Raw genomic sequence first — 55,323 nt, forward strand, 5'->3', positions numbered from 1 at the left:
CCAGGGGTGCCGCGAGGACCCCGGAGCTGAGCTGGGCCCGCATGGCGAAGATGGCCCGCTGGGTGAGCCGGATCAGCAGGATCTGTGAGACGACGCTGCCGGCCAGCGCGATGGCCGCGGTCACCGCGAACCAGGCTGGTTTGGTGGGCGCCCCGTCGGGCGCCAGTACGCCGCTGATCAGCGACAGCAGATAGGTGTTGGCGATCCCGCTGACCAGGCCGGCCAGCATGACCACCAGGATGCGGGACGAGGAAATCCTGAACAGGAATCTGATCGTCTTCATCGCGGCACCTCCTCTCGGTTCTGGGCGCTATTCGGTTCTGGGCGCTTCGGTGATTTCAGCGGCGGATGATGTCGAATAGCATGCCCTCCAGGGCCACCCCGGGCCCGAAGGAGAACGCCACCCCGGTGGAGATGGTCGAGTCCGCATCCTCCTGGGCGACAAGGTGTTCCAGGACGAAAAGCAGCGCGACGCTGAGCAGGTTGCCGTAACCGGCAAGCACGTCCCAGCTGGCGGCGGCAACCTCGGGGGCCACGCCGAGTGAGCGCACCGACTCGGAGATGATCTTCGGGCCGCCCGGATGGATGGCCCACGCGTCGATGTCGGCGATACCCAGGTCGTGCGGCGCCAGCGCGGCCGTCACCGCCGGGCGCACCCCGGCCAGGATGTAGTCGGGCAGGTCCGGCGACAGCTCGCAGGTGATCCCGTTGTGGTTGACGCCCAGCACGATTCCGTCGGCCGCGTCGTCGAACAGATGAGTGAAGGTGTCCCGGATGACCACCTTGCCCGGGCTCAGCGGGTGCTGCACAGCGCCGGCGCCGATCACCACCGCGGCGGCGCCGTCACCGAACAGCGAGTGGGTGATGATGTCGTTGACGTCGTCGGCGAACGCCGCGTTGACCGACGACATCTCCAGGCACACCAGCAGGGCCTTGCGGTCCGGGTGCGCACGGACGTAGTCGGATGCGGTGCGGATGCCGTTCATCGCCGCCGCGCAGCCCATGAAGTTGACCACCAGCCGCGATACCGTCGGGCTCAGGCCCAGACCCCGGATGACGGCGACGTCGACGCCGGGTGCGATGAAGCCGGTGCTGGTGACGAACACCAGCAGCCCGATGTCGGCGGCCGCGCCGGGGACCGCGGCCACCGCCCGGCCGGCGACGTCGACGGCCAGCGGGGCGGCGTGGGCGTAGAACAGGTTCATCCGCTCGCGGATATTGGCCGGAGTCGTTCGGACGCCGGTGAATTCGTCGTCGATCGGGTCGACGGCCAGATGCCGGGTGTTGACCATGGTGTTGCGGTGGATCCGGGTGACGCGCTCACGCTGGGTGGGGTCGGCGAACAGCGCGGCGGTGCGCACCGCGGCGTCGTTCTGGTCGACCACTCGGGCCGGGGCGCCGGTGGCGATGCTCTCGATCACCGCGATGCTGCTCGGCGGGGCCGGGGGCAGTGCGCCGACTAGTGGTGCAACGCGTTCGGCGAGCGGAGCCTCGGTCTGCTGCATGGGGTACTCCTGTCCGCGAATCATCTCGGCCGCCTATACCGTGCCGATGCCGAAACCGGCTTTGGCGTAGTCGAATCCGTTCTTCCAGGCCGACGGTGACACGTGCTCGCGCAGCACGCCCCAACCCCGGTCCTGCGCCTGGCGCGACGGTGTGGTCAGGTATCCGCGGGCCAGTTTCGGCAGCCGGTCGGTCAGGAAGCTCTTGGCCGGTAGCCATTCGATGCCGGACTTGGCCGCCTCCTCGCGGACCATGTCCTCGCAGGCGATGTTGGCGTAACCGCTGCGCTGGAACGGGAGTGCGTGGTGCACCCGGTGCGAGCTCAGCCCAGCCGACAGGAAGCAGTCGACGTAGCGGTTGCCGATCACCTTGAGGTCGTAGGACTTCTCGATCTGGTGCGCGGCCCATTCCCCGTCGCACAGGCCGGGTCCCTGTTCGGGGCCGCTGGGCTTCTCCGGGGCGATGTCGACGTCCTCGTCGAAATCGTGGCTGGCGACGATCAGGAAGGTGCTCACCCACAGCGTCACAACGAACTGCAGTGTCCAGGCCAGCCAGTTGCCGGTGGCCACGAAGATCACCAGTTCGCCGATCAGCAGGATCCGCACCAGTGCCGATCCGGCGAAGTGTGCCATCGCGTTCCGGGTTCCGCCGTAGGCCTCGTCCACCCCGACCTTGCGGGTGATCCAAGCGACGTCGACGATCCGCAGCGGCATGCCGACGATCAGGTGCCCGAACTTGTGCAGCGTGTGCACCGGGATCCGCAGTAGCCGCGGCAGGCCCATCATCATGGTGAACACGTTGCGCTTGATGTCCACCTCACTCTGGGTGTGCGGGTGGTGCAACATGATGTGCCCGTCGATGGTGACCAGCGTCAGCGCCACGTAGTTCATGTCAAAGGCGTTGGCCAGCAGTCGGGTCGGGCCGCGTTGCGCGCGGTGGATGGCGTAGTGGCCGTAGCCGGCCAGCGCAGAGCGGAGCGCCACCATGGCCAGCACGAACACCGGCAGCGCATACCAGCCCGCGGCCGCCAGCCAGCCGGGGCGGGCCAGCCACAGGCCCTGCACGGCGAAGTAGCCGAGCAGGACCAGGGCCGCCACCAGGTTGAACACCCGATCGGCCCGCCGCACCCGCGCCGCCAGCGCCGGCTCCTTGAGCCGGGCCTTGAGCCGGTGCAGCAGGTCCTCACGGTCGGAGAACCGGTATCTCGGGGTGTCTCGCCAGCTGTTGAAGTCCGGGGTGAACAGGAACGCCGGGGCGTTGTTCTTCGGGTGCACGTCCTCGGGAACCGCGGGGCGGTCAAGGGCGTAGCGCTCCAACAGTCTTTCGATCTTCTCCGGGGCCACGTGGCTGGCGTTGACCAGCGACGTGATGTCCCGGTTTTTCGAGCGGCCGATGAAGAACGGTCCGCCCGGATGTTTGGCGATCCACTCGGTCAGGTCGTAGGCCCGGCCGTTGTACACCCACACGTCGGGCAGCGACGGCCCGCCGGGTGGACGTGACGGCGGAAGCGGGCGTTCGGCCACCTCCGAGATCTGGTCGGTCACGGTCCTACCCCTTGGGGTTGGGAATCTCGACCGGTTCGGCCCACTTCGAGAAGGTGGTCGTCACCGACCCCTTATCTTTTTCGATCTTGATCCGCACGACGTTCGGGCCCTTGCCCGACGACGGCTGCTCCGACGGGCTGGGATCCCCGGCGCCCGGCTGGGTTCCGGTGCCGACGTCGGCGATCCACACGGTGATCGGCAGGCTGCCGCCACCCAGGCCCAGGGTCGGGACGATGGTGTCGATGACGTCGGCGGGGATCTCGCCCTTGATCTGAACGGTCTTGATGCCGTCGATGGTCTCGGCGTCACCGGACTTGGGGTCGCTGATCGACTCCAGCACGTGCGCCAGGCCGCGGTCCTTGTCCAGCAGCACACCCGGGTCGTAGATCTTCTCGGAGTCCCCGACCTTCTTCCAGGTGCCGTCGTCGTTCTTGGTGTAGAAGGTCTTGTCGGTCACCAGGAAGTCGCCTTCCTCGAAGTCGGCGTCCTTGTCCCTGCGGAACTTCGCGTGCCCGACCGCGCTGCCCGCGCCCTGCGGCTGGTTGGTCACGCTGGCACTGACGCTGGCCAGCGGGAAGTTGCCGAGGTTTTCGGTGACCAGATCCAGGTGCAGCGACTGCAGGGTGGCGGTGGTGCGCGCACTCTCCTGGAGTACCTTCGCCGGATCCGGGGCGTTGGCCGGGTTCTGCGAGGACGCCGTGCTCGCCACGCTGCTGCTGGCCGAACTCGTCGCCTCGGACTTGTCAGAGTCGGAATGGCAGCCGGCCAGCGTCGCACCGATCAGTCCGGTCGCCAGGGCGGTGGCAACACCGGCGTGGAGACGCTTGTTGCCGCGGGTGATTTCGCTCAATTTTCTGCCTTTTCTTGTGAGGGACGATGGGACCGTTCCGGCGTCACAAAAAGACGCTAACACCGCACAGTACAAGGCAGAGGCGCAAATTTTAAGGGATCGAGCCAGCTAGTCAACGGTCGTTCCACCTGGGTTTTTGTGCCGGATCCGGCCGTTCTCCCGGTTGCGTTCATAGACCATCCGCAGGCCCTGCAAAGTGAGATCCGGGTCGAAGCGGGCCGGGGTGCGCAGCTCGTCGAGCAACAGCGGCGCGGTGTAGCCGGTGGCGACGACGGTGACGTCGGTGCCGTCGAATCCATCGACGTCCTCGCGGATTCGCCGGATGAGCCCGTCGACCAGGGCGGCGAAGCCGAACACCGCGCCGGCCTGCATGCATTCGACGGTGTTCTTGCCGATCACCGAGCGCGGCCGGGACAGCTCCACCCGGCGCAGTGCCGCCGACCGGGCCGCGGCGGCGTCCGAGGACACCTGGACGCCCGGAGCGATTGCCCCGCCGAGGAATTCACCCTTGGCCGAGACGACGTCGACCACGATCGAGGAACCGAAGTCCACGACGATCGCCGGTCCGCCGTAGTTCTGGTAGGCGGCAAGGCAATTGACGATCCGGTCGGCGCCGATCTCCTTGGGGTTGTCGACCAGCAGCGGGATCCCGGTCCGCACGCCCGGTTCGATCAGCACCGTCGGCACGCCCGCCCAGTACTGGCCGAGCATGACGCGCACCTCGTGCAGCACCGACGGCACCGTGGACAGCCCGACCGCGCCGGTCAGCCGTTCCCCGTCGTCACCGATCAGTCCGTCGAGGGTGAGGGCGAGTTCGTCGGCGGTAACCTCGGGTTCGGTCCTAATCCTCCAGTGCTGCACCACCTTTGCGTGCTCGCCCGATCCGGACACCAACCCGACGACGGTGTGGGTGTTGCGGACGTCGAGGGCCAGCAGCACTAGCGCAGCCCCCGCGGGGAGACCAGGCCGGCTGCTTCCGGCAGGTCCGGCACGAACGCCGCGTCGGCGCCCAGGTCGATCGGCCGGTTGTCGGCGTCGACGAACACCACCCTCGGCTGATAGCTGCGGGCCTCGGCGTCGTCGAGGACGGCGTAGGCGATCAGGATGACCATGTCGCCCGGGTGTACCAGGTGCGCCGCGGCTCCGTTGATCCCGATGATGCCGCTACCCGGTTCCCCGGTGATGGCGTAGGTGACCAGCCGGTTGCCATTGTCGATGTCGACGATGGTGACCTGCTCGCCTTCCAGCAGATCCGCGGCGGCCATCAGGTCGGCGTCGATGGTCACCGATCCGATGTAGTGCAGGTCGGCGTGGGTGACGGTGGCGCGGTGGATCTTCGACTTCAGCATGGTGCGCTGCATGGGGTTACTCCTCTTCGGGGTTGATCACAGGGCGAGGTTGCCGCCGTCCGGCCCGTGTTCGGTGCCGGCGGACGCTGCGATGTTGATGGCGGCATTGTCGAGCAGTCGGGTCTGCCCGACGCGGGCGGTGACCAGCAGCCGGGCCGGACCGACCGTCGGCGCCGGGCCCAGCCAGACGCCGCGGGCCTCCAGGTAGTCGACGTCGATCTCCGGGACCGCGTCGAGCACCGCGCGGGCGGCGGCGACGGCGGCCTCCGCACCCTGGCCCGCGGCCCGGGTGCCGGCCAGCAGCGCGGCCGACAGCCCGGTGGCCGCCTCCCGCTGCCGCTCGTCCAGATAGCGGTTACGCGACGACATGGCCAGACCGTCGCTCTCCCGCACGATCGGTACGCCGACGATCCGGACGTCGAGGTTGAGGTCGGCGGCCATCTGCCGGATCAGCACCAGCTGCTGGTAGTCCTTCTCGCCGAAGAACGCCCGGTCCGGGGCCACGATGTTGAGCAGTTTGAGCACGACCGTCAGCATCCCGGCGAAGTGCCCGGGTCGGGAGGCGCCCTCCAGGTCGTCGCCGAGCGGGCCGGGGACCACGGTGGTGCGGGGGCCGTCGGGGTACATGTGGGCGGCGGTCGGGGTGAAGGCGATGTGCACGCCCTCGCCGCGCAGCAGTTCCAGATCGGCGTCGAGGGTGCGCGGGTAGGCGTCGAGATCCTCGTTCGGCCCGAACTGCAGCGGGTTGACGAAGATCGACACCGCGACCACCGCGCCCGGCACCCGCTTGGCGGCGCGCACCAAACTCAGGTGCCCGTCGTGCAGTGCACCCATGGTGGGCACCAGCATGACGGGTCGCCCGGTGCGGCGCAGTGCGCGGCTGACGGCGTGCATCTGCGCCGGATCGGAGTAGACGTTGAGTTCGCCGGCGCGGTACTTGGGTTGGGTCATCGGTCGAGCACCTCGAATATCTCGGGTCGGGCGTGGACGCGGGTGGCGGTTCGCCGGGACAGGTCGCGGTAAGCCTGCATCAGTTCCGGTGAGGCGCCGTCGAGCGCCCTCAGGTGGGCGGCCACGGCGTCGGCGTCGCCGCGCGCGACCGGCCCGGTCAGTGCCCCGTCGCCTCTGGTCAGGGCATTTTCCAGGGCGGCGCGGGCCAGCGGGGCGACCAGCCGGGAGACCGGCACGCCCTCGGGTGCGGGACCGCCCAGGGCGGCGGTCAGCATGTCCATGGCGTCGGCGATCACCGTCACCAGGTGGTTGCTGGCCTGGGCCAGTGCCGCGTGATAGAGCGGTCGGGCGTCGTCGGCGACCCGCATCGGTTCCCCGCCGAGCTCCCACACCAGCGCGGCGGCCACCGCGTAGCCGATCTCGTCGGCGGCGGTGATGCCGAAGCAGCAGCCGGTCAGCCGGGCGATATCGTCGTCGGAGCCGGTGAACGTCATCGCGGGGTGGATCGCCAGCGGGGTGGCACCGCGCGCGGCCAGCGGCGCCAGGACTCCGATGCCGGCGGCGCCGCTGGTGTGCACGACGATGGTCGCCGGTGCCACCGCGTCGCTGTGCACCAGGTCGGCCACGACACCGGCGAGCTCGGTGTCCGGGACGGCCAGGATGAGCAGTTCGGAGTCGGCGGCCACCTGCTCGGGCGAGCGGATCAGGGTGTCGGGCAGGCGGTCGGCGGCGAAGCGGCGGGAGGTCTCGGAGCGCGCGGTCGCGGCGACGACGACGTGGTCGACGCGTTCCAGCGCCGCGCCGATCGCGCTGCCCACCCGGCCCGCGGAGATGATTCCGACCTTGAGCCGGGCCGGGCGCAGCCCATCAAGCTGCTGCATTGCAGCCACCCGTTCTTGTTGGTTCGTTCCAGTCCCGCGCTGCGGGTACCGGACGGTCACCGCAGATGGTAGTCGCCGGGGTGGTGGGGCTGCTAATCCTCCCGGCGCCGGCGACGCCCCCCGCCGCCCGGGTTCTGGTTGAGCCGGGCGAGCAGCTCGGCCGCCGACTCGACGGTTTCCCCGCTGCGGTGTCTCCCGGGGTGTTCTTCGAGTTCTTCGGGCTCAGCGGTGTTTGCGCCCCGGTGGCGCCCGGCCAGCGGTGCGGGTTCGGCCTCGGCCGTCCAGCTCGGCTCCTCGGGTGGGGTCGTTTCGCGAGCACGTCGCCGTCCGCCGCGCCGCTTCTCACCGGGTTCGGCGGGCGCTGCCTGGGCGGCCCAGTCGGGTTGGGCAGGCGCTGCGTGGGCGGCCCAACCGGGTTCGGCCGGCGCGGCGTGGGCGTGCGGGTTGTCGCCGATCAAACCGATGGGTTCGGGCCGCGAGTCAGGGCGGCGATGGGCGGCCGGCCGGTGCTCGAAATCACTCACGCCCGCGTGGCGGCTGGGCGGGGTCATGGCCGGTCGGGCGTGGCCGATCGGCGGTTGGAACGGCGCCGGGCCCGGCGCTGCGGCATACCCGGGCCGCATGGCCGGCTCGGCCTGCGGCTCGCGGAGGCCGGCGGCGGGTTCCTCCGGAAACGGCTCGGGCTCCGGGGCGCGCATGGGTTCGGCCGCCGGCATCGGCTCGGGCGGGCGGACCGGTTCCGGGGCCGGCGTGGGGATCGGTTCGGGCGCGGACACCGGTTCGGCACCGGCGTGTCGTCGATGCGACCCGCGGTAGGGCTCGTCGGCGGCGGGCATCACCACCGGGGGCGCCGCATGCTGCGGGGTCGACGGCGGGGGTTCCAGCGGGGCCTCGTGCACGTCGATGATGGGGGTCTGCGCCGTCGGGGGCTCGTCGTCGTCGGCAAACGGGACGCGGTCGCTGGTCACCCGGCTGCTGGGCACCCGATCCGGCGCCATGTAGCCGTCGGTGGGCTCGCCGTACGGCCGGTCGGAGCCGATGGCCGCGCGCGTCTCGTGTCCGAGGGCCGGGCGGTGGCTCAGGTCGGCATCGAAGAGGATCTCCAGGTTGGTGCGCAGCGCGGCCAGTTCGGCGCGCAGGGCGGCGACCTCGTCGTTGGTGGCCGCGCGCAGTTCCGCGGAGATCTCGCGGCGCAGATGGCTCTCGACGCTCAGTTCGTATTCGCGCCGCGCCGAGATCTCCCGATCAAGCTGCAGGTCGTAGACGAATTTGAGGTCGCGGACCTTTGCCGCGTCGGCGTCGGCCTGGCGCCGGTAGATGACCGAGACGAAGGAGCCGACGACCGCGGCCCACAGCGCCGCGATGACGGCGAGCTTGAGCAACTCCACGCGATTGGTGAACACCAGGGCGGAACTGGCCACGATGGCCAGCACCAGCAACACCGTCAGGAGCACCCAGCCCGGCGTGCGGACGCCGCGCCGCGCCCGGGCGCCGCGAGACCCAACCGTCATGGGGCCGACCTTACCTGCGGGGGCCGCCCGAACCCGGTGACGCTCTTCGGCGTTTCCGCATTTCAGGGTGAGTTGGCCCGCACGTCGCCCATACCTGACCCGCCCACCCCGGGAGTTGTGCCCCGAACTCTAGCTTCCGACGGGCGACGACGTTGCAAACACGGGCTTGCGTCTAACCGGGGGCTTCCGGGTCGTCGGTGCCGCCGGGGGACTTGCAGCAGTGCTGCAGCCACATGGCGGCGGCCACCAGGATCAGCGCGCAACCGGCGGCGACGGCCGCACCCGGGGTGTCGGCGTCGGCCACCGGCAGCTGACCCCGTCGCTCCAGCAGGAAAACCAGGATGCCGAGCCACCCGCCGAGCAGCAGCGCACCCAGCCACGCCGAGGCCTGGGCGACGGCCACCCCGCGTGCCACCAGCAGCGGATCCAGCCGCCCGCCGCCCACGCCGATCTCCCCGGCGCCGATCTTGGAGCGCACGTAGAACCCGAATCCGGCCTCGGCCAGCCCGAGCAGCCCCAGCCACACCCCACTCCACAGGGTCAGCGGCGGAAACCAGTGATAGCCCAGGTACACCGCCAGCCAGCCGCCGACGGCCCCGATCAGCGCCAGGGTCACCAGCTCCCGGATCCGGATCACCCGCACGACAACTCCAGGTCGGTGCGCCGCACTCCAGCTCGCTCGGCCGGGTCCAGCGCGGCCACCAGTCCGGCCACCGGACGTTGCACGCCGTCGACCGTCAGGGTCGCCGACGGGTCGGCGGCCAGCCACGGCACCAGTACGAAAGCCCGTTCGTGCGCCAGCGGGTGGGGCAAGGTGAGCCGCTCGGTGGCGCACTGCACCGGGGCCGGATCGGCGACGGTGACGATGTCCACGTCAAGCGTGCGCGGGCCCCAGTGCTGCGTGCGGACCCGGCCCGCGGCGTTCTCCAGCGCCTGGCCCAGATCCAGCCAATCGATCGGGTCCACATCGTCGGAGGCGATGACGACGGCGTTGAGGAACGGCCTCTGCTCGACGCCGCCCCACGGCTCGGTCTCGTATACCGGCGACACCGCCGTCACCCGCGAGCCCAGATCTTCGACCACAGACTGCAGCAGCGCCAGCCGGTCGCCGAGATTGCTGCCGATGGACAGCACCGCTGTACTCATACCTTGTCTCCTGCCGCTCCGGTCCTCGCTGCGCTCCTTACGGACACTCGACTGCGGGTGCTCACGGCTCCCGCGATCGCCGGGCCACCACGGCGACGTCAGCGAAGTTCAGCGGGATCGGGGCCTCGGGCTTGTGGACGGTGACCTCGACGGCGGCCACCCGCTCGTCGGTCATTACCGCGTCGGCAATCTCGGCGGACACCGTCTCGATCAGATTGCGCGCGGGCCCGCCGACGATCTCCTCGGCCCGGGCGGCCAGTGCCCCGTAGTCGAAGGTGTCGGCCAGGTTGTCCGACGCCGCGGCGGACGACAGGTCCATCCACACGGTCACGTCGACGACGAAGTCCTGCCCCTCCCGTCGCTCATGCTCGAACACCCCGTGGTTGCCGCGAACCACCAAGCCGCGCAACTCGATTCGATCAGACATCGCCTTCTCCCAGTTCTCCGGCCCAGGCCGCAGCGACCGCCAGCGCATCGGCCGAGGCGCGCACGTCGTGTACCCGCACCCCCCACACTCCGTGCTCCGCGGCCAGCGCCGAGATCGTCGCGGTGGCGACCTCCCGGCCGTCGGGCGACCGCGGGGTGCCGTCGTCACCGGCCAGCAGAGACCCCAGGAACCGCTTGCGCGAGGCCCCCACCAGCACCGGAAGCCCGGTGTCCACCAGCCGCGGCAGCGCCCGCAGCAACGCCCAATTATGCTGTGCAGCTTTGGCGAAACCCAATCCCGGGTCGATGATCAACCGCTCCGGCGACACCCCGGCGGCCACCGCGTCCTCGACGGCGGCTAGCAACTCGGTGCGCACATCGGCGACGACGTCGTCGTAGTGCGGCACCCGGTGCGGCTCGACGGCCGACACCGCGCGCCAGTGCATGAGGATCCACGGCACCTGCGCTGACGCCAGCAGCGGCGCCATCGCCGGATCGGCCCGGCCCCCGGAGACGTCGTTGACCAGCCCGGCGCCGGATTCCAGTGCGGCCGAGGCGACCTCGGCACGCATGGTGTCGACGCTGACCGTCACCCCCTCGGCCGCCAGCGCCGCGATCACCGGCACGATGCGGTCCAATTCCGTTGCGGCATCGACGCGTATCGCGCCGGGGCGGCTGGATTCTCCGCCCACGTCGACGATGTCTGCGCCGTCGGCCACCAGGTGCAGGCCGTGGGCCACCGCCCGGTCGACGTCCAGGTACCGGCCGCCGTCGGAGAAGGAGTCGGCGGTGACGTTGACGACCCCCATCACCGCCACCTTCGACAACGGAATCATTTCCGCAGAATGAGTTCCAGCGCCTCGGCCCGCGAAGCCTTGTCGGTCTTGAACTGCCCGCGCACCGCCGAGGTGGTGGTGATCGCGCCGGGTTTGCGGACGCCCCGCATCGCCATGCACAGGTGCTCGGCCTCGATCACCACGATCACCCCGCGCGGATCCAGCTTGCGCATAACGGCGTCGGCGATCTGGCAGGTCAGCCGCTCCTGCACCTGCGGCCGCTTGGCGTACAGGTCGACCACCCGGGCGATCTTCGACAGCCCGGTCACCCGGCCGTCGGCCCCGGGGATGTAGCCCACGTGCGCGACGCCGTGGAAGGAGACCAGGTGATGCTCGCAGGTGGAGTACATCGGGATCGACTTCACCAGCACCAGCTCGTCGTGATCCTCGTCAAAGGTGGTGTCCAGCACAGCATCCGGGTCGGTGTAGAGCCCGGCGAAGATCTCCCGGTAGGACCGAGCCACCCGCGCCGGGGTCTCCAGCAGACCGGGGCGGTCGGGATCCTCGCCGACGGCCAGCAGCAACTCGCGCACGGCGGCCTCGGCCCGAGCCTGGTCGAAAACGCCCGGGGCGACGGCGACCTCCTGCGTTGTCATCTAATTGTCTCCGTCCTTGGGCGGCCAGCCCGGTGCATGCCAGCCCGCCGGGGCACCGTAGTCCGGTTGCGTCGGTCCCTTGCCGTTGGTCTCCGCCGCGTCATCGGAGTCGGAATGACCGTTGTTGCCGGTGGTTTCTTCCCGCGGGATGTTCACGGTGAACGGCGGCTCCACCGCGGGCGGCGGCCACGGCTCGCCCCGCTCGATGGCCAGCTCGCCGGGAGTCTTGATGGGCGGTATGTCCGACGGGATGCGGCCGCCGAAATCGTCGAAGGCAGTGATCCGTGGGCGCTTGGTCACCGACATCAGGATGCGGTCCAGCTCGGCGCGGTGCAGGGTTTCCTTCTCCAGTAGCTCCCCGGCCAGCGCGTCGAGCACGTCGCGGTATTCGGTGAGTACCTCCCACGCCTCGGTGTGCGCGGCCTCGATGAGCTTGCGGACTTCCTCGTCGATCTCCCGGGCCACCTCGTGGCTGTAGTCCGGGGCGGTGCCCATGGTGCGGCCCAGGAACGGATCGCCGTGCTCGGTACCGTATTTCACCGCACCGAGCTTGGCGCTCATGCCGTATTCGGTGACCATCGCGCGGGCGATCTTGGTGGCCTGGTCGATGTCGGAGGAGGCGCCGGTGGTCGGCTCGCGGAACACCAGTTCCTCGGCGGCGCGCCCGCCCATGGCGAACACCAGCCGGGCGATCATCTCCGAGCGGGTCATCAGGCCCTTGTCGTCCTCGGGGACGGCGACGGCGTGTCCGCCGGTGCGCCCGCGGGCCAGGATGGTGACCTTGTAGATCGGTTCGATGTCGGGCATCGCCCAGGCGGCGAGGGTGTGGCCGCTCTCGTGGTAGGCGGTGATCTTCTTCTCGTGCTCGCTGATGATGCGGCTCTTGCGCCTCGGCCCGCCGACCACCCGGTCGACGGCCTCTTCCAGCGCCGCGCCGGTGATGATGTCGCCGTCCTCGCGGGCGGTGAGCAGCGCGGCCTCGTTGATGACGTTGGCGAGGTCCGCGCCGGACATCCCGACGGTGCGCTTGGCCAGCCCGTCGAGGTCGGCGCCGGCGTCGATCGGTTTGCCCTGGGCGTGCACCTTGAGCACCGCGCGCCGGCCGGCCAGGTCCGGGTTGGACACCGGGATCTGCCGGTCGAAGCGGCCCGGGCGCAGCAGCGCCGGGTCGAGAATGTCGGGCCGGTTGGTGGCCGCGATCAGGATGACGCCCTGGCGGTCGCCGAAGCCGTCCATCTCCACCAGCAGCTGATTGAGTGTCTGCTCGCGTTCGTCGTGGCCGCCGCCCAGGCCGGCGCCGCGCTGGCGGCCGACGGCGTCGATCTCGTCGACGAAGATGATGCAGGGACTGTTCTGCTTGGCCTGTTCGAACAGGTCGCGCACCCGGGATGCGCCGACGCCGACGAACATCTCGACGAAGTCGGAGCCGGAGATGGTGAAGAACGGGACGCCGGCCTCACCGGCGACCGCGCGGGCCAGCAGCGTCTTGCCGGTACCGGGCGGGCCGTAGAGCAGCACGCCCTTGGGGATCTTGGCGCCCAGCGCCTGATAGCGCGACGGGTTCTGCAGGAAGTCCTTGATCTCGTAGAGCTCCTCGACCGCCTCGTCGGCGCCGGCGACGTCGGCGAAGGTGGTCTTGGGCATGTCCTTGCTCAGCAACTTGGCGCGGGACTTGCCGAAGCCGAAGCCCATCCGGCCGCCGCCCTGCATCCGGGAGAACATCACGAACAGGCCGATGAGCAGCAGCAACGGCAGCAGATAGACCAGTAGCGTGCCGAACACGCTGCCCTCGTTGACGGTGGTGGTGATCTCCGCGCCGCTGGCGTTGAGCTCGTCGAACAGCGTCGCGCCGTACCCGGTGGGGTACTTGGTGATGATCTTGTCGGAGCCCTCGGTGCCGGTCGCGCTGCCGCGCAGATCCAGCCGCAGCTGCTGCTCGCGGTCGTCGATCTGGGCCTTGGCGACGTTGTCGTTGCGGATCTGGGTGGTCGCCACCGACGTCGGGACCGCCTTGTAGCCGCGGGTGTCGTCGCTGAGGTAGAAGATCAGCAGACCGGCACCGATCAGCGCGAGGAGCACCGTCAACGTACGGATGGCAATTTTTCGGTTCATCGTGTGCTGTGGGCCGACGGGTGCCGGCCGGGTCCTTCCGCGTGCACTTCAGGGAATCTTCAGGCTACCGCCATATAAACGTGCGCCGGTTCCCACCTGGTGCAGTTTTCCGGCGGGATGTGTTTGGCTGGCGCGGTGGCCGGGTTCACCGAACGATTCGTGACGCGCGATGGGGTCCGGTTGCGGGTCGTCGAGGCCGGTCGGCGCGGTGATCCGCCAGTGGTGCTCGCGCACGGTTTTCCCGACCTGGCGCTGGGCTGGCGGCATCAGATCGCGGCGCTGGCCGCGGCCGGCTACCACGTGCTGGCCCCCGATCAGCGTGGCTACGGCGGGTCGTCGTGCCCGGCGGAGGTGTCGGCCTACGACATCCACGCGCTGACCGCCGACCTGGTGGGGCTCGTCGACGAGCTGACCGATGCCGAGCGGGCGGTGTTCGTCGGGCACGACTGGGGCGCGACGGTGGTGTGGAGCCTGACGCTGCTGTACCCGGACCGGGTGGCCGGCACCGTCGGGCTCAGCGTGCCGCCGGTGCCGCGGGCTCTGGTCGCGCCCACCGAGGCGTTCGCGAAGTTCGGCCCGGACTTCTACATCCTGCATTTCCAGCGGCCCGGGGTGGCCGACGCCGAGCTGGCCGCCGACCCGGCCGCCACCGTCGCGATGATGTTCGGCGGACGGCCCGGCTGGCTAGAACCCGAGGTGTTCGACGAGTACGTGCGGGAGTTCACCCGGACCGGCTACACCGGCGGGCTGAACTGGTATCGCAACTTTGACCGCAACTGGGCCACCACCCCCGAGCTGGCCGGTGCCACCTTCGACACCCCGGGGCTGTTCATCGTCGGCGGCGCGGACCCGACGGCGCGATTCCTGCGCACTGACCGGGCCCGCCAGGTCGCCGTCGGGCGCTACGGCGAGCTGGTCATCGATGGTGCCGGGCACTGGCTGGCCCAGGAGCGGCCCGCCGAGGTCACCGCGGTGCTGCTGGATTTTCTGTCCTGGCCGCAGCTGCGGGACCGGGTGAAGCGTTAGGGTGGCGGGCATGCCGCGTGCCGCCAAATCCCGCATCCTCGCCCGACTCGGAGCTTCCGCGGCCATCGCCGCGACGCTGGTGACGCTGGCCGGCTGCGACTCCCAGAAAACCGGAACGACGACCGAAGCCGCCGCCACCGCCCGCCAGGTCACCGTCACCGGCAAGGGCCAGGTGCAGGGCGTCCCGGACACCTTGACCATCAACGCGGCGACCAGCGCGGTCGGCGCCGACCCGACGGCGGCGATCAACCAGTCCAGCGACAAGATGAACGCGGTGCTCGGTGCGCTGAAGGCCAAGAACGTGTCCAGCTCGGACATCGCCACCACCAACGTCACGGTGTCACCGCAGTACGGTCCCGACGGCAACGTGGTCACCGGCTACCAGGCCACCAACGCCATCGAGGTGACCGTGCGCGACATCAGCACGGCGTCGAACATCCTGGCCCTGATGACCTTCAACGGCGGTGAGGCGTTGCGGATCACCTCGGTGAGCTACTCCATCAACGACGATTCGCAGCTGGTGCGCGATGCCCGCACCCGGGCGTTCAGCGACGCCAAGGAACGCGCGCAGCAGTTCGCCGATCTGTCCGGGATGTCGCTGGGCAAGATCATCTCGATCTCCGAGACCGCCGAGGGAACCACCCCGACCCCGGTGCCGAGGGCGATGGCCGCCGCGGTGCCGATGGAACCCGGCCAGCAGACCGTCGGCTTCTCGGTGACGGTGGTCTGGGAACTCAGCTGACCCACACGCCGCTCGCCCGGATCACCGGGCGCCGGGCGCCGGGCGTGAAGGTGCGTTAGCCGGAGTAGACGTGCGGTTCCAAGGTTCCGATGTAGGGCAGGTCGCGGTAGCGCTCGGCGTAGTCCAGCCCGTAGCCGACCACGAACTCGTTGGGGATGTCGAAGCCGACGTAGGAGATGTCGACGTCGGTGCGCACAGCGTCGGGCTTGCGCAGCAGCGTGCAGACCCGCAGTGAGCGCGGGTGCCGGGTGGCCAGGTTGCGCATCAGCCAGGTCAGCGTCAGTCCGGAGTCGACGATGTCTTCAACGATCAGCACGTCCCGGTCGTGGATGTCACGGTCCAGGTCCTTGAGGATGCGCACCACCCCCGACGACGAGGTGGCCGACCCGTAGGAGCTGACCGCCATGAACTCCAGCTGGGTCGGTACCGGCAGCGCCCGGGCCAGGTCGGTGACGAACATGACCGCACCCTTGAGCACGGTGACCAACAGCAGGTCCTGTTCGCCCCCGTTCTCGGTGTGGTCGGCCGCGATGGCTGCGGCCAGCTCGGCCGTCCGGGTCGCAATGTCCTGCTCGGAGAACAGCACCGACTTGATATCACCGGAGTACAGCTCGGGGTGTGCGGGCACGTTGCACAGCGTGCCATGCCGGGCACGACGGGCGCATCCGCGGGGTTGGATCAAACCGGCCGGTGCCGCAGCCGCAGCGCGCCGTCGCGGCGTTCGACCATCATCCGGTGCCGGGCCCGGGTGCCGGCGACGGCGACGCCACCCTGGCCGTGCCAGTCGCCGATCAGCGCGTCCACCGCGCGCAACGCCGTGTCGGTGAGCCCGGCCGATCCCGCGTTCAGCAGCCACAGCCGCAGCACCCGGCGGCGCACCGCGGGCGCCGTCGTCCCCAGCACACCGACGTCGAGGCCGTCGTCGGTCATGGCGACCGGCAGCAGTGCGGTGGCCTGCGCGTCGAGCACGGCGTTGTCCTCCTGCAGCGCGATGGCGGTGCGAGCCAGGGATTCCGCGACGCCGCCGCCGAGCACGTCCTCCAGCAGCGGCAGCACCTCGGTGCGCAGCCGCACCCGGGTGTAGCGGGGGTCGTCGTTGTGCGGGTCGGCCCACGGGGTAAGCCCGGCGTCGGCGCAGGCGGTGAGGGTTTCGGCGCGGCGCACCCCGAGGAGCGGACGACACCACGGTGGGTCGTGGGGCACCATCCCGGCGATCGACCGCGGCCCCGAGCCGCGTCCCAGGCCCAGCAGCACGGTTTCGGCCTGGTCGTCGAGGGTGTGCCCGATCAGCACCGGCAGCCCCTGCCGGGCGGAGTCCAGCGCGGCGTAGCGGGCGGTGCGGGCGGCGGCCTCCGGCCCGCCGTCGGTGCCGACATCGACGGGCAGGATCCGGACGTCGACGCAGCCGAGGGCGCGGGCCGTCTCGGCGGCGCGCGCGGCGATGTCGGCGGATCCGGGTTGCAGCCGATGGTCGACGATCAGCGCGGTGGTCGGGCGCAGGTGCGCGGCCGCGGCGGTCAGCGCCAGGGAGTCCGCGCCGCCGGACAGCGCCACGCACCAAGACATTTCACTGCCGGCCCCGCCGGGCAGGTATCGGTCGGCGAAGGCGGCGACGGCCCGGCCGACTACAGCACCCGGTCGATCCATCGCTGCGGGTGGTCGATCTCGGCAGGCAGCGGCAGGGTTTCCGGGCCGGTCCACACGGCGTTGAAGCGCGCGGTGCCGACCTGCTCGACGACGGCATCGACGAACTTCTTGCCGCGGGTGTACTGGGCGAGTTTGGCGTCCATGCCCAGCAGGGCGCGCAGCAGTCGTTGCAGCGGCGGCTGGTGGCGGTGGCGGCGTTGTTCGAACCGGTCGCGGATGGTCTCGACGGCGGGGACGACGGCCGGCCCGACGGCGTCCATCACGTGGTCGGCGTGGCCCTCCAGCAGGGTGCCCAGCACCAGCAGTCTGTCCAGCGCCTCGCGCTGCGGTTCGGCCTGGGCGGCGCGCATCAGGCCGACGATGCCGCTGGGCTCTTCACCGCTGTGCTCGCGGACGAAGGAAGCCATCCGCGACACCATGGCCAGGACGTCCTCGCCGGTGTCGCGGGTCAGCACGCCGAGGGTGTCGGACATGTAGCCGGCCAGCCACGGGTTGGCGGTGAACTGCACCCGGTGGGTGACCTCGTGCAGGCACACCCAGAGCCGGAAGTCCGACGGGCGGACCTGCAATTGTCGTTCCACCGCAACGATATTCGGGTAGACCAGCAGCAGTCGGCCGAGGCGCCCGTCGTCGTGGGAGCCGAACGGGTCGTACTGGCCGAGGATGCCCGAGGACACGAACGCCAGCACCGCACCGGACTGCGCGCCGGCGGCGCGGGCGGCCAGGCCCGCGGTCAGCTCGGCCAGCCGGCCCTTGGGTTCGGTTTTCTCGGGGTCCGGGCCGCGGGCCGCGGTGAGCATCGCGCGCATGGAGTCCGCGGCCGAGGCGATCCACCGCGGGCGGTCGACGATCATCGCGTCGGGCACCGCATCGTCGGTGATCAGGCCGGTCACCTCCCGCACCGGCGGTTCGGCGCGCCGGGACGCCTCGGCCAGCTCGGCGATCGCCTGGTCGCGGGTGTAGTCCGACATCGCCGGGCCGGGCCGGGCCAACCGACCCCCGAGGCCGGCGGCGACGTCCCAGTCCACCGGAGGACCGGCTCCGAGGTCTTCGGTCATCCGCCGCAACCGCAGGTCCGCAGCACGGCGGCCAGGTTGTCCAGCGCCACCCGGCCGGTCGGTCCGCCGCCGTTGGACAGGAACGCGAAGGTCAGCACCCGCCCGGACCGGTCGGTCACAACGCCGGCCAGCGTGTTGGTGCCGGTCAACGAACCGGTCTTGGCGCGCAGCCAGCCCGCCGAGGCCCGGGTGCCGGTGTCGATGAACCGGTCGGACAGGGTGCCGCTGCCGCCGGCGATCGGCAGCAGGTCCAGCAGCGGACGCAGCTTCGGGTGCTCGGTGCCGGAGGCGACGACCATCAGGTCATCGAGGGTGGTGGCGGTCAGCCGGTCGTCGACGGACAGGCCGCTGCTGTCCCGCAGGCTGACGCCCTTGAGGTCCACGCCCGCGTCGGCGAGCACCGAGGTGACGGCGTCGACGCCGCCGGAGAAGCTGGCCGGCTTGTGTAGTTTGACGGCGACCTCGCGGGCGACAGATTCGGCCATCACGTTGTCCGAGGCGTTCATCAGCTCACTCAGCCGGGACATCAGCGGGGCCGACTGCACCGAGCCGAGTTCGGCGCCGTTGGCCGGTCCGGGGGCGGTGGTCACCGAGTTCGGGTCCACCCCGAGCGCGGCGGCCAGCGCCCGGCCGGCGTCCAGGGCGGGCGTCAGCGAACGTTTCGATTCGACGCTGGTGGGCTGGACCCGGCCGCCGTCGAGCATCACCGGCTCCATCGGCGCGACGTCGCCGCCCTCGATGTCGTCGGGGTCCCAGCCGGGAGCCATCTTCGGCCCGCTGTAGAGCGACGTGTCGACCTGCACGGCGGTGGGCTTGATTCCGCTGCGGCGCACCTGATTAACCAGATCGGACAGCCGGGCGGCGCCGCGGTACCAGGTCGGTTCGTCGGGCGCGGCGGTGGACAGTGTGGTGTCGCCACCGCCGACCAGCACGATCACCCCGGGCTGGGCGTTCTGGTCGGCGGCCACCACGCGGGTGGTCAGCCGGTCCTCGCGGTCAAGTGCCAGCAACGCCGCCGCGACGGTCAGCGTCTTGTTCACCGAGGCCGGTTGCATGGGCACGTCGGCACCCTGCTGCCACAGTTGCGTGCCCGTCATCGCGTCGGCGATCCGGCCGGTCAGTGCCCCGAGGTTGGTGTCGGCCAGCGGCCCGGCGAGCGCGTTGGCCAGGCCGGCGGCCGTCGGGACCGGGGCGTCGGCGGAGACCGGAACCACCCCGGGTGCGACGGTCACCGCCGCGGGGGCGGGCGGGCCGATCGGCTTGGCGGCGTGGCCGTGCTGGTCGGTCCACAGCGCGGCGGCGACCACCAGGGTCACCACGGCCACCACCACAGCGGAACCGAATGCGACGTAGGTGCCTCGGCGCCAACGGTCGGGGTGCATGTAGTGCAGGGTATCGCTGAACTCCGGGTGAGCTGCTCGCGCTAGGGTTCGACACGAAGCTTTTGCACTATCGAGCCGAAGGAGCCGTGCGGCGTGGAATTCGACGTGACCATCGAGATCCCCAAGGGTCAGCGCAACAAGTACGAGGTGGATCACAAGACCGGCCGGGTGCGGCTGGACCGCCACCTCTACACCCCGATGGCCTACCCGGCCGACTACGGCTTCATCGAGGACACCCTCGGCGAGGACGGCGATCCGCTGGACGCGATGGTGCTGCTGCCGCAGTCGGTGTTCCCCGGCGTGATCGTCGAGGCCCGGCCGGTCGGCATGTTCAACATGGTCGACGAGGCCGGCGGCGACGCCAAGGTGCTGTGCGTGCCGGCCGGCGACCAGCGCTGGGACCACATCCAGGACATCTCCGACGTGTCGGCGTTCGAGCTGGATGCCATCAAGCACTTCTTCGTGCACTACAAGGATCTGGAGCCGGGCAAGTTCGTCAAGGCCGCCGACTGGGTGGGCCGCGCCGAGGCCGAGGCCGAGATCGAGCGCTCCATCGAGCGGTTCAAGACCTCCGGGCACTGAGAGTTTCGCCGCCCAGGGCGTTGGGTGGCCCGGGGCTGCGAGCGGTGGGAAGCAGGGCAAAAATTGCCCGGCCGGGGAGATTTTTCTCGGCCGTAACACGAGGTAACCCCGGCGTACCGCGCGTCTTCGATGATTCTCAGGGTGTTGCTACATCAGGGGATCGGACTCGAGGCATTCAACGCGCTGCCGCACCGGCGGGCCGTGCACGCGCTGTTCGAATGCTGCAACTGCGTGATACTGGCCGGTGACCTGGCCACCGAGCGGCCCTACACTGACCGCAACTCGCTGTTCCGGCGCGCCGACGCGCTGCTGTTCGAGCTGCCCGAACCGGCCGTCGACCAGATCCTGGAGGCACAGCCGCGGATCGGGGCACGCCCGGGCAGCACCCGCTCGCACTGCGAACCGTGCGCGCTGGTCGACGACGACCCCCAGGTGATGGCACAGGTGCGGACCGCGGCCCGGGGCTACGCCACCAACTTCGGATTCGAGTTCCTCTGCTACGTCGACGGGCAATCGGCCGCGGTGATCGGCGCCGCCATCGCCGACCGGATGCACCACGACCTGGAAACCGAGCGCAAGGTGCTGCGCAACGAGCTGGCCAAGATCATCCGGTCGCGGATGGAGCGCATGCTCGGCCCCGAGGGCGGCTATTCGAACTGGTGGTAACGGGCGGCCCGAATCACCGCGCGGCGCGGCGTCGAACCTTCGTTAGCCTCTGTACATGGCAATCCGGACGACGGCGGTCCTTGCGACTGCGGCTGCATTGCTGACGGCCTGCCATCACGACGATCCGGCGGCGGAAACCGCCGCGCGGTCCGGCACACCGTCGTCGTTGCAAGAACTGCGCGGCATCGACCCGTGCGCGTTGTTCGGTGCGGCCACGTCCGTCGGGAACCGGTCCTTGACGGTGACCGGGCCGGTGAAGTTCGGCAGCTGCACGGCCACCGTCACCGATCCGGCCGGCACCGTCGACGTCAACATCGCTCTGGCCTGGCGTTCGCCGCAGGAACCCACGCCCGCCGAGGAGTCCTGGGTCAAGCACCGGGTGATCGACGGTGTCGAGGTCACCTCCGCGTCATTGTGGGATCAACCGAATCTTCCGCCGCGCGATCAGGTCGTCTCCGCGTCCTGCCAATTCATCGCGCGCTATCCCGACGGGGCCGCACTGATGGTCCTCGCGTCCTTTCCCCCCGCCGCAGACGGTTGCGCGATCGCCGAAGCCGTGGTGACGACCGCCATCGCCGAATACCCGAAACGACCCGGCTGGGCCTCGTCGAAATTCCCCACGACCACGCTGACAGGCACAGATCCGTGCGCACCCGTGCGATCCCTGGAAACCGGGCACCGCGTCGACTGGTCCTCGGGGACAACCGTTACCAGCTGCTATTTCACCCTCGACGACCACCCGATGTCGGTGTCACTGGCCCACGAGCCCGCCGACCACCCGTCCACCCGCGACAATCCGGACCTCGGCGGCCACCAGCTACTCGGCGATCCGGCCGCTGGCCAAGTTGCAGTCGTCGTCGGGCCGCAGTTCACCGTCGGGGCCAGGGCGTTGCTACCCGCGGTCGAGGTATCCGACGTCGACGAGGACACCGCCCGAACCATGCTGGTGGCCCGCGCGGTCGCCGACCACTACTGACGCCCGTTCAGATGCCCGCGCAGTCGGCGACGATCTCGACCGACCCGCCGGAGACCGCATCGGTGCCGGTGACCCGGTAGACCGTGCCGTCCTTGGTGACGTTCATCGTCCAGTTCTCGCCGGTCGCCGGCCCGTCACCGCGGAAGGAACGCTTCCCCGAGGCTCCTCGGAGGCCACCGTGGGACACCTGCAGCGTCGTCCGATTGATCACCGCGTAGAGGCTGGGGTGGTCCGCCGGGGCGCTCTGGGTGCGGCTGGCCACGATGGAGAACCAGTCGTCGTCCTTCGACCCGGAGCAGTACGGCACGGTGTTGCTCAGGTCGACCGGAGTCTCGTCGAGCGTGGCGGCCATCGCGACCGGCTGGGCGAGCGTAGTGGTGCGCACGGGCTCGGCCGTCGTGCAGGACGCCGTCACGGTGAACGAGTGCGCCTCGTCGCCCCAGCCCTTCTGCGACAGCCGGTAGAGCTCGCCGGAGATTTCGTAGTCCGACCCGTTCTGCACGACGGTCGGTGCCACCTTGGTATCCAGTTCGCCGTCGGACATGCCGAGCACCGTTGTCGTCGTCGTGTCGCCGGCGATCCGCACGATGACCGCCCCGCCCCGGCTCCCACCGCCCAGCGGCCCCGTGGCCTGGATATCGACCACTTCGCCGCGCTTGTCGCAGTAGGAGACGGCGCCGGTCAGGTCCACCGGCGTTCCGTCGACGGTGGCACTGATCCGCACCGGCTGGGCCAACCCGTCGTCGGAGGAGATGTCGGCGGGCTGCAGACCGGCCGGCGCCTCCTTGGTCGACACCGGTTGCACGGTCTGCGCGACGCTGTCCGGACGGGACAGGTACTGGCCGAGTCCGATCGCCAGGGCGACGACGAGCAGCAGCCCGATGCCCGCGACCACGGGCAGAACCCACCCGCGCTTCGACTTTTCCGACATGTGAAAAAGGCTAAGCGGCCTCCGAAGGACCCCAAGTCACCAATTTCAGCTGCGCTGGGCCCGGGTCTTGATCAGGCTGGCGATCATCGTCAGGAACAGCGTCAGGATGATCACCCCGAGGCTCCACAGCGTCGGGATGTCGGGCACCGCCAGGCCTTCACCGTTGTTGATGAAGCTCAGGGTGTTCTCGTGCAGCGCGTGCAGCACCAGCTTCACCCCGATGAAGCCGAGGATGATCGCCAGGCCCTGCGGCAGGAACACCAGCCGGTCCAGCAGGTCGCCGAGCAGGAAGTACAGCTGCCGCAGCCCCATCAGCGCGAACAGGTTGGCGGTGAACACCAGGTACGGCTGCTGGGTGAGCCCGTAGATCGCGGGAATGGAGTCCAGCGCGAACATCAGGTCGGTGGTGCCCAGCGCGACGATGACCAGGAACATCGGCGTCATCAGCCGCTTGCCGTTCTCGTGCACCCACAGCTTGAGCCCGTCCCAGGTGTCGGTGAAGCTCAGGCGCCGACGGGCGAAGCGGACGACGGCGTTCTCGGTGTCGTCACTGTGGTCGGTGTCGCGCACCACCTTGACCGCGGTGTACAGCAGGAACGCGCCGAAGATGTAGAACACCCAGGAATACCGCTCGATCACCACCGCGCCGGCCGCGATGAACACGCCGCGGAAGATCAGCGCCAGGATGATGCCGACCAGCAACGCCTCCTGCTGGTATTTCCGCGGCACCCGGAAGCTGGCCATGATGATGATGAAGACAAACAGATTGTCCACCGACAGGCTGTACTCGGTGAGCCAGCCGGCGTAGAACTCCAGGCCGTACTGGCGGCCGTGGAAATTCCAGACGAACACCCCGAAGGCCAGCGCCAGTCCGATGTAGGCGATCAGCGCAATACCGCACTCGCGCATCGTCGGTTCGTGCGGACGACGGGCGATGACGAACACGTCGAACAGCAGAACGGCGATGGTCACGCCGAGAGTGATCGTCCATTCCAGGGTGGTTACCTGCATCGAGGGGCCTCCGGTCGTGAGAATACGGCCGAGGTCTCTTCCGCCCGGTGATGTCGATGAAACCGGACCCGCGATGCCGGTCGGCCAACAACAGCCGACGTGGTGACGACACCGCCGCGAAGGAATACTCCCCTCACGTCACAGTCTGGCAGCTTCGGGCGTTTCAGGAAAATCGGGCGACACCGGCACCGCCTAGTATTTGCGACTGTGACGGCGCAGGAGACTCAGCAGATCCCCGCCCAGTACCTATTGTCCGGACAGGCCGCACCGCCGCGGACCCTCATCGACATCCTGCACGAGACCGCGCAGCGCTACCCCGACGCCGCCGCCATCGACGACGGCACCGTGGTGCTGACCTACGCCGAGCTGATCGCCGACGTCGAGGCCAGCGTCGCGTGGCTGGCCGACCGGGGCATCGGGCGCGGTGACCGGATCGGCATCCGGATGCCCTCGGGCAGCTACGCGCTCTACGTCGCGATCCTGTCCACGCTGGCCGCCGGGGCGGCGTACGTGCCGGTCGACGCCGACGACCCGGCCGAGCGCGCCGAGCTGGTGTTCGGCGAGGCGCAGGTGGTGGCGATCATCACCGACGCCGGGCTGGTGCGCGGACCGGGATCCTCGCGCGGCTGGCGCGCGGGTGCGCCGACGCTGCGCGACGACGCCTGGATCATCTTCACCTCCGGTTCCACCGGCACCCCCAAGGGTGTGGCGGTGACCCACCGCAGCGCCGCGGCGTTCGTCGACGCCGAGGCGCAGATGTTTTTGGCCGACAACCCGATCGGTCCCGACGACCGGGTACTGGCCGGACTGTCGGTCGCCTTCGACGCCTCCTGCGAGGAAATGTGGCTGGCCTGGCGGCACGGCGCCTGCCTGGTGCCGGCCCCGCGGTCGCTGGTGCGTTCCGGCATGGACCTGGGCCCCTGGCTGGTGTCCCGCGACATCACCGTCGTCTCCACCGTCCCGACGCTGGCCGCGCTGTGGCCGGCCGAGGCCCTCGAGCAGGTGCGGCTGCTGATCTTCGGCGGCGAGGCCTGCCCGCCGGAGCTGGCCGAGCGGCTCGCCGCCGGTGAAGACAACCGCGAGGTGTGGAACACCTACGGGCCGACCGAGGCGACCGTGGTGGCCTGCGCGGCGCGGCTAGACGGCGAGAGCCCGGTGAGCATCGGGCTGCCGCTGCCGGGCTGGGACCTGGCCGTCGTCGACGCCGAGGGACTGCCGGTGGCCTACGGGCAGGTCGGCGAGCTGGTGATCGGCGGCGTCGGGCTGGCCCGCTACCTGGACCCGGAGAAAGACACCGAAAAGTACGCGCCGATGCCGACGCTCGGCTGGGACCGGGCCTACCGCAGCGGCGACCTGGTCCGCCTGGAACCCGAAGGCCTGTACTTCCAGGGGCGCGCCGACGACCAGGTGAAAGTCGGCGGGCGGCGCATCGAACTCGGCGAGGTGGACAACGCCCTGGTGCACCTGCCCGGGGTGTCCGGCGGGGCGGCTGCGGTGCGGCGCACCGCCAGCGGCACTCCCCTGCTGGTCGGCTACATCGCCAGTGCCGACCCGAATTTCGACCTCGCCGCCGCCCGCGTCGCGCTCGTCGAGGCGCTGCCGTCGGCGCTGGTACCGCGGCTGGTGCTGATCGACGAGCTGCCCACCCGCACCTCGGGCAAGGTCGACCGCAATGCGCTGCCGTGGCCCCCGCCCGGCGGCGCCGACGACGGGCCCGAACTGGACGGCACCATGGGCTGGCTGGCCGACCTGTGGCGCGACATCCTCGGCGCCTCGGTCGACGGGCCCGAGGCCGATTTCTTCGCCCTCGGCGGCGGATCGCTGGCGGCGGCACAGTTGGTGGCCGCGCTGCGCCAGCGCCACCCCGAGGTGACCGTCGCGCAGCTCTACGACCATCCCCGCCTCGGCTCGCTGGCCGGGTTCCTCGACGAACTCAAACCCGCCGCCGCGGTCGACCCGCGGCACGTCACCCCCACCCCCCGGCTGGCGCAGGCCGCCCAGGTGCTGGCCGCGGTGCCGTTGTCGATCCTGTCCGGCATGCAGTGGGTGACCTGGCTGGCCATCGCCAACAACCTTGCCGCGCACTGGCATCCGCTGCCGTGGCTGACCCCGGTGAGCTGGTGGGCGGTCGGCGTCGCGTTCGTGCTGTTCGTCACCCCGGTCGGCAGGATGGGCATAGCCGCGCTCGGCGCCCGCGCGCTGCTGGCGAACCTGGAGCCGGGCACCTACCGGCGCGGCGGTCCCGAGCACCTGAGCGTGTGGATCGCCGAGCGGCTGGCCGAGGCCTCCGGTGCCGAAAACCAGTCCGGTGCACCGTGGTTGGTGTATTACGCCCGGGCGCTGGGCAATAAGGTCGGCAAGGGCATCGACCTGCATTCGGCTCCCCCGGTCACCGGCATGGCCTCACTCGGGGATCGCTGCTCGATCGAGCCCGAGGTCGACCTGTCCGGTCACTGGATCGACGGGGACTTCTTCCACGTCGGGCCGGTCACCGTCGGCAACGACGCCACCGTCGGTACCCGCACCACCCTGCTGCCCGGCGCGGTGGTGGGCAAGAACGCCGACGTCGCACCGGGTTCCGGGGTGGTCGGCAAGGTGAAGAACAACCAGTATTGGAAGGGCTCACCGGCGGTCAAGTCCGGCAAGGCGCATCACCCGTGGCCCGATCACCGCCCGGCACTGCGACCGTGGTGGTTGCCGGTGTACGGGCTGACGTCCATCCTGCTGGCCGGCCTGCCGCTGGTCGCACTCGGCATCGGGTTGGCGATCGTCGGCTTCGCGGTCCGCGACACCGCGACGGTGGGCGAGGCGATTCTGGCTGCCCTGCCGTGGATTCCGGTGGCCGCACTGGCCGCGTTCGGGGGCTACGCGGTCCTGACGGTGATCGGGGTGCGGCTGATGTCGCTGGGTCTGCGCGAGGGCTATCACCCGGTGCGCAGTCGCTCCGGGTGGCAGCTGTGGGCCACCGAGCGGCTGATGGACGCCGCCCGGCACTACCTGTTCCCGATCTACGCGAGCCTGCTCACCCCGGTGTGGCTGCGACTGCTGGGCGCCAAGATCGGCCGGGGCACCGAGATTTCCACCGCACTGGTTGTGCCGAAGTTCACCGTCGTCGAGGACGGCGCGTTCCTGGCCGACGACACCTCGGTCGCCTCCTACGAACTCGGTGGCGGCTGGATCCACGTGGCCACCGCGACGGTGGGCCGACGCGCCTTCCTGGGCAACTCCGGCATCACCCAGCCGGGCCGACGGGTACCCGAGGATGGCCTGGTCGCGGTGCTGTCGGCCACCCCGCACAAGGCCAAACGCGGATCTTCGTGGCTGGGCAGTCCGCCGATCCGGTTGCGCCGCAAACCGACCGATGCCGACGTCGAGCTAACCTTCAACCCGTCGCTGCGGCTGAAGATCGCGCGGTCGCTGACCGAGACCTGCCGGATCATCCCGGTGATCCTCACCTTCGGCATCGGCGTCGGGGTGCTGGCCGGGTTGCAGTGCCTCGCCGTCGCGTTCGGGCCGCTGTGGGCGGCCCTGGGCTCCGGGCTGGTGCTGCTGACGGCCGGGGTGGTCGCCGGGATGATCGCGGTGCTGGCGAAATGGGCCGTGGTGGGCCGCATCCGCGCCGTCGAGCATCCGCTGTGGTCGTCGTTCGTGTGGCGCAACGAGGTGTCGGACACCTTCGTCGAGACCGTCGCGGCGGTGTGGTTCGCCCGGGCGGCCTCCGGGACGCCGATCATGAACATGTGGCTGCGCGGTCTCGGCGCCAGGATCGGCCGCGGCGTGTGGTGCGAAACCTACTGGCTGCCCGAGGCCGACCTGGTGACCCTCGGTGACGGCGCGACGGTCAACCGGGGTTGTGTGGTGCAGACGCACCTGTTCCACGACCGGATCATGCGGATGGACACCGTGGTGCTGGAGGCCGGCGCCACGCTCGGTACCCACTGCGTGGCGCTGCCGGCGGCCCGGATCGGCTGGGGCGCGACCATCGGGCCGGCCTCGCTGGTGATGCGCGGCGACGAGGTGCCGCCGTCAACCCGATGGCAGGGTAATCCGATTGCGCCGTGGACGACCAAGAAGAAGAACCGCTCATGAGGAAGGCCAGTGCGTCGAGCGGAGAACGGAACTCGGGCAAGGACAAGCGGGCCAAGGCCGGTCCGCCGGTGATCGACCCGTATCTGCCCGGCGTCGGCAACTTCGGCTACCGGGTGTCACGCTACGAACTGGAGCTGGACTACAAGGTCGCGATCAACCGGCTGGCCGGGACCGCGACGCTGACCGCGGTGACCCTGGCCTCGCTGAAGTCCTTCAGCCTGGATCTGTCTGCGGCACTGACGGTTTCCCGGGTCACCGTCAACGGCAAGCGGCCCGCCGGGTTTCGGCACACCGCGGACAAGCTGAACGTCACCCTGCCCGCCGCGCTGCCGCCGGGGGCGGCGATGACGGTGGTGATCCGCTATTCCGGGTCGCCGAAGCCGCTGAAAACCCTGTGGGGCGAGGTCGGTTTCGAGGAACTGACCGAGGGCGTGCTGGTCGCCGGGCAGCCCAACGGCGCCTCCTCGTGGTTCCCGTGCGACGACCACCCCAGCGCCAAGGCGTCCTACCGGATCCAGATCAGCGTCGAAAGCCCGTACCTGGTGCTGGCCAACGGCGAACTGGTGTCCAAGCGGGTGCGCGCCGGGCAGACCACCTGGACCTACGAGCTGCACGAGCCGACGTCGACGTATCTGGTGACCCTGCAGATCGGCATGTACGAGCTGGTCCGGATGTCGAAATCCCCGGTGCCCATGCAGGCGGTACTGCCGGCACGGTTGCGGCGCAACCTCGACGTCGACTTCGGCAGGCAGCCGCAGATGATGAAGCTGTTCACCAAGCTGTTCGGGCCCTACCCGCTGTCCTCGGGGTACACCGTCGTCATCACCGATGACACCCTGGAAATTCCGCTGGAGGCGCAGGGCATTTCCATCTTCGGCGCCAATCACTGTGACGGCAGCCAGGATTCGGAGCGACTCATCGCCCACGAGCTGGCGCACCAGTGGTTCGGCAACAGCGTGACGGTGCGGCACTGGCGCGACATCTGGCTGCACGAGGGGTTCGCCTGCTACGCCGAGTGGTTGTGGTCCGAGCACGGCGGCGGGCTGTCCGCGGCGGACCTGGCGCGGCGCTACTACCGCAAGCTCTCCGACGCCCCGGCGGATCTGCTGCTGGCCGATCCCGGGCCCAAGGACATGTTCGACGACCGGGTGTACAAGCGGGGGGCGCTGACCCTGCACGTGCTGCGCAACACCATCGGCGACGAGAAGTTCTTTGCGCTGCTGCAGGATTGGACCACCCGGTATCGACATTCGACGGCCGTGACCGATGATTTCACCGGCCTGGCCGCCAAGTACTCCAGCGCGTCGCTGCACTGGCTGTGGGATGCCTGGCTGTTCTCCCGCCCGGTTCCGGAACTGGAATTCGGGCCGTGACCACCGGCGGCGCGATCAGCCGCGGAAGCATGACGCGGGTGGGCGCGGCGACGGTGGTGACGGCGATCTGCGGGTATCTGGTCCTGTATCTGGCGGCGCGGTTCCTGGAACCGGCCGGCTTCTCGATCTTCGGGGTGTTCTGGGGCGCCTTCGGTCTGGTGACCGGGGCGGCCAACGGGCTGTTGCAGCAGACCACCCGGGAGATCCGGCTGGCGCTTTTGTCGGGTGAGGATCGTGCGGCGCGCTCGGCCGCGAACATCGGCGCCGGGCCGGACTCGACCACGCACCCGATGCGGGTGGCCGCCGGGGTTGGGCTGGTGTCGGGTCTGCTGATCGCCGGGACGGCGGTGGGCTGGGCCCGGCACGTGTTCGTCGAGCACACTGTGTTGTCGGTGCTGCTGCTGGCTGTTGGCCTGGCGTGTTTCTGCCTGCACGCAACGCTGCTGGGTGTGCTGGCGGGCGACAACCGCTGGACCCAGTACGGCGCGCTGATGGTGACCGACGCGGGGATCCGGGTGGCCGTCGCCGTCGCGACGGTGCTGGCCGGTTGGGGGCTGGGCGGTTTCCTGTGGGCGACGGTGGCCGGGTCGGTGGCCTGGCTGTTGCTGCTGATCACCTCCCCCGCGGCGCGCTCGGCGGCGCGTCTGACGGCGCACGAGCGGCCTTCGTCGTTCCTGCGGGGTGCCTCGCACGCGGTGGCCGCGGCCGGGGCCAGTGCGATTCTGGTGATGGGGTTCCCGGTGCTGCTGCAGGCGACCTCCGGTGAGCTGGGTGCTGCAGGCGGTGTGGTGATTCTGGCGGTGACACTGACCCGGGCGCCGCTGCTGGTGCCGCTGACGGCCATGCAGGGCAACCTGATTGCGCACTTCGTCGACGAGCGCGGGCACCGCCTGCGGGCCCTGGTGTCGCCGGTGGTGCTGGTGGCCGGTGTCGGCGCGGTCGGGGTGACGCTGGCGTACCTGCTCGGGCCGTGGCTGCTGCGGGTCGGCTTCGGCGAGGACTACGTGACCTCCGGGGCACTACTCGGTTGGCTCACCGCGGGCGCGGTGGCGATCGCGGTGCTGACGGTGACCGGGGCCGCGACGGTGGCCGCCGCCCTGCATCGGGCGTACTCGCTGGGCTGGGTGGGCGCGACGGTGGCCGCCGCCGGGCTGTTGATGCTGCCGATGGAGTTGGAGCACCGGACGATCGTGGCGCTGCTGTGCGGCCCGCTGATCGGGATCGCCGTGCACGTGGCAGCGCTCGCGGTATCGGGCCGGCGGTAGCGGCGATGACGCCGTCGATGTCGATGGTCGCGTTGCGCAGGAGTGTGAGGGTGCGCAGGAACGGGCCCGCCGAATCCACACCACCCGTCGAGCCTACCGACCCCGACTAGTCCCATAACTGGGCATTAAGCCGGACAGGAATCTCAGGTCGATCGTCACCACGACACAGGTTTCGCCGTCGTCGCGCAATTCCAGGATTCGCGCGGCGGCGCGTCCTGCCGCAGTGGGACAGTGCAGCTTCCAGCATTGCGAGCAGGCGTTCGCAGTATCAGTTGCGGCTCGGTCAGCGCCTGAAATCGAGCATCGTCGGTGTGCGACCCACCTCATGGCGTCCGGTCGGTCAGCCGAACAGATATACACCAGACAACGCAACCAAAAGCACGGCACAGTACACATCGAAGAGTTGCCTGAGTCCGACAGGCGCTTCGCGTAAGTCCATGAAGTACAGCCCGATGATGCGGACCTTGAAGATTGCGACGAGGAAAATGAACAGGCTCGCTGCGAAATGTGCCGAATCGACTGCGCCTGTCTGCGTGCCCAAAACCCATGACACGAGCGTCAGAACTATCAGAATCAGCCACGCAAGCGTTGTGCGACTGCGCAATACCAGTGCCATCATTTCACCGCACTAAGAAGACTAGAGGGAAAATGACGATCCAGAGTAGGTCGACCATATGCCAGAAGCAGCCACTTCCTTCGAAGAACGCCACTTGCTGCGACGTCACGCTGGGACCGCGTGTGATCGGCAAAAGAGCCATCAGCACGCCAAGCCCGACGAGAACGTGCGCGAGATGCAAGCCGGTGAGAACGAAGTAATACATGAAGAAGTTGTTGGTGTTCCAGGTGATTCCTGCAGCGAACTTCTCCTGGTATTCAATCGCCTTGACCACCACGAAGCACGCGCCAATCAGAATTCCCGAGAACAGCAGTCGACTCGCCAACGCACCGGGACCTCTGGACTGAAGCGTTTGAAACGCGAAAACGATCAGGACTGAGCTCGTCAACAAGATCAAGGTGTTGATCGCGCCGGAGTTACGGTTGAGCAGCGCCTGGGACTCGGCAAACAGTTCCGGCTCCTGGCCTCTTTTGACGAGATAAACGATGAAAAGCGCTCCGAAAACCGTGAGATCCGCGAAGAGTAGGACCCACAGGCCGGGCTCACCCGGGATGTGTTGCCGTCGTTCTTCGTCAGCTTGCGGCCTTGAGCTCGCCATATGCAGGGGTGCCATCATCTTCCCTTGCGGTGGTATAGGTCGACAGCGGTGACCACAAGACGGGCAGACTCGACGCAGCCGCTGAGCCCCGCTCCGAGTGGAGGTCTGGCGCCGTCACCCACGTTCCACAGATTTGGAATCGGAGTCTCGTTCGGCCAATCCCTACCTGGAATTGCCCGTTGACCAGGCCAGTCGCCCGTACACACCGCAACGGAGATGATATGCGCGTCGGAGAAGCCGGGAAATGCTGCCGCAGCCTCCTCTTTAAGCAACTGAACCTCGGTGTCGGTATCGAATCCAGAACTGGCCGGGTGCGGGGTACTGGACACACAGTAGAGATGCTTTCCCGGAGGGGCGAGTCGCGGGGACGGACCGCTGACATAGGCCGCGTAGGCCATCCGCCTGGTCAATCCAAAGAAGGTGAGGGTCTTCAGGTTTGGAATCGGTTTGGACGTCGAGAAGTTGAGCGTAATCAGCGTGCCCGGGTAGTCCTTTTCCAGCAGGGACGCGAGATAGCCAGAGGGCCAGCAGTTTTCGTCGATTAAATTTCCTGTGGCCACAGGGCCGACGTTGCTGACGACGGACTTGGTGTGGACTGTGGTCACCAGCCCCTCGTTATCCTCTAGGCGTAGCCCATCAACGAGTCCCGACGACCCGACGTCGATCCCGACGACTCTGGTTTTCAGCAGCAAATTTCCTCCGGACCGCTGATAGTGGTCGACAAGGTCCTGCCAAGGCCCGATCGACCCGTCGGGATGGGCTCCGTAGGGGTTCATTCCCCCCTTCTTTGTGAGGTAGTCGAAGAAGACCTGGGCTGAGACATCGCAGGGTTCAGCAGCGAACATGGCACTCGAGAGATTGCGCACCAACCTGCGTACGGACTCGGAGACACGCAGCTGGATCAGCCACTCAGCTAGCGTTAGATCCGCGGAGGGGCGGAACCAGCCGAATCGGCGAGCCAAACCGCCGATGGTTGGTATGACTACCTTATTAACCAGCATCCCGGAGAAGCCACTCATCACCTGGATATCCCGCCGTCCAAGCCGCAGCACTAGCGGTATGGCCTGCTTGCGGGCGCGGATCTGGACACCTACATCTTCGAACAGCTCCGCGTTAGCGCCGCCAAGTTCGAATATTTGCGCCCCGGTGTTGATCCCGTACCCGTCGACTCTGATTGTTGAAGCGCGTCCGCCCACTTGCGGTTCGGCTTCGACCAAGAGAGTTCGATAGCCTTTGTGGTGCAGTAGTGCTGCCGCAGCAACCCCGCCCGCACCTGCACCGACAATCACGGTATCAAAAGAGTCTTTCGATTCTTCGGTCAACAAGGCCCCTCCATTGCTAAGGCACTGACGGCGCGAGGTCCCACACGTCGGACCTCATGCGGCATGATTTGTGTTCCGCGAGTAGTTCGAGGGCAGTTGGGTCTGAACGAAAACAGCTGCATTCGATCTAGCGCGACGAAAGACCAGCACTCACCAGAATGGCTTCTTTGGGCGCAACGTTCTGCGCCCAGCCTGGCAGTGCCTGGTCGACATCGTCGGAACGTTTGGTGGCCTTCAACATAGCCCATGAGATGGCGACGATCCAGACAAAGAACGCGGTTGCGAGAAGCCAAAAGCCGATCACCCCGTTCCAGGTCAACGGGCCGGTCTGGACGAAGACGCAGAACCCTCCAGCCGCGACGCTGATTGCTGCCCAAATGCTCAGGTACGCAACCCATCGCGGCACCAGGGGCTGGCGGCGTGGATCCTGCAAAACAGCCACGGCCAGCAGCAGCATCTGCACCATCGCAGTACTCACCACCCCGATGAACATGAGCCATCCGAGGTCGAAACACAACTGAATCAGTTCGGGGTTACGCTCGGGCCGGTAGCGAGCAGCCTGCCAAATCATTTGCGGCACTATGAATTCCAGAATCAAGCAAGCTGCCGCCAGGCTTTGCGCGGTTCCCAGCGGGGATTGGAAGCCGACGCAACGCCGGATTTGATGTGTGATGGCTGCTCCCAGGAACGCCAAGAGTGATGCCCCACTGGTCAAGATCAGCAAGCCGATGCCAATTGACGTGCCACCTCCGACGAACATCTGTTGAACTTCGGACATCGACATATTGGGCCCGGGTGGGGGGACCCAGCCGGCTACGGCGAATCCGAGGAAGAAGAGCGGCAAGAACCCTAATCCCAGCCACACCGACCATCGCTGATGTCGCTCGGTCATACGATTCACCCTCGCTGTCTCGCCACCATCCGCGCACGTGGCGTGTCGATCTTGGTGCTATAACTTCCAGGCTCATGCTACGAACCGATTGACTATGAGTCAATGACGTACAGTCGACGAATGCGTGAGGGCGGATGCCTCCGCCCCTAGGGGTCTGCAAACAGGCTGTCCACGGCTCCCGAGTTGGGTCAAACCGCTTAGGGCGTTGATCGCGCGGAGTGATCGGCCCAACTCGGGCTGGACGGCAAAAACAAACAACCCATATGTGCGCATGTGCGTATATGTAGGTGATAATGGGGTGCGTGACGAATCGTCCGATTCGGGTTGGGCTGATGCCCGGCGCGCTGAAAGATGCTGTGTTTCGGCGATTGTTCGCCGCCCAAGTTGTCGCGTTGGTGGGTACCGGCTTGTTGACGGTCGCGCTGGGTCTGCTGGCGTATGACTTGGCCGGCGGTCAGGCCGGCGGCGTGTTGGGGACCGCGTTGGCGATCAAGATGGTGGCCTATGTGGCGGTGGCCCCGCTGATGGCCGCGGTGACCGATCGGATTCCGCGCCGGCTTTTGCTGGTGGGCGCCGACGTCGTGCGCGGTGGTGTGGCCTTGTTGTTGCCGTTCGTCGACGCGGTTTGGCAGATCTACGTGCTGGTGTTCGTACTGCAGGCGGCCTCCGCCACGTTCACCCCGGCGTTCCAGTCAGTCATACCGTCGGTGCTGCCCGATGAGGACGAGTACACCCAGGCGCTGTCGATGTCGCGGTTGGCCTACGACCTGGAATCGTTGTTGAGCCCTATGCTGGCTGCCGCATTGTTGACTGTGATGTCTTATCACTCAATGTTTTTGGGCACGGTCGCCGGGTTTGCCGCCTCGGCGGTCTTGGTGCTGACCAGCCACCTGCCGACGTTACCGATGCCGGAGGGCCGCGAGCCGCTGCTCAACCGGATTCTGGCCGGCGTGCGAGCGATGGGCCGCCGTTGCGAGTTGCGCGCGCTTTTGGCTTTGAACCTGGCCGTGGCTGCGGCGACGGGGTTGGTCGTCGTCAACACTGTGATCTACGTGCGAGACCTGCTCGGCGCGCCGCAGTCCGGTTTGGCGATCGCCCTGGCCTGCTATGGCGGCGGGTCGATGGCCATCGCGCTGAGTGTGCCGCGACTGCTGCGCACCATCGATGACCGGACCGTGATGCTGAGCGGCGCCGTGCTGTCAGCTATTGCGTTGGGTGCCACCGCGGTGTTCCTGGTCGCGCATCAAGGCCCGGTGGTTGGCTGGATTGAGCTGGGCGGACTGTGGGTGGTGTTGGGTGCGGCCACCTCCATGATCAACACTCCGTCGGCACGGCTGTTACGCCGCAACTCGACCCTCGACAATCGCACCGCGGTATTCACCGCGCAGTTCTCGTTGTCGCATGCCTGCTTCCTGCTGACGTATCCGATCGCTGGATGGATCGGCGCGTTGTTCGGCCAGCCCGCCGCCGCCACGGTGCTCGCTGTGGTCGCTACACTCGCCGCGGGAACAGCTTTTGCGCTCTGGCGGCCGGTCGGGGCGGCGAACAGGTAGCGGGAAGGTGGTCCGGATGCCGCGATCAGGATCAGGTGATCCGGCGCCGGCCGAGTTGCCGACCGCCAGTCTCCGCCATGACGCCGAACCGGATCAGCAACGTCTGGACACCGCCAGCGACCTGTTCCGAATGCTCGCGGACTCGACCCGGCTGCATCTGTTGTGGTTGCTGGCGCAGGGCGAGTCCGACGTCGCCGCGTTGACAGCCACGACTGGGAGCTCACGCACCTCGATCAGCCAGCACTTGGCAAAGCTACGGTTCGCCGGGCTGGTCGCCACCCGCCGAGAGGGGCGCCACGTTATCTACCGGCTGGTCGATGGCCACCTGAGCAGGCTCGTCCGGGAAGGCCTCAACTACGCCGACCACCACGTCACCGGCGAACCTCATCACTTCTGATATCGCGATACTGATGATCGGGATCGCCGTGCTCGTCTACTAGTCGCGGAAACCACGGCGCTCCGCGCAGCGGGCGGTAGTCCGCCGCGGCAAAAGCTGCTGCGGCTGCCGCTAACAGCGCCAGGACGAGGGCTGGCTGCGGGGTGGCGTTCGCGGGGAACTCGTGAAACAACAGCCAGGCCAACGTGATCGTGGTGATGACGCCGAGGGCATCGGTTGCGCCGACAATCGAAACATCGGGCCGGTTCAGGCCGAACCGTCCGCCGGTGATCGCCGTGGTCAACGCACACCCAGCTACCGCCACGCAGAGCGGAAGAGTGACCTTCCACAACCCCCATGCGATGCGATCAGCGTCCTGTCCCTGTGCCCACGGCAGAAAGAGTGCGACGACCATCAGGGCGCCGCCGGCGGCGCAGACCAGCCGTCGAAGCAATACAGTCATTTCGTCCTCCTCACGGTGATACCGGTGATCGTCGCGGTCGCAGGTCGTGCTGTCGATTACCTACAGGTAATGGAATGGTGATCCCGATCTGGCTACAGTCGGTGCAAATGGCAACCAACAGTTCTGCCGGGTCAGACTCCGTCGGACCGCTGCTGCGGGAGTGGCGGCAACGGCGCCGATTGACCCAGTTGGAGCTCGCGATTGATGCAGGTGTATCGGCGCGGCACCTGAGTTTCGTCGAGACCGGCCGCTCCAAGCCCGGGCGAGAAATGCTGCTGCGTCTCGGTGATCGGCTGCAGATCCCCTTTCGCGACCGTAACCGGATACTGCTCGCCGCCGGGTACGCTCCGGCGTTCCCCGAGCACCCGTTCGGCGGACCGGAGCTCGCTCCGGTCCGCGATGCGCTAGACCGAATTCTGAAGAGTCACGAGCCCTATCCAGCGGTCGTCTTCGACCGACACTGGAATCTGGTGGCGGCGAACGCGGCGATACAACCGCTCATCGCGACAATCGATCCCGCTCTGCTGACTCCGCCCGTCAACGTTCTGCGCGTCGGGCTGGCACTGATGCCACAGATCGTCAACGTCTACGAGGTCATGATGTACTTCCGCGATCGGCTTCAGCGTCAGCTCACCGCCACCGCCGACGTCCAGCTTGCGCAGCTCCTGGCAGAGTTCGAAAACTACCTGGCACGCGAAAACCCGGGCGAAGAAAGTGAATCTGATTTCGCACAGAATCTCGGTCCGGTCAGAGTCCGAGCACCCGGCGGCGGTGAGTGGTCGTTCTTCGGCATGTTCGGCACTTTCGACATGCCGTTCGAGGTGACGGTCTCCGAGCTGGCCATCGAGTTGCTCTTTCCCGCCGATGCCACGACTGCCGCTGCGTTTGAATCGCTGGCCCGACTGCGCGAAGAGAACTAGGCGGGGCCATCCGGTCTGGGCGGAGCCAGGAACCAAGCCAGGTGGTAGTTGGCGAGGGAGCGGTGGCCGTCGACCAGCGCTTCGATGGCGGCCAGGAGTTGCCAGTTGGCGATGTCCTCGCGGTCTGCCCGCGGGTAGGCCGCGAGGACCTTTTCCGCGATCGCGGCCAGACACTCACGCAGCAGGGTGATTTCGTTGTCCGGCACGCCGGTACCGGACACGGCCGCTCGGGCCAGGGTGTGCGCGAGCCGGGGCAGGCCGTCGCGCCACTGGGTGGCCCGGCAGATCTCCCAGCCGAGTTCGGCGACCTCGGGTGCCCGCAGCGGCCGGGTCGAGAGGTTCACCGCCTCGGGATCCGGTTCCGGTAGACGCGTTGAGGGTGTGGTCACTGCGGCGTCGACGACCGCGCCGAGCAGGTCGTCGATACCGACGCGGCGGACCTGCGGCGTCAGTACCGTTGCGGTGGCTGGGATCTCGATGCCCGGGGGCAGCCAACCGTCGGCGAGGTCGGTGACCACCAGGGTGGTGCCGTCGGCCTTGTCCCCGACCGCCCAGCACAGCCGGGACTGTTGGAGGGCCATCGCGTTGGCCAGTCGGCGCAGCCGATGCCGGTCTACTCGGCGGCCGATCTCCGCGCCCCCGACCGCCGCGGTCGCGGTGGTTGCGGCATAGGTGGCCGGCGTGGTTGCCGGGGAGGGCGGCGAGGTACGTACGACGGCGGGTTGCCCGAGACCTGCATGCCCCGGTCCCGCGGGGCTGACACTCGGGGCGGCGAGCACGGGCGCCGCCGCGGCGGAAGGAACGACGGCCGCCGGGCGCAGGTCGGCCCCGTATCCCGGCAGCGCGGACACCGGCGGCGCGGACGGCACGGGTGGGGCCGTTGCAGCCACCGGCGGCGCAGCCTGCGGCGGGGCAGCCACGCCGACCGGCTGGTACTGAGGTTCGGCGGCCAGCGCGTGCTCGACCAGGGTGTGAGTGGCGAGCACCGGCGGTGGCGTAGCCACTTGGGCCGGGGCGACCGGCGATTGGTGCGCCGGCATGGCAGGCAAAACGGATTCTGAGTTGCTCATCGGCATCGGCGCACCGGAATGCACCGGCAGGTCGGGCCCTGCGGTGGCATGCACGGGCGCACTCGACGCGGTCGGTGCGGTCGGCGTCTGCGGCAACGAGGTTGCCGGAGACTGCGGCAGTCCGGGACCAGCTGACGTCGACGGGACTGCCGTCGGTGCCGCCGGGCCTGGGGTTCCCGGGACAGGAGTTGCCGGGGCTCCAGGGGCGACGGGCGCCTGGGGTGTGGGACCGACGGTGTTCGGGGCGTTCGGGTGAGTCTCGATGATGGCGTGGGCGGCGGCGGGGACGGGGGGCTCGGGAGCGGTTGGCCGGGGAGCATGGCCGAGATCTACCCGCCCCCGGGGGCTCGTAGGCTCGGGTTTGATTTCACCCGGGCTGGAATCCGCTCTTCCCATGTCTACGGTGTGGCTTGTCCCACGATCATTTGGAGAAGCAGGGCTCCGTACAGCGTCAGACATGCCCCCACCGAGGCCACCCTCCGGTGCATGCTCCGGCTGGACAGCGTCCTCTTTGAGCGTTGACTGCACGATTTGTTCGAGATGCTCACCCTCCGGCTTCTGGGATCGTCCGAGCTCAATCCCATTGGCATTCGCCAGATCCCGCAGCGCCGGGGCGCCATCCTCCTCGACGACACGCTGCGCCGCACTCATGATGGTCTGTGCGTGGGCGCCTGCCGCGTGGTCGGCCTGGGCCTGGTACTTCGCGATGACGGCGACGATCTTGGGTACCTTGTCGGAGTTGTTGCCCTTGGCCCGCCGAATGGCTTCGATCTCCCGATTGCCGCTGCCGGCATACTCGGTGAGCTGGCCTCGCAGTGCGGTCAGTGCGTCCCGGGCGGTCCCGTAGGCCTCCCTCTTCACCCGGTTGGATTCGGCGATCCGCTGCGCATCGTCGCGGCCGCGGCGGAAGGCCGCCCGTATGTCGTCGGCGGTGACGCCCTCCTGCTCGACCAGCGGTCCGTCGATGGCGGTCTGCAGTCTGTCACCGAAGGCCCGGTAGCCGGCCTCAATCGCTCCCCGGCTGGTGGCGGCCGCGCCCAGCGCGGCGACCGAACTACCCGCCGGCCACTGGTGACCGACCAGCACCGGCGACCATTCGCCATCGGGCAGATCGGTCATGGGCGCCTCCGCGGTCTGCACTCAACGAGTCGACTGGTTACAAATCTCAACGAGTCGGCCGGAACTGTCCTTCAGGTCACCGATCGCCCGCCCCTGGCCTGGGTCGTCATTGTCCTTCCCCGCCAAGTAGTTCATCGACACCTGCAAGAGCAGTGACGAATAGCGATGGATTTCTTTCACCAGCGGGGACGGCGTTGCCGCGTCGGTCTGATCGATCAGATACGCCTGGCCCGTAACCAGCGCGAGCCGCCCATTCGTTGCCAACGCCTGCTTGAGCGCAACATCGTCGCCTCCTTCGAGATGCGAAGTACGAGTAACCGTCGCACTCACCAGATCAATCGCGGCACACGCCTTGCTCTTTGCCGCGGCCACCTCGTCGTCGCTGTAACTCACCACCGTGGGCTCGGCCGTCGGCGCAGACACCGGCCGGAACCAGCCGATCACCGCCAGAATGCAGGCCATTAGCGCCATCAGGAGCGCCGACCACGTCAGCCACCGCGACGGCCCGGACCCCCCGACCGTCGGCGCCCGACCCCCGAGGGCCGGCGGCACCGTCGCCATCGTCAAATCGTATCGCCGCAATCGAAATCCGCCAGTCACCCGGCAAAAGAATCCCGGAGCGGTCAATCCGCGCACTCCGCGGGCAACCACGTACCCTGGGGCATACAGCTATGGGTTACCAAAACGTGTGGATCATCGTGCCCGCCTTCAACGAGGCGAGCGTCATCGGTGACGTCATCACCGAGTTGCGGGCCACCTTCGACAACGTGGTCCTGGTCGACGACGGCAGCCGCGACGAAACCTCGGCCCGCGCATACGCCGCCGGCGCGCACGTCGTCACCCACCCGGTGAACCTCGGCCAGGGCGCGGCCATCCAGACCGGCGTCGAGTACGCCCGCCGTCGCCCCGGCTCCGAGGCGTTCGCCACTTTCGACGCCGACGGCCAGCACAGGGTCGCCGACGTGGTGGCCATGCTGGACCGGCTCTCCCGCGAGGACGTCGACATCGTCGTGGGCACCCGGTTCGCCGCCGGACCGCCGAAGGGTGTGCCGATCCTCAAGCGCATCATCCTCAAGACCGCAGCCGCACTCAGCCCGAGCAGCCGGCGGCTGGGCCTGACCGATGCGCACAACGGCCTACGGGTGTTCAACCGCACGGTCGCCGAATCGCTGAACATCACCATGAACGGCATGAGCCATGCCAGCGAGATCATCGCCATGATCGTCGAAAACGGCTGGCGGGCAACCGAAGAGCCCGTCGAAATCCTGTACACCGAGTACTCGATGTCCAAGGGGCAGCCGCTGCTCAACGGCGTCAACATCGTGTTCGACGGGTTCCTGCGCAACCGGTTGCCGAGGTGATCCGATGCATCCGGTGATCACCGGTATCCAGCCGCTGCTGATCGGCGCCATCCTCGCGCTGCTGGTCTACCTGCTCAGCTCGCGGCGCAGCGCCAAGACCAAGGCCTGGGTGAAGGTCGGCTACGTCCTGTTCGTGATCGCCGCGGTGTACGCGATCCTGCGCCCCAACGACACCACCGTCGTCGCGCACTGGCTGGGGGTCTCCCGCGGCGCCGACCTGCTCACCTACGGCCTGGTGATCGCCTTCATCTTCACCACCATCAGCACCTACATCCGGTTCAAGGACCTGGAGCTCCGCTACGCCCGGTTGGCCCGCGCGGTGGCCCTGCAGAACGCCCGGCCGCCGGCCGAGGATCCAGCAGCCTGAGCCCCCTACCGAGCCCCCCGGAAGAACTCGACGGTCCGGGCGATGCCGTCGGCGAGCGAAACCTGGGGGCGCCAGCCCAGCACCTGCTCGGCGCGGGAGATGTCCAGGCAGGAGCGCCGCAGGTCCCCCAGTCGGGCCGGGTGGAACTCCGGGTCGTCGGGCGCCCCGGCGGCCAGCGCCACCGCGGTGTGCAGCGCCCGGTCCGAGGTCTCGATGCCGGTGCCGACGTTGAACCGCAGCCCGTTGCCGGCGGTGCTGCCGGCCTTGACGAACGCGTCCACCACGTCGTCGACGAACACGTAGTCGCGGGTGTTGGAGCCGTCGCCGAACACCTTGGTCGGGCGGCCCTCCAGCAGCGCCTGGGCGAAGATCGCCACCACACCGGCCTCGCCGTGCGGATCCTGGCGCGGCCCGTAGACATTGGCCGGAGCGATGTGCGAGCACTCCAGCCCGTAGAGGTGCCCGAAGGTCTGCAGGTAAATCTCGCCGCACACCTTGCCCGCGGCATACGGCGAATGCGGGTCGGTGGGTACGGTCTCGGGCGTCGGGAACTCCGACGGGACGCCGTAGATGGAGCCGCCGGAGCTGGTGTGCACCACCTTGCGCACCCCGGTCTGGCGCGCGGCGTCGGCCACGCGCACGGTTCCGGTGACGTTGACCGTCGAGTCGAACTGCGGGTTGGCCACCGAATGGCGAACGTCGATCTGGGCGGCCAGGTGGAACACCACCTCGGGGCTGAACTGGCCGAAGATGCCGGTCAGGTCGGCCTCGACGATGTCGGCCTCGACGAAGAAGAACTCCGGGTTGTCGGAGAGATGCTCCAGATTGGTGGCCCGCCCGGTGGCGAAATTGTCCAGTCCGACGACGGAGTGACCGTCGTCGAGCAGGCGGTCGACCAGCGTCGATCCGATGAACCCGGCAGCCCCGGTGACCAGTGCGCGCATCGGCCCCACACTACCGAGCCCGGATGAGCGGGTATGAAATACAGGTGTCCCCCCGTCGTGTCGCCACCCTCGCCGTCACCGCCGTCGCGGTGCAGCTGGTGGTCCGCGCGTTGCTGGCGTTCGGCGGTTACTTCTACTGGGACGACCTGATCCTGGTCGCCAAGGCCGGCACCGAACCGCTGGCCTCGGCGTCGTACCTGTTCGACGACCACGACGGGCACCTGATGCCGGGCGGGTTCCTGCTCGGCGGACTGATCACCCACGCCGCGCCGCTGGTCTGGTGGCCGGCGGCGGCCAGCCTGGTGGTGCTGCAGGTGCTGGCCTCCGGTGCGCTGCTGCGGGCGCTGCACACCATCCTGGGCTGGCGGCCGGTACTGCTGGTGCCGCTACTGTTCGCGCTGTTCACGCCACTGGGCATCCCGTCATTCGCGTGGTGGGCGGCCGGGCTGAACGCGCTGCCGATGCAGGCGGCACTGGCCTGGGTGTGCGCCGACGCGATCCTGCTGGTGCGCACCGGGAACCGCCGCTACGCGGTGACCGGGTCGCTGGCGCTGCTCGGCGGGTTGCTGTTCTTCGAGAAGTCCGCGGTGATCGGGTTCGTGGCGTTTGCCGTCGTCGCCCTGTACCTGTACGTGACGACGACGGACGGTTGGCGCTCGACGCTGGCAGCCACCTGGGGCCGGGCCCGGCCGCTGTGGCTGGCGATCGCGGCGATCACCGCGGCGTGGATCGTGCTGTACGTCAACGTGGTCGACCAGCGGCGGTGGAGCACCGACCTGCCGATGACAGGGCGGCTGCTGGCCCGCTCGTTCACCCACGGCATCGTGCCGGGCCTGGTCGGCGGCCCGTGGGAATGGCAGCGGTGGGCGCCGGCGTCGCCGTGGGGGGTGCCGTCGGTCGCGGTGATGGTGGCCGGCTGGGTGGCACTCGTCGCGGCGGTCGCGCTGAGTCTGGCCCGCAAGCAGCGGCTGGGCCCGGTGTGGCTGGTGGCGCTGGGGTACGCGGTGGCCTGCCAGATCCCGATCTATCTGATGCGCTCGTCGAAGTTCACCGCCCTGGAGCTGGCGCAGACCCTGCGGTACTTCCCCGATCTGGTGGTGGTGCTGGCGCTGCTGGCGGCCGTGGGATTCTGCGCGCCGACGCGGGCCACGACAGGTCGGGCGATACGGACACCCACCGAGGACGACGGCGCGCCGGAACCGGGAACACGCACGCTCGCCGACAAATGGGGGACTAGGAGCTGGGTGCCGGGGAAGGCGGCGACGGCCACAGCGCTGGTGGCGTTCCTGGTCAGCAGCGGCTATTCGACGGCGACGTTCCTGGTCAGCTGGTGCGACAACCCGACACGGGAGTACCTGAGGAACGCGCGGGCGTCGCTGGCGGCGGCCGCCGCGGAATCGGAAGCGCCGCTGCTCGACCAGGAGGTCGACCCGCTGATCCTGCAGCGGATCATGTGGCCCTCGAACCTGGCCAGTCACCTGTTCGCGCTGCTGCCCGAGCGGCCCGCCTTCGCCCCGGCGACCACCCGGCTGCGGATGTTCGACGCGAAGGGCCGGCTGCTGGATGCCAAGGTGACCTGGGTGCGGACCATCGTGGCGGGGCCGGTGCCCGGCTGCGGATACCTGGTGCAGACCGACGCGCCGGTCCGGCTGCCGCTCGACGGCCCGCTGCTGCCGGCCGACTGGACCACCGAGATCAACTACCTGGCCAACTCCCCCGGCTCGCTGACCATGACGCTGGAGGAGGGCATCCCCGCCAAGGTGCCCGTGCAGCCGGGCCTGAATCGGGTGTTCGTCCGGCTGCCCGGCGCCGGTCAGTCCATCACCGTCACTGCCGATACCGCCGCGCTGTCGGTGTGTGTGGCCTCCGGGCCGCTGGGGTTCCTGGCCCCGGTGTAGGGACCGCGCCGTTGGGGCCGATGGGTCGCGTCGGCCCGAGACCGTTACAACGGACGGCTCACCGGGACCACACGAACGATGCCTTCCAAACCGTCGAAATCATCGGGATTGGTTGTGTAGAGCGGTAACCCCGCGGCTGCTGCTACGGCGGCGATCATGAGGTCGGCTACCCGGCGACGGGGACTCCGACCACGAGCCAGCACTGCGGCGCTGATACGTCCGTATGCCCGAGCCGCCTCTGTCTCGAACGGGATTGGATCGAATTCGTTCTCGGCACGCTGCAGTACATCGGCGCGCCGAGCGCGCTCTTCGACGGCCTCGGCGTTGTCGCCGGCCGCGAGGTGGACACCCGCCGAGAGTTCGGCCAACGTGACCGCACTGATCGCCATCTGGTCGGGAAGCTCGTCGGGGTCGATAGCCCGGCGCAGGATCAAGATGTTCGTGTCGAGCAGCCCGAGTTTCGGGTCATCGGGCATACGGATCACGTAGTTCCTGGTCGGCGACGGCATCCTGGTCTGCACGGAACGCCTCGGCGTCGATCAGTGGCGCGAGTCGAGATGTCCGGGCAAATTCGGCGCGTGAGACGAAACGGCGGCGCCGGCGCAGCGGAACTAGCTCGGCGATCTTGGTGCCGTCCCGGGTGACGGTAAAGGAATCACCGTGCTCGACGGCATCCATGATCTCCTTCGACCGCATGCGCAGATCGCGCTGGCTGACCTCCCGCGGAGCACCCATGTAGCACACGGTAGCACTGTGTGCCACATAGCGGACTTAGCCGTTGGCCGCTCACCGCACCGTGACAGACTGCCCCCATGTCTGACTACCGCGAAAAGGGCCTGGCGGTGTTCCGCGAGATGGTCCCGGGTGTGCTGCCCGACTCCGACGACGACGTCAACTGGGGCTCCGGGTTCGCCTCGGAACTGATGGACATCGGCGTGGAGTCCATCTTCGGCCGGCTGTGGAGCCGACCCGGCCTGGCCCGGCGCGACCGCTCCCTGCTGACCCTCGGCATCCTCATCGCTTTAGGTTCCGAGCATGAGCTGGAGTCGCACTTCGCGATCGCGCGGCGCAACGGGCTGACCGAGGACGAGCTGGCCGAGGTCGTCTATCACGCATCCGGGTACGCCGGGTTCCCCGCCGCCAACACCGCAAAAGCCGCCGCCCTGCGGGCGTTTGCACGTCCCACCCGGAATCGCTCAGCTGAGGAGTGAGGCTGTTGAGAGTCGATTTTAAAGGCGCCCCGCGCACGCTCCGACTCGGGCGATGATCACGACTCCGGTTCGTCCGCCGTGGCATCTGGGCGCAACGCGTCGGCCAGCTGCGGGAGATGGGCCGAGATCACGTCGCGGACGACATCAACGTCAACCCCGAAGTAGCGATGGACAAGGATGTTCCGGAAACCGCGGATCTGTGGCCAGGCGATCTCCGGGTGCGCATCGGTGATCTCCGCCGGCAGGTGATTCGCAGCCTCACCGATGATCTGCAGGTTCCGCTCCACAGCATCCTCTGCCATGTCGACCAGATCCGGGTCAGCGCCGTTCTCAAGCACACCGGCGTAGCGCTGGCACCGGTCGATCGCCTCCAGAATGTCGCCGATCCGCTGGTCGGTGCCGCGACTCACAGCGCGACCGCGTCCTCGATGACGGACTGCGAGACCTCTCGCTTGAGCAGCTGTATCGGGAACACATCAATGTCGTCGCGGCCGAACAAGGCCCGGGTCTCCTCCATGAGCCCGGATGCCCGCATCAGGATGTTCCCGTCAGCGGGGTCCATCTCGACGAGAATGTCGATGTCACTGCCTTCATTCGCAGTGCCGCGCGCGACGGAGCCGAACAGCTGCGGGCGCGTCGCAGCGTACTTGTCCAGCAAAGCCTGGAACTCGCCGCGACGCGCGTCGATGAGCGCGCGCAGGGCGCGCGTCTCGGGCGTCACAGCCATCTCCGACATATCCAAAGAATACCGGGCTACCCCACATTCAACGGCGATGAAAACCGGCTCCGAAGCATCCAGAAGGCGCACACCGGGCGAGATGACGTCGCGCTTCGCGATCACCGGGCGCAACGGGCTGACTGAGGACGAGCTGGCCGAGGTCGTGTATCACGCAACCGGGTATGCGGGATTCCCGGCCGCCAACACCGCAAAAGCCACCGCCCTGCGGGCGTTTGCACGCTCGCAGGGCGGGGCTGGCTCTAAAGAGGAGTAACGACGGCCGGGGTCAGGCGGCGTGGTCGGTCTTGTGCTCCGTCTTGGTCTCCTTCTTGGGAGCGACCTTCGAGGGGGAATCGTCCGAGCCCTTCTTGTTCGGCTTGATACCCACCTTGGCCAGGCCGTTGTTGACGTCCTGTTCGGCCCTCTTAGCCCGGTTCTCGATGTTCTTGCCAACCTCCTGGACAGCGCCCTTGAGGTCGCCCTGTCCCAGCTTGTCCGTTACCGCTTTGGTCCGCTCCTGAGCGCCGGTGAGACTGTTCTGAGACTTCGTCAGCTGACGCTGCAGACCCGAGGTCGTACCGGAGCCCGAACCGCCCTTGAGTGCCTGAGCAATCGCCCGGGCGTTGTTGCCGGTGCCCAGGTTGCTCAGGAAGTCCTTGCCGGTGAGCTTGGTGGTCGGGGTGCCGGAACCGATCTGATCCTGTTCCGCCGACGCCGCCACGATCGACTGCGGCTGGACGCCGCGGTTCGCGCTGCCGGTCAGGGTGTTCGGGCTCGTTGTCCCTGTTGCGTTGAGGTTGTTGATCAGTCCGCTCGTGCCGGACGACTGAGTGGCACCGGAGATCGCGTCGCCGATCTGGTTCGTCAGCTTGTTGAACGCCCGGTTGCCGTCCATCAGCGGGGTGGCCAGGTCGATGTTGAGTCCCTTGATGGCGCCGCCGCCCTGGTCGATGAGCCCGTTTACCTGCGCGGTCGCCTGATCGAGCCCCTGTGCGATCTGCTTGACGACCGAGTTGCTGTCGACCGCGTCGAAGATCGGGTTCAGCTGTGTCTTGATCGACAGCAGCACCTGCTTCAGTGCACCGGCGACGGCGGTGGTCAGGCCGTTGCCGTAGAGGGCATCACCCAGCGCGCTGTTGCCGAACAGCTCCAGCTTTTGTTTGTCCGGGCTGAGCAGATTTCCGGTGATACCGGTGGTCGTACCGTTGCCGATCACGGCATCGAACAGCGCCTGCGGCGCCTGAAGGCCATCTACAAAGCTGACCGGACTGGTCCAGAACTTGGCCTGAGTTCCGGCCTCGTCAAAGCCGCGCTCGAACACCGGCTCACCGTTGACCGTCTTGAGATCGACATCCTGGTAGCCCATGGCCACCATCTGCCGCAGCACGTTGTCGAGCGACGAACTGACCGGTGTCGTGATCTTGAAGCCGGGTATCAGGCTGAGCAGCTGTGGCGCGGCCTGGAACGGCTGCAGCAACGGGAGGTTGCCGGAGTCGTACGTGATGTAAAGGTTGCCGTCCTCGCCGACGTGAGAGTGAAGCGTATTTGTCAGACCCATGACGGCGTTGAGGAGCTCCTCGAGGTCGACGTTCCCCTGGGTCAAACCCTCTACAAAATTGGCAATCCCCGCGGCGTCCTTCGGAATCAAGTAGGTCGGCGCCACAGCACCAGCGGCAGAGTTCGCCCAGGCCACCGGATTGAGGATGGTCGACGGCGCATCCGACATGATGTCGTAGGCAGCCGTGATGTCCCACACCGTCGTATTGGTGACCACGTTTCCGTTGGCGTCAACGTTATTGGGGTTGGACATGTTGATGCCGACCAGATCCGTGACCGGGGTCAGCAGCGACGCGATGCCGCCGCCAGTGCGCGACGCGTTACGCAGCGCGATCTCCAGGATCACTGTGTGATCGAACGCCCCGGTGGTGTCCTTGTTGATCTGATTGAGAGCCAGCGCGGTATTGGTGCCGCCGAATCCCCAGCTGATAGGGACCGCAATTGAGGATTGATACTCGCCGAAGTAGTTGTTGACAACCTCAGCGAATGCCCTCGGCCCCGCAGTAGGATCGAAAGGATGTTCTAGTGCTGCGGCCGCAGCGGCCGCAGCGGCATCCGCGAGAACGCTCGCAATGTGACTGGGCTCCAGCGCATCACCAATTGCAGCATCGAGCTTCGCGGTATTCAGGGGCAAAGAAGTAAGGTTCCCGTCCGTGTCCCTGACATCGAGCAGGGCGCCTCCGGCCGGCAACAGTAGCGGCTTGAGCAGCGCATAAATCGCCAATGTGTTGACGACGCTTGTGTCCAGTCCGGCAATCGCGTCGTAGGTTCCAGCCGGACCGAGTTCGGGCACGCCGATCTCCGGGAACGCGATATTCCCCACCCCAGGGATATCGATCCCGTCCTGCAGCGTGACAAGCAGGTCACTGATCTGCTGAAGGGTTCCCGAAATCGATTCACCACCCGGGATGAAGCCAGCGATCGTACTGAGCGTGCTCAGAGCGCTGCTTGGAGAGCCCATGCCCAGCGCCCGCATGATCTGCGCACCCGGGCCCACGGGGTAGATGCCAATGGACGCCGCGAGGTTGACGTCTTCCTGCATCTGCTTGACGGCGATGGCGTGGTCGCTGGCGGCGATGACCTCGGGAGCCGAGGTGACCGCCATGGTCAGACCGGCGGTGACGGCGACGGCAGCGCCGGCCATGCCGATGGTCTGGAGCTTGGCCTTGAGCAGCGAGGGCGGGGTGGGCTGTGACATGAACCGACCTTCTCATCCAGATGTGAGCTTGCTTACATCGCAGAACTTATCAGGTCGTTCTTACCTTGATCTCAGGTACCGGCGGAATTTTGCAAACTAGTTTTGATTGCAAGTACTTGAGATTTGCTCGCGCACAACCGCCGAAGCCACTAAACACGCAGCTACTGGCCTTGCAGCCGTCGGCAGGCGTCCGCCAGAACCCTTGCAAGCCAACAGTAACGCCGCTTACGGCGGTACCGCCGATACCTGAGGAACCAGAACCCCGGGCCGCGCGTTCGCCACGGCCTCGCTCGCCGCGAAAAATTATCCGGACACGTCCGACGTCTGCGGCCGTGTCATCACTTGTCCAGGTGCGGCCAGGGCGGGCGGCGCAGCACAGCGAGGGTGCCCAGCAGCGCCGCGACGAAGCCCGTCGACGTCCCGATCAACGCCATCAGATGCCCGTCGACCGCCGGAACCCAGGTCGCCCGGCCGTCGGCCACGGTGTACACCCCGACCACCCGCCGGCGACCCCGCCAGGTCGTGGTGGTGACGGTGACCAATGCCGTCCCGTCGGGCAGCGTCGTCAGCACGGCACCCTCGGACAGTTCGATCTCGGATCCCACAGTCGTCCCTTCCTCGCAGGCACGTCCACCGTGCCACGATCCGGCCGCCCGCGGGCCTCGCCCGCGCATTCTCCAGTCCCGCCGGGCGGAAAATAGCGGACCTCGCCCACTCGGGTCGCTCCTAGACTGAATACCGGGCGCCAGACGGCGAGGGGTGCATCCGCGGGAGGGGCACACATGGCTACGACAATGCTGCTACCCCGACGGCTGCTGTCCGAGCTCGCCGCGGCCGCGGGATCCGGGTGCGACCCGGATCCCGCGCTGGTCGAGTACCTGCTTGCCACACTGCCCAACATCACCGAGCGGGCGGTCCCGCCGCCGCCCGGTCATCCGTACTCCCGCACCACCCTGCACTGCGAGAACACGGTGGAGGTCATGGTCGCCCGCTGGGCGCCCCGGGCGTCCTGCGCGCCGCACGACCATGGCGGGTCATCGGGTTTCGTCGTGGCACTCGAGGGTACGTTTACCGAAACGCACTACCAATGGTCGGGCACGGACGTGGTTGCGGCCCAATCATTTCCGCGCGACGCCGGTGACGTTCGCGGTTTCGGTCCCCGGGTGATCCACGCCATGGTCGCGGGCCCGACCGGTGGCGTCACCCTGCACGTCTACTCCCCCGCGCCGCAGCGGATGAATGTCTATGACCTAAAGCGGCGGGAAATCCTGGATTTGGTCGGCGATTTCGGTGCCTGGATTCCCGACGGGCACCATCCTCGCATCCCGTTCGAACTCACCGGAGCGCGATCGTGGCCGATCTGATCTGGATCGCCCACACCACCCGGTACCGCGGCGGCTCCACCGAATTCGGCATCGCCGCGCACACCATGGCCCGGGAACTCGCCGCCACCCATCCCGATGCCGCGGTGGTGGTCGCCGCACTGGACGGCAAGGCCGACTTCACCGCGGCCATGGCCGACATCACGGCGGCCGGCGACCGGATCACCGAGCTGCACTTCCTCGGCCACGCCGGGATGTACGGACCGATGTTCGCCACCACCGCCTGGCCCGAACAGTTTTCGCCGCACGAGTGGCGCGACATGCACATCCCATTCACCCCGGGCGCCCAGGCGTACTTCCACACCTGCCGCTCGGCACGCTGGTTCGCACCGTTTTTCGCCGAGACCTTCGGTGTGCCCACCTGGGGCCATCACGGCTACACCACCGTCTCGGCCCGCCCGGACCGGTTCTCCTGGGCCGCCCTCAGCCACCCGGGGCAGCTATACCTGATCGAGACCGTCGGCCGGAAAACCCACGGCCTGACCGGTTCGCTGCGCAAATACTCGGGGGCACCGGCGATCCCGATGACCTGCGCGCACCCCGAACCGGCACCCGCGGCCCGCGGCTACGACGCCGTGGCCACTCTCTACGACCGGGCCTACGCCAACATTCGGGTTCGCGAAGCCGAATGGCACTGGCTCTCCGAACGACTCACCACCGTCCACCGGGAGACCGGCCGTCGGCTGCGGATCCTGGACATCGGCTGCGGCAACGGCGCACTGCTATCCGCGATCGGCGACCTGGGGGTGATGGAATCCGGTATCGGCGCGGATGTTTCCGCCGCCATGCTCGACACCGCGCGGGCCCGGGTGGACGATCCATGCATCGACTTCACCCTGATCGACTCCCCCGCGCTCCCGCTGCCCGCGCACAGCGTGGACGTCGTCGTGTCCTTTCTGTCGTTCCGCTACCTGGACTGGGACCCGGTGCTGGCCGAGATCCACCGGGTGCTTCGACCCGGCGGGCGGCTGCTGGTGGTCGACATGGTGGAACGACGGGCCACCACCGCCGACCTTCCCGCGCTGGCCCGCGCAGTGCTCGCACATCGGCGCACCCCGCATCGGCATCCGCGGTTCGCTCACGACCTCCGGGCTCTCGTCGAGCATCCGGACTGGCAGGAGGTGCTGCGCCACAACCCGATTCGCGCCGAACACGAGTACCGCTGGTATCTGGAAAGCCGGTTTCCCGGGGCGCGGCTGGAAACCCTGACCGTCGCGCCGCACAACCGCGTCGTCGCCCTGGACTCCGGGCCGGTCACCACTGCGGCGACGGTACCGATGAGCTATCCGTGACCCTGGGGCTCATCGACTGGGGCATCGGCGGAATCGGGTTGCTGCGGCTGCTCGACGAGACCGCACCCGGGCGCGACGTCATCTACTTCTCCGACACCGGCGCGGTGCCCTACGGTCGGCTGCGCACCGACGAGCTGGCCCGCCGGCTGCTCGCAGTCGTCACCGATCTCGCCGCCCGCGGCGCCACCGAGGTGATGCTGGCGTGCCACTCGGCGAGCACCGTCGCACCGCGACTGGCCGACACCCCGATTCCGGTGGTCGGCATCATCGACCACGCGCTGGCTGCCGTGCCCGAAAACCTCACGGGGCCGGTCGGCGTGGTGGGCGGTCGGCGCACCATCGGCTCCGGGTGCTACCGGCGGGCGTTGGCGGCGCGCGGTATCTCCGTGATTTCCCGAGTGGCCCAACCACTTTCCGGTCACATCGAGGCCGGCCGGGCATCCTCGCCGCGGTTCCGCGAAGACCTGCACCGCATCGTCGCACCGATCCGCGGGGCCGAGGCTCTGATCCTGGCGTGCACGCACTATCCGGCGGCCACCGATGAGTTCGCCGCCGCGCTGCCTGGCACCCTACTGATCGACCCGGCCGTGCACGCCGCGGCCGCACTGGCCGACGAACGCACCGGAGCCGGGTCGCGCACCTTCCTGACCACCGGCGATCCCGACGACATGCGCCGCGCCGCGGAGCTGGCCTGGGGGTACCGGATCGGTCCCGTCGCCGTCGTCTGAGCCGTGCTCAGCCCGCCGTGAGCTTCGACCTCTGGTCCGGGCACAGCGTGCCGATCGCAAAGCCGACCACCATGGCCTGCTTGGCCTTGTCGCCGGCCCCGGAGACGTTGTCCACCACCGTCATGTACGACGTTCCCGACGCCAGCGAGTCGCAGGCCTTGCGGCCCTGGGCGATCGCCTCGGAGTCACTGGAGAAGCCGATCCCCGCGGACCTCACGCTCGACAGATACGCACCGGTGTTGTCGTCCTTGGAACATCCCGACAGCAGCACTCCGGCGGCGGCCAGCGGGACGATCAGCAGGGGCGCAGTACGCATGGGGGTATCCGTTCCACGTCGTGGCAGTGTCACCGGCCACGCTACCGCCGTCGGCGGCAACCCAGGGACGGAAATTCCGGTCCGGAAGATAAGCCGTTCGGATGAGGCGCCGGCCCCGCTCCCGCTCCTAGGGTGAGCCGTCGGGTTGACAATCCCGTCGGCCCACCGAAGTCGGAGGCTGCCATGAAGTACCTCGTCGCCTGGACCTACCGGGCCAACGGAACCGCGGAGCAGAACGAGCAGAGCTTCCGGCGCGGCCTGGCGGCGTTCGCCCAGTGGCAGCAGCCGGACTCCACCATCTACCACCAGTTCCTCAGCCGCGTCGACGGCGGCGGCGGCTTCGCCGTGGTGGAAACCGACAACCCGGAAGACATCGCCGAAGTCACCGCCAAGTTCTCCTTCATCGCCGAGTACCAGGTCTACCCGGTGCTCGACATGGCCGACGGTGTCCAGCTGCTGTACAAGGGCGTCGAGTTCCTGGGAGGGATCGAATAGCCGGGCGGGCCGTCGCTACCAGACCTCGACCTTGCCGCCGAACGACTGCAGCGTCCCGGTGTTGCAGCCGCCCTTGATTCCGTCTGCCGTGATGAAGACGCCCTGGTCGCTCGGGTAGTCCTTGTCCCCGGGGTAGTGGTTGCGGTGAAAGACCAGTACCCCGGTGCTCGCACCCGGTTTGAGCACCATCGTCTTCTCCTGCTGGTTCTCGTAGAAGATGTGCGCCCTGATACCCGAGCAGTGCTCCGGGCTGGCGGTGAACCGGGCGTGCACCACCTCGGGCGGGTCGCTGAAGAAGGTCCAATGGCCCAACCAACAGGTCTGCGACTGGTCCGGCCCCGTCGCGCAGTCGACGGTGAAGTCCTCGGTGATGGGCAGCGTCGCGGCCTGCGCGGACGGCGCCAGGGACGTCATTGCCAGCACGGCGGCGGCGATGCCAATAGCGGTCTTGGAAGTCATTGCGGTCATCCCCCTTGGGCGTTGATGCCGCAAGTGAACTCGGCGACCGGAACGTGGGCCAACGTCCGTCCCGAAGAACGGAACGCAGATACCGACCGGACGATCAACGGGCGAGGCTGCCGTGGCGGGGAGATCCGCGAGAAAATGGAGCCGCCTGGGGGAATCGGACCCCCGACCTTCTCATTACGAGTGAGACGCTCTACCGACTGAGCTAAGGCGGCGTGCCCGGCGGACCGGGCGCAGTGGAGTCTACAGGGCCCGAACGGCCACCAGAAAACGGCCGCTTGGCCTGCTCAAGGCCCTGACCGAAGTGGTCGACGCCAAGCTCAGCGCGACCGGTCGGACTGCAAAGCCTGCCCGACGGTCGCGATCATCGCGTCGACGGCGAACTTCGGCTTCACGTTCGCCGCCAGCGCATCGCGGCAGATCAGCACCGCCTCGATGCAGCGCAGCAGCCGGTCCGGACCGGCGTGGGCGGCCAGCGCCGCGGCCCGGTCCTCCATGTCGGGATGGTTGGCCGTCACCGAGCCCGCCCCACTGGACACCATCAGCGCGTCGCGGAAGTGGCCGGCCAGGTCCATCAACGCCCGGTCCAGCGCGTCGCGCCCGGCCCGAGTGGCCCGCGACTTCTGCCGTCGTTCCAGTTCTTTGAGCGCGCCGGCGGATCCGCGCAGCGCACCGACCGCACCCTTGCCGGTGCCCCCGGCGCCCAGCGCGGTGCGCAGCTCCTCGGTCTCCACCTCGTCACGGTCGGTGGTCAGCGCCTTGGCCTCCTCCTCGGCGGCCTTCACCAGCTCCTCGGCCGCGGCATAGGCGCGCGACGGGGTGGCGGCGTCCCGTGCCAGACCCAGCGCGCGGGTCCGTCGGGCCCGGGCCTGGTCATCGGTGGCCAGCCGCCGGGCCCGCCCGACGTGCCCGCCGCTGACCGACGCCGCCCAGTGCGCGGTCTCGGGGTCCAGGCCGTCGCCGTCGATGAGCACCTCGGCGATCGACTCGACGGTCGGCGTGGTCAGCGCGACGTGCCGGCAGCGCGACCGCAGCGTGACGGCGATGTCCTCGGGATCCACCGACGGCGCGCACAGCACGAACACCGTCTGCGCCGGTGGTTCCTCCACCACTTTCAGCAGGGCGTTGGCGGCCCCCTCGGTGAGCCGGTCGGCGTCCTCGACGACGACGACCTGCCAGCGCCCGGTGGTGGGCCGCCGCGACGCCGACGCCACGATGGCCCGCATCTCGTCGACACCGATGGACAGCCCCTCGGGAACCACCCGGCGGACATCGGCGTGCGTGCCGGCCATCGTCGTCGTGCAGGCGCGGCAGTGGCCACACCCCGGGGACTCCGATTCGCACTGTAGAGCGGCGGCGAAACACAGGGCGGCCACCGAGCGTCCCGAGCCGGGAGGGCCGGTGATCAGCCAGGCGTGGGTCATCCCGGCGCTCACACTCGACGGCGAACCACTGTGAGATGTGTCACCGCGGGCCGCCGTCGCGGCGGCCGTCAACTCCGCCTCGACGGCATCCTGGCCGACCAACCGCGCAAAAACCCCGGACACCGGCCCACAGTAGCGCCCAGCACCGACGGCCAGGTCGATCAACCTATGCAAATTGCCCAACCCCGACCGATACGGTTTACCCGTGACACCCGCGTGGACCAACCCTGGGCGAATCAAGGCATTCGTCCGCTGGGTGGTCCGCACCCCCTGGCCGGTGTTCACCCTCGGCATGCTGCAGGCCGACATCATCGGTGCGCTGTTCGTGCTGGGGTTCCTGCGCTTCGGGCTGCCGTCGGAGGACCGCGTCCAGCTCCAGGACCTGCCGACCCGCAACCTGACGATCTTCCTGATCTATCTGTTCGTGGCGTTCACCGTCGGCGCGGCGCTGAGCCTGTGGCTGCTGGCGCCGGTGTTCCGCTGGCAGCGCCGCGACGGGCTGTTGGTCGACCCCGACCCGGCGGCCACCGACCTGGCCCGCACCCGGGCCCTGCGGATGCCGATCTACCGCACCATGATCAGCTC

58 protein-coding genes, 1 tRNA gene and 1 pseudogene (2 of these 60 running past the window's edge) are annotated in these 55,323 nt (G+C 68.4%); 21 read left to right on the forward strand and 39 right to left on the reverse strand.

The annotated features are described in order from the left end of the window. From G6N16_RS00520 to ftsH, 15 genes and pseudogenes are all read right to left on the reverse strand, one after another. A protein-coding gene (locus G6N16_RS00520; protein WP_163787711.1) for an ATP-binding cassette domain-containing protein crosses the window boundary here: on the reverse strand, positions 1–283 show its start. It extends 1,535 nt beyond the left edge of the window; the window shows 283 of its 1,818 coding nt (coding positions 1–283); the start codon lies at positions 281–283; its stop codon lies off the left edge, out of view. A 55-nt stretch (positions 284–338) separates the two neighbouring features. Next, entirely contained in the window at positions 339–1,505 is a 1,167-nt protein-coding gene (locus G6N16_RS00525; protein WP_083033940.1) for a type III polyketide synthase, read from the reverse strand. A gap of 33 nt (positions 1,506–1,538) precedes the next feature. Continuing rightward, entirely contained in the window at positions 1,539–3,047 is a 1,509-nt protein-coding gene (locus G6N16_RS00530; protein WP_110810998.1) for a fatty acid desaturase, read from the reverse strand. Between the two features lie 4 nt (positions 3,048–3,051). Beyond that, entirely contained in the window at positions 3,052–3,897 is an 846-nt protein-coding gene (locus G6N16_RS00535) for an LppX_LprAFG lipoprotein (RefSeq protein WP_083033939.1), read from the reverse strand. A 108-nt stretch (positions 3,898–4,005) separates the two neighbouring features. Continuing rightward, entirely contained in the window at positions 4,006–4,836 is an 831-nt protein-coding gene (locus G6N16_RS00540; protein ID WP_163787712.1) for a type III pantothenate kinase, read from the reverse strand. Then, complete coding sequence (panD, locus tag G6N16_RS00545) at positions 4,836–5,258, reverse strand: aspartate 1-decarboxylase (protein WP_083033991.1); 423 nt, start codon at positions 5,256–5,258, stop codon at positions 4,836–4,838. The genes G6N16_RS00540 and panD overlap by 1 nt, the downstream gene beginning before the upstream one ends. A 24-nt stretch (positions 5,259–5,282) precedes the next feature. Next, on the reverse strand, positions 5,283–6,197 hold the full coding sequence (gene panC / locus G6N16_RS00550) for a pantoate--beta-alanine ligase (RefSeq protein WP_083033989.1): 915 nt from the start codon (positions 6,195–6,197) through the stop codon (positions 5,283–5,285). Further along, a complete protein-coding gene (locus tag G6N16_RS00555) occupies positions 6,194–7,078 on the reverse strand; it encodes a Rossmann-like and DUF2520 domain-containing protein (protein WP_163787713.1) in 885 nt (294 codons plus the stop codon). Before G6N16_RS00555 ends, panC begins: the two co-directional genes overlap by 4 nt. Before the next feature lie 92 nt (positions 7,079–7,170). Next, the gene (locus tag G6N16_RS00560) at positions 7,171–8,589 is read right to left on the reverse strand and encodes a DUF6779 domain-containing protein (protein ID WP_083033659.1); all 1,419 of its coding nucleotides are present in this window, start codon (positions 8,587–8,589) and stop codon (positions 7,171–7,173) included. A 172-nt stretch (positions 8,590–8,761) separates the two neighbouring features. Then, positions 8,762–9,232 carry a DUF3180 domain-containing protein gene (locus tag G6N16_RS00565; RefSeq protein ID WP_083033661.1) on the reverse strand — a complete coding sequence of 157 codons (471 nt, stop codon included), beginning with the start codon at positions 9,230–9,232 and terminating at the stop codon, positions 8,762–8,764. Beyond that, on the reverse strand, positions 9,223–9,735 hold the full coding sequence (gene folK / locus G6N16_RS00570) for a 2-amino-4-hydroxy-6-hydroxymethyldihydropteridine diphosphokinase (RefSeq protein ID WP_083033663.1): 513 nt from the start codon (positions 9,733–9,735) through the stop codon (positions 9,223–9,225). The genes G6N16_RS00565 and folK overlap by 10 nt, the downstream gene beginning before the upstream one ends. A gap of 61 nt (positions 9,736–9,796) precedes the next feature. Further along, complete coding sequence (gene folB, locus G6N16_RS00575; protein ID WP_083033665.1) at positions 9,797–10,162, reverse strand: dihydroneopterin aldolase; 366 nt, start codon at positions 10,160–10,162, stop codon at positions 9,797–9,799. Then, positions 10,155–10,994: a dihydropteroate synthase gene (gene folP, locus G6N16_RS00580; protein WP_456152500.1), complete on the reverse strand. Its 840-nt coding sequence runs from the start codon at positions 10,992–10,994 to the stop codon at positions 10,155–10,157. The genes folB and folP overlap by 8 nt, the downstream gene beginning before the upstream one ends. Further along, positions 10,994–11,593 (reverse strand): GTP cyclohydrolase I FolE, encoded by a 600-nt coding sequence (gene folE, locus G6N16_RS00585; protein WP_083033667.1) that lies wholly within the window; start codon positions 11,591–11,593, stop codon positions 10,994–10,996. The genes folP and folE overlap by 1 nt, the downstream gene beginning before the upstream one ends. 9 nt (positions 11,594–11,602) lie before the next feature. Beyond that, positions 11,603–13,705: pseudogene (gene ftsH, locus G6N16_RS00590) on the reverse strand (ATP-dependent zinc metalloprotease FtsH); the annotation flags it as partial. Between the two features lie 135 nt (positions 13,706–13,840). Here ftsH and G6N16_RS00595 point away from each other — a divergent pair. After that, positions 13,841–14,731 carry an alpha/beta fold hydrolase gene (locus G6N16_RS00595; RefSeq protein ID WP_170312532.1) on the forward strand — a complete coding sequence of 297 codons (891 nt, stop codon included), beginning with the start codon at positions 13,841–13,843 and terminating at the stop codon, positions 14,729–14,731. Positions 14,732–14,741: 10 nt separating this feature from the next. Next, positions 14,742–15,473 carry an SIMPL domain-containing protein gene (locus G6N16_RS00600; protein WP_083033676.1) on the forward strand — a complete coding sequence of 244 codons (732 nt, stop codon included), beginning with the start codon at positions 14,742–14,744 and terminating at the stop codon, positions 15,471–15,473. A 55-nt stretch (positions 15,474–15,528) separates the two neighbouring features. Here the strand turns inward: G6N16_RS00600 and hpt are convergent, their stop codons facing one another. The 4 genes from hpt to dacB are packed head-to-tail and all read right to left on the reverse strand — an operon-like array spanning position 15,529 to position 19,560. After that, positions 15,529–16,101, reverse strand: coding sequence for a hypoxanthine phosphoribosyltransferase (gene hpt, locus G6N16_RS00605; protein WP_234806035.1), 573 nt, complete (start codon positions 16,099–16,101; stop codon positions 15,529–15,531). A gap of 50 nt (positions 16,102–16,151) precedes the next feature. Continuing rightward, positions 16,152–17,120 (reverse strand): tRNA lysidine(34) synthetase TilS, encoded by a 969-nt coding sequence (gene tilS, locus G6N16_RS00610; protein WP_083033671.1) that lies wholly within the window; start codon positions 17,118–17,120, stop codon positions 16,152–16,154. After that, complete coding sequence (locus G6N16_RS00615; RefSeq protein WP_083033673.1) at positions 17,099–18,178, reverse strand: Rv3626c family coenzyme F420 biosynthesis-associated protein; 1,080 nt, start codon at positions 18,176–18,178, stop codon at positions 17,099–17,101. The genes tilS and G6N16_RS00615 overlap by 22 nt, the downstream gene beginning before the upstream one ends. Continuing rightward, positions 18,175–19,560: a D-alanyl-D-alanine carboxypeptidase/D-alanyl-D-alanine endopeptidase gene (dacB, locus tag G6N16_RS00620; RefSeq protein WP_163787714.1), complete on the reverse strand. Its 1,386-nt coding sequence runs from the start codon at positions 19,558–19,560 to the stop codon at positions 18,175–18,177. Before dacB ends, G6N16_RS00615 begins: the two co-directional genes overlap by 4 nt. Before the next feature lie 93 nt (positions 19,561–19,653). Here dacB and G6N16_RS00625 point away from each other — a divergent pair, with 93 nt between their 5' ends. The 3 genes from G6N16_RS00625 to G6N16_RS00635 all read left to right on the forward strand — a co-directional run bounded on the left by G6N16_RS00625 (position 19,654) and on the right by G6N16_RS00635 (position 21,784). Then, positions 19,654–20,142 carry an inorganic diphosphatase gene (locus G6N16_RS00625; RefSeq protein WP_083029287.1) on the forward strand — a complete coding sequence of 163 codons (489 nt, stop codon included), beginning with the start codon at positions 19,654–19,656 and terminating at the stop codon, positions 20,140–20,142. Between the two features lie 141 nt (positions 20,143–20,283). Beyond that, positions 20,284–20,808: a 2-oxo-4-hydroxy-4-carboxy-5-ureidoimidazoline decarboxylase gene (locus G6N16_RS00630; protein ID WP_083029286.1), complete on the forward strand. Its 525-nt coding sequence runs from the start codon at positions 20,284–20,286 to the stop codon at positions 20,806–20,808. A gap of 55 nt (positions 20,809–20,863) precedes the next feature. Beyond that, positions 20,864–21,784: a hypothetical protein gene (locus G6N16_RS00635; protein ID WP_133052870.1), complete on the forward strand. Its 921-nt coding sequence runs from the start codon at positions 20,864–20,866 to the stop codon at positions 21,782–21,784. A gap of 7 nt (positions 21,785–21,791) precedes the next feature. Here G6N16_RS00635 and G6N16_RS00640 read toward each other — a convergent pair whose 3' ends face one another. Both G6N16_RS00640 and G6N16_RS00645 read right to left on the reverse strand, forming a co-directional pair. After that, positions 21,792–22,715 carry a lipoprotein LpqH gene (locus tag G6N16_RS00640; RefSeq protein WP_083029284.1) on the reverse strand — a complete coding sequence of 308 codons (924 nt, stop codon included), beginning with the start codon at positions 22,713–22,715 and terminating at the stop codon, positions 21,792–21,794. 45 nt (positions 22,716–22,760) lie between these two features. Continuing rightward, positions 22,761–23,726: a TerC family protein gene (locus G6N16_RS00645; protein ID WP_083029283.1), complete on the reverse strand. Its 966-nt coding sequence runs from the start codon at positions 23,724–23,726 to the stop codon at positions 22,761–22,763. A gap of 207 nt (positions 23,727–23,933) precedes the next feature. Between G6N16_RS00645 and G6N16_RS00650 the strand changes: the two genes are divergently transcribed. Genes G6N16_RS00650 through G6N16_RS00660 form a run of 3 tightly spaced genes read left to right on the forward strand, consistent with a single transcriptional unit; the run spans position 23,934 to position 30,453 of the window. Then, positions 23,934–27,815, forward strand: a complete 3,882-nt coding sequence (locus G6N16_RS00650; RefSeq protein ID WP_083029282.1) for a Pls/PosA family non-ribosomal peptide synthetase — start codon at positions 23,934–23,936, stop codon at positions 27,813–27,815. Next, positions 27,812–29,188: a M1 family metallopeptidase gene (locus tag G6N16_RS00655; RefSeq protein ID WP_083029281.1), complete on the forward strand. Its 1,377-nt coding sequence runs from the start codon at positions 27,812–27,814 to the stop codon at positions 29,186–29,188. The genes G6N16_RS00650 and G6N16_RS00655 overlap by 4 nt, the downstream gene beginning before the upstream one ends. Continuing rightward, positions 29,128–30,453 (forward strand): polysaccharide biosynthesis protein, encoded by a 1,326-nt coding sequence (locus tag G6N16_RS00660; protein ID WP_407663675.1) that lies wholly within the window; start codon positions 29,128–29,130, stop codon positions 30,451–30,453. Before G6N16_RS00655 ends, G6N16_RS00660 begins: the two co-directional genes overlap by 61 nt. A 340-nt stretch (positions 30,454–30,793) precedes the next feature. Here the strand turns inward: G6N16_RS00660 and G6N16_RS00665 are convergent, their stop codons facing one another. The 4 genes from G6N16_RS00665 to G6N16_RS00680 all read right to left on the reverse strand — a co-directional run bounded on the left by G6N16_RS00665 (position 30,794) and on the right by G6N16_RS00680 (position 33,881). Continuing rightward, positions 30,794–31,069, reverse strand: a complete 276-nt coding sequence (locus G6N16_RS00665) for a cytochrome C oxidase subunit IV family protein (protein ID WP_083029298.1) — start codon at positions 31,067–31,069, stop codon at positions 30,794–30,796. Positions 31,070–31,073: 4 nt separating this feature from the next. Further along, entirely contained in the window at positions 31,074–31,682 is a 609-nt protein-coding gene (locus tag G6N16_RS00670) for a cytochrome c oxidase subunit 3 family protein (protein ID WP_234805718.1), read from the reverse strand. Then, on the reverse strand, positions 31,682–32,989 hold the full coding sequence (locus G6N16_RS00675; RefSeq protein ID WP_083029297.1) for a phytoene desaturase family protein: 1,308 nt from the start codon (positions 32,987–32,989) through the stop codon (positions 31,682–31,684). The genes G6N16_RS00670 and G6N16_RS00675 overlap by 1 nt, the downstream gene beginning before the upstream one ends. A 127-nt stretch (positions 32,990–33,116) precedes the next feature. Next, entirely contained in the window at positions 33,117–33,881 is a 765-nt protein-coding gene (locus G6N16_RS00680; RefSeq protein ID WP_133052869.1) for a hypothetical protein, read from the reverse strand. A gap of 332 nt (positions 33,882–34,213) precedes the next feature. Between G6N16_RS00680 and G6N16_RS00685 the strand changes: the two genes are divergently transcribed. Together G6N16_RS00685 and G6N16_RS00690 are read left to right on the forward strand one after the other, a co-directional pair. Continuing rightward, complete coding sequence (locus G6N16_RS00685; RefSeq protein ID WP_083029278.1) at positions 34,214–35,434, forward strand: MFS transporter; 1,221 nt, start codon at positions 34,214–34,216, stop codon at positions 35,432–35,434. 16 nt (positions 35,435–35,450) lie between these two features. After that, positions 35,451–35,831, forward strand: coding sequence for an ArsR/SmtB family transcription factor (locus G6N16_RS00690; RefSeq protein ID WP_083029296.1), 381 nt, complete (start codon positions 35,451–35,453; stop codon positions 35,829–35,831). On the opposite strand, the gene G6N16_RS00695 is transcribed toward G6N16_RS00690, so the two are convergent. After that, the gene (locus G6N16_RS00695; protein ID WP_163787715.1) at positions 35,806–36,225 is read right to left on the reverse strand and encodes a hypothetical protein; all 420 of its coding nucleotides are present in this window, start codon (positions 36,223–36,225) and stop codon (positions 35,806–35,808) included. The two genes, G6N16_RS00690 and G6N16_RS00695, sit on opposite strands and share 26 nt — an antisense overlap. 155 nt (positions 36,226–36,380) lie before the next feature. Here G6N16_RS00695 and G6N16_RS00700 point away from each other — a divergent pair, with 155 nt between their 5' ends. Continuing rightward, on the forward strand, positions 36,381–37,193 hold the full coding sequence (locus tag G6N16_RS00700; RefSeq protein WP_197913093.1) for a helix-turn-helix domain-containing protein: 813 nt from the start codon (positions 36,381–36,383) through the stop codon (positions 37,191–37,193). Here G6N16_RS00700 and G6N16_RS00705 read toward each other — a convergent pair. Together G6N16_RS00705 and G6N16_RS00710 are read right to left on the reverse strand one after the other, a co-directional pair. Continuing rightward, on the reverse strand, positions 37,190–39,382 hold the full coding sequence (locus G6N16_RS00705) for a DUF5631 domain-containing protein (protein ID WP_133052868.1): 2,193 nt from the start codon (positions 39,380–39,382) through the stop codon (positions 37,190–37,192). The two genes, G6N16_RS00700 and G6N16_RS00705, sit on opposite strands and share 4 nt — an antisense overlap. Positions 39,383–39,403: 21 nt before the next feature. After that, the gene (locus G6N16_RS00710; RefSeq protein ID WP_083029274.1) at positions 39,404–39,943 is read right to left on the reverse strand and encodes a hypothetical protein; all 540 of its coding nucleotides are present in this window, start codon (positions 39,941–39,943) and stop codon (positions 39,404–39,406) included. A gap of 110 nt (positions 39,944–40,053) precedes the next feature. Here G6N16_RS00710 and G6N16_RS00715 point away from each other — a divergent pair, with 110 nt between their 5' ends. Together G6N16_RS00715 and G6N16_RS00720 are read left to right on the forward strand one after the other, a co-directional pair. Further along, positions 40,054–40,743, forward strand: coding sequence for a polyprenyl-phospho-N-acetylgalactosaminyl synthase PpgS (locus tag G6N16_RS00715; protein ID WP_083029273.1), 690 nt, complete (start codon positions 40,054–40,056; stop codon positions 40,741–40,743). Positions 40,744–40,756: 13 nt separating this feature from the next. Next, a complete protein-coding gene (locus G6N16_RS00720; RefSeq protein ID WP_179961228.1) occupies positions 40,757–41,110 on the forward strand; it encodes a DUF2304 domain-containing protein in 354 nt (117 codons plus the stop codon). A 5-nt stretch (positions 41,111–41,115) separates the two neighbouring features. Here G6N16_RS00720 and G6N16_RS00725 read toward each other — a convergent pair whose 3' ends face one another. Next, on the reverse strand, positions 41,116–42,054 hold the full coding sequence (locus G6N16_RS00725) for an NAD-dependent epimerase/dehydratase family protein (RefSeq protein WP_083029271.1): 939 nt from the start codon (positions 42,052–42,054) through the stop codon (positions 41,116–41,118). Between the two features lie 44 nt (positions 42,055–42,098). Between G6N16_RS00725 and G6N16_RS00730 the strand changes: the two genes are divergently transcribed. After that, positions 42,099–43,952 carry a hypothetical protein gene (locus tag G6N16_RS00730; RefSeq protein WP_234805717.1) on the forward strand — a complete coding sequence of 618 codons (1,854 nt, stop codon included), beginning with the start codon at positions 42,099–42,101 and terminating at the stop codon, positions 43,950–43,952. A gap of 44 nt (positions 43,953–43,996) precedes the next feature. Here the strand turns inward: G6N16_RS00730 and G6N16_RS00735 are convergent, their stop codons facing one another. Together G6N16_RS00735 and G6N16_RS00740 are read right to left on the reverse strand one after the other, a co-directional pair. Further along, positions 43,997–44,428 carry a type II toxin-antitoxin system VapC family toxin gene (locus tag G6N16_RS00735; protein WP_083029270.1) on the reverse strand — a complete coding sequence of 144 codons (432 nt, stop codon included), beginning with the start codon at positions 44,426–44,428 and terminating at the stop codon, positions 43,997–43,999. Next, a complete protein-coding gene (locus tag G6N16_RS00740) occupies positions 44,418–44,687 on the reverse strand; it encodes a type II toxin-antitoxin system Phd/YefM family antitoxin (RefSeq protein ID WP_083029294.1) in 270 nt (89 codons plus the stop codon). Before G6N16_RS00740 ends, G6N16_RS00735 begins: the two co-directional genes overlap by 11 nt. 77 nt (positions 44,688–44,764) lie before the next feature. Here G6N16_RS00740 and G6N16_RS00745 point away from each other — a divergent pair, with 77 nt between their 5' ends. Next, the gene (locus G6N16_RS00745; protein WP_083029269.1) at positions 44,765–45,163 is read left to right on the forward strand and encodes a carboxymuconolactone decarboxylase family protein; all 399 of its coding nucleotides are present in this window, start codon (positions 44,765–44,767) and stop codon (positions 45,161–45,163) included. 56 nt (positions 45,164–45,219) lie between these two features. On the opposite strand, the gene G6N16_RS00750 is transcribed toward G6N16_RS00745, so the two are convergent. Together G6N16_RS00750 and G6N16_RS00755 are read right to left on the reverse strand one after the other, a co-directional pair. Continuing rightward, positions 45,220–45,573 (reverse strand): HepT-like ribonuclease domain-containing protein, encoded by a 354-nt coding sequence (locus G6N16_RS00750; RefSeq protein WP_083029268.1) that lies wholly within the window; start codon positions 45,571–45,573, stop codon positions 45,220–45,222. Then, positions 45,570–45,899 (reverse strand): nucleotidyltransferase family protein, encoded by a 330-nt coding sequence (locus tag G6N16_RS00755; RefSeq protein ID WP_083029267.1) that lies wholly within the window; start codon positions 45,897–45,899, stop codon positions 45,570–45,572. Before G6N16_RS00755 ends, G6N16_RS00750 begins: the two co-directional genes overlap by 4 nt. A gap of 37 nt (positions 45,900–45,936) precedes the next feature. Here G6N16_RS00755 and G6N16_RS00760 point away from each other — a divergent pair, with 37 nt between their 5' ends. Continuing rightward, a complete protein-coding gene (locus G6N16_RS00760; protein WP_407663609.1) occupies positions 45,937–46,155 on the forward strand; it encodes a carboxymuconolactone decarboxylase family protein in 219 nt (72 codons plus the stop codon). Positions 46,156–46,167: 12 nt separating this feature from the next. Here the strand turns inward: G6N16_RS00760 and G6N16_RS00765 are convergent, their stop codons facing one another. Beyond that, positions 46,168–48,636 carry an alpha/beta hydrolase family protein gene (locus tag G6N16_RS00765; protein WP_083029266.1) on the reverse strand — a complete coding sequence of 823 codons (2,469 nt, stop codon included), beginning with the start codon at positions 48,634–48,636 and terminating at the stop codon, positions 46,168–46,170. A gap of 338 nt (positions 48,637–48,974) precedes the next feature. After that, positions 48,975–49,241 (reverse strand): hypothetical protein, encoded by a 267-nt coding sequence (locus G6N16_RS00770; RefSeq protein ID WP_234805716.1) that lies wholly within the window; start codon positions 49,239–49,241, stop codon positions 48,975–48,977. A 177-nt stretch (positions 49,242–49,418) separates the two neighbouring features. Here G6N16_RS00770 and G6N16_RS00775 point away from each other — a divergent pair, with 177 nt between their 5' ends. The 3 genes from G6N16_RS00775 to G6N16_RS00785 are packed head-to-tail and all read left to right on the forward strand — an operon-like array spanning position 49,419 to position 52,038. Beyond that, positions 49,419–50,000: a cysteine dioxygenase gene (locus tag G6N16_RS00775; RefSeq protein WP_083029265.1), complete on the forward strand. Its 582-nt coding sequence runs from the start codon at positions 49,419–49,421 to the stop codon at positions 49,998–50,000. Beyond that, complete coding sequence (locus tag G6N16_RS00780) at positions 49,988–51,310, forward strand: class I SAM-dependent methyltransferase (protein WP_083029264.1); 1,323 nt, start codon at positions 49,988–49,990, stop codon at positions 51,308–51,310. The genes G6N16_RS00775 and G6N16_RS00780 overlap by 13 nt, the downstream gene beginning before the upstream one ends. After that, entirely contained in the window at positions 51,307–52,038 is a 732-nt protein-coding gene (locus G6N16_RS00785; RefSeq protein WP_163787716.1) for a glutamate racemase, read from the forward strand. The genes G6N16_RS00780 and G6N16_RS00785 overlap by 4 nt, the downstream gene beginning before the upstream one ends. 7 nt (positions 52,039–52,045) lie before the next feature. Here G6N16_RS00785 and G6N16_RS00790 read toward each other — a convergent pair whose 3' ends face one another. Further along, positions 52,046–52,354, reverse strand: coding sequence for a DUF732 domain-containing protein (locus G6N16_RS00790; RefSeq protein WP_083029263.1), 309 nt, complete (start codon positions 52,352–52,354; stop codon positions 52,046–52,048). Positions 52,355–52,537: 183 nt separating this feature from the next. Here G6N16_RS00790 and G6N16_RS00795 point away from each other — a divergent pair, with 183 nt between their 5' ends. Then, on the forward strand, positions 52,538–52,849 hold the full coding sequence (locus G6N16_RS00795; protein ID WP_083029262.1) for a DUF3303 domain-containing protein: 312 nt from the start codon (positions 52,538–52,540) through the stop codon (positions 52,847–52,849). A gap of 15 nt (positions 52,850–52,864) precedes the next feature. On the opposite strand, the gene G6N16_RS00800 is transcribed toward G6N16_RS00795, so the two are convergent. From G6N16_RS00800 to G6N16_RS00810, 3 genes are all read right to left on the reverse strand, one after another. After that, entirely contained in the window at positions 52,865–53,308 is a 444-nt protein-coding gene (locus G6N16_RS00800) for a hypothetical protein (RefSeq protein ID WP_133052866.1), read from the reverse strand. Between the two features lie 145 nt (positions 53,309–53,453). Further along, positions 53,454–53,529: transfer RNA gene (locus G6N16_RS00805), tRNA-Thr, on the reverse strand. 105 nt (positions 53,530–53,634) lie between these two features. Next, positions 53,635–54,861, reverse strand: a complete 1,227-nt coding sequence (locus G6N16_RS00810) for a DNA polymerase III subunit delta' (RefSeq protein WP_083029260.1) — start codon at positions 54,859–54,861, stop codon at positions 53,635–53,637. Positions 54,862–54,943: 82 nt separating this feature from the next. Here G6N16_RS00810 and G6N16_RS00815 point away from each other — a divergent pair, with 82 nt between their 5' ends. Beyond that, positions 54,944–55,323, forward strand: partial view of an adenylate/guanylate cyclase domain-containing protein gene (locus G6N16_RS00815; RefSeq protein ID WP_083029259.1) — the 5' end (the start) only. 1,219 nt of this gene lie beyond the right edge of the window; 380 of the gene's 1,599 nt are visible here — the first part of the coding sequence; its start codon is at positions 54,944–54,946; its stop codon lies beyond the right edge, outside the window.

This window comes from Mycolicibacterium insubricum, assembly GCF_010731615.1.
GTDB lineage: Bacteria > Actinomycetota > Actinomycetes > Mycobacteriales > Mycobacteriaceae > Mycobacterium > Mycobacterium insubricum.

Excerpts from the sequence above, each read along its gene's own strand:
- G6N16_RS00525 (WP_083033940.1), bottom strand. The coding sequence starts at position 1,505 with ATGCAGCAGACCGAGGCTCCGCTCGCCGAACGCGTTGCACCACTAGTC.
- panD (WP_083033991.1), bottom strand. The coding sequence starts at position 5,258 with ATGCAGCGCACCATGCTGAAGTCGAAGATCCACCGCGCCACCGTCACC.
- panC (WP_083033989.1), bottom strand. The coding sequence starts at position 6,197 with ATGACCCAACCCAAGTACCGCGCCGGCGAACTCAACGTCTACTCCGAT.
- G6N16_RS00555 (WP_163787713.1), bottom strand. The coding sequence starts at position 7,078 with ATGCAGCAGCTTGATGGGCTGCGCCCGGCCCGGCTCAAGGTCGGAATC.
- G6N16_RS00560 (WP_083033659.1), bottom strand. The coding sequence starts at position 8,589 with ATGACGGTTGGGTCTCGCGGCGCCCGGGCGCGGCGCGGCGTCCGCACG.
- folK (WP_083033663.1), bottom strand. The coding sequence starts at position 9,735 with ATGAGTACAGCGGTGCTGTCCATCGGCAGCAATCTCGGCGACCGGCTG.
- folB (WP_083033665.1), bottom strand. The coding sequence starts at position 10,162 with ATGTCTGATCGAATCGAGTTGCGCGGCTTGGTGGTTCGCGGCAACCAC.
- folE (WP_083033667.1), bottom strand. The coding sequence starts at position 11,593 with ATGACAACGCAGGAGGTCGCCGTCGCCCCGGGCGTTTTCGACCAGGCT.
- G6N16_RS00600 (WP_083033676.1), top strand. The coding sequence starts at position 14,742 with ATGCCGCGTGCCGCCAAATCCCGCATCCTCGCCCGACTCGGAGCTTCC.
- tilS (WP_083033671.1), bottom strand. The coding sequence starts at position 17,120 with ATGGATCGACCGGGTGCTGTAGTCGGCCGGGCCGTCGCCGCCTTCGCC.
- G6N16_RS00615 (WP_083033673.1), bottom strand. The coding sequence starts at position 18,178 with ATGACCGAAGACCTCGGAGCCGGTCCTCCGGTGGACTGGGACGTCGCC.
- dacB (WP_163787714.1), bottom strand. The coding sequence starts at position 19,560 with ATGCACCCCGACCGTTGGCGCCGAGGCACCTACGTCGCATTCGGTTCC.
- G6N16_RS00635 (WP_133052870.1), top strand. The coding sequence starts at position 20,864 with ATGGCAATCCGGACGACGGCGGTCCTTGCGACTGCGGCTGCATTGCTG.
- G6N16_RS00640 (WP_083029284.1), bottom strand. The coding sequence starts at position 22,715 with ATGTCGGAAAAGTCGAAGCGCGGGTGGGTTCTGCCCGTGGTCGCGGGC.
- G6N16_RS00645 (WP_083029283.1), bottom strand. The coding sequence starts at position 23,726 with ATGCAGGTAACCACCCTGGAATGGACGATCACTCTCGGCGTGACCATC.
- G6N16_RS00655 (WP_083029281.1), top strand. The coding sequence starts at position 27,812 with ATGAGGAAGGCCAGTGCGTCGAGCGGAGAACGGAACTCGGGCAAGGAC.
- G6N16_RS00665 (WP_083029298.1), bottom strand. The coding sequence starts at position 31,069 with ATGGCACTGGTATTGCGCAGTCGCACAACGCTTGCGTGGCTGATTCTG.
- G6N16_RS00670 (WP_234805718.1), bottom strand. The coding sequence starts at position 31,682 with ATGGCACCCCTGCATATGGCGAGCTCAAGGCCGCAAGCTGACGAAGAA.
- G6N16_RS00680 (WP_133052869.1), bottom strand. The coding sequence starts at position 33,881 with ATGACCGAGCGACATCAGCGATGGTCGGTGTGGCTGGGATTAGGGTTC.
- G6N16_RS00685 (WP_083029278.1), top strand. The coding sequence starts at position 34,214 with ATGCCCGGCGCGCTGAAAGATGCTGTGTTTCGGCGATTGTTCGCCGCC.
- G6N16_RS00690 (WP_083029296.1), top strand. The coding sequence starts at position 35,451 with ATGCCGCGATCAGGATCAGGTGATCCGGCGCCGGCCGAGTTGCCGACC.
- G6N16_RS00695 (WP_163787715.1), bottom strand. The coding sequence starts at position 36,225 with ATGGTCGTCGCACTCTTTCTGCCGTGGGCACAGGGACAGGACGCTGAT.
- G6N16_RS00700 (WP_197913093.1), top strand. The coding sequence starts at position 36,381 with ATGGCAACCAACAGTTCTGCCGGGTCAGACTCCGTCGGACCGCTGCTG.
- G6N16_RS00705 (WP_133052868.1), bottom strand. The coding sequence starts at position 39,382 with ATGACCGATCTGCCCGATGGCGAATGGTCGCCGGTGCTGGTCGGTCAC.
- G6N16_RS00710 (WP_083029274.1), bottom strand. The coding sequence starts at position 39,943 with ATGGCGACGGTGCCGCCGGCCCTCGGGGGTCGGGCGCCGACGGTCGGG.
- G6N16_RS00715 (WP_083029273.1), top strand. The coding sequence starts at position 40,054 with ATGGGTTACCAAAACGTGTGGATCATCGTGCCCGCCTTCAACGAGGCG.
- G6N16_RS00725 (WP_083029271.1), bottom strand. The coding sequence starts at position 42,054 with ATGCGCGCACTGGTCACCGGGGCTGCCGGGTTCATCGGATCGACGCTG.
- G6N16_RS00735 (WP_083029270.1), bottom strand. The coding sequence starts at position 44,428 with ATGCCCGATGACCCGAAACTCGGGCTGCTCGACACGAACATCTTGATC.
- G6N16_RS00740 (WP_083029294.1), bottom strand. The coding sequence starts at position 44,687 with ATGGGTGCTCCGCGGGAGGTCAGCCAGCGCGATCTGCGCATGCGGTCG.
- G6N16_RS00745 (WP_083029269.1), top strand. The coding sequence starts at position 44,765 with ATGTCTGACTACCGCGAAAAGGGCCTGGCGGTGTTCCGCGAGATGGTC.
- G6N16_RS00755 (WP_083029267.1), bottom strand. The coding sequence starts at position 45,899 with ATGTCGGAGATGGCTGTGACGCCCGAGACGCGCGCCCTGCGCGCGCTC.
- G6N16_RS00760 (WP_407663609.1), top strand. The coding sequence starts at position 45,937 with ATGAAAACCGGCTCCGAAGCATCCAGAAGGCGCACACCGGGCGAGATG.
- G6N16_RS00765 (WP_083029266.1), bottom strand. The coding sequence starts at position 48,636 with ATGTCACAGCCCACCCCGCCCTCGCTGCTCAAGGCCAAGCTCCAGACC.
- G6N16_RS00775 (WP_083029265.1), top strand. The coding sequence starts at position 49,419 with ATGGCTACGACAATGCTGCTACCCCGACGGCTGCTGTCCGAGCTCGCC.
- G6N16_RS00790 (WP_083029263.1), bottom strand. The coding sequence starts at position 52,354 with ATGCGTACTGCGCCCCTGCTGATCGTCCCGCTGGCCGCCGCCGGAGTG.
- G6N16_RS00795 (WP_083029262.1), top strand. The coding sequence starts at position 52,538 with ATGAAGTACCTCGTCGCCTGGACCTACCGGGCCAACGGAACCGCGGAG.
- G6N16_RS00800 (WP_133052866.1), bottom strand. The coding sequence starts at position 53,308 with ATGACTTCCAAGACCGCTATTGGCATCGCCGCCGCCGTGCTGGCAATG.